We start from the raw sequence: 57671 nt of genomic DNA on the forward strand, positions 1-57671 counted from the left end.
AAACATATCCCACATTTCCTCTGGTGATTTTAAATAGAATTGGTCAGATGGATATCTTCTTCTGTTTGGATCATCCACAGTTTTTCCAGTTTGTATGCACATAAGTATGTCATGTGCCTTTGAATCTTCCTGATTTATATAGTGGACATCATTTGTTGCAACTAAAGGAATATTAAGCTCTTTAGCTAATTTTATATTTACCTCATTAACTTTTTTTTGCTCTTCTATTCCATGGTTTTGAAGTTCTAAGTAAAATCCATCCTTAAATGTATCTTTATAAAATATTGCAGCTTCTCTAGCTTTATCTATATTTCCATTTAAAATAGCTTTTTGAACTTCTCCCCCAAGACAAGCACTTAAAGCTATTATTCCTTCTGAATGTTCTTTTAAATATTCTCTATCAATTCTTGGTTTATAATAAAAGCCTTCAATAGATGCTACAGAAACAATTTTCATAAGGTTCTCATATCCCTTTTCATTCTTAACAAGAAGAACTAAGTGATATGTTTTATTATCTTCATCATTGCTCTTTATCTTTCTAGACTTAGGCACAACATAAACTTCACATCCTAGTATAGGTTTTATGCCTTCTGCCTTAGCCTCTTTATATAAGTCAACGCATCCATACATAACACCATGGTCAGTTAGTGCTATACTTTCCATTCCAAGTTCCTTTGCCCTTTTAATAAGTGGCTTTATCTTTCCAGAACCATCAAGCAAACTATACCCAGAGTGCAGATGCAAGTGACAAAACTTCTTATCCCCCATTTCCTTCACATCCTTTCATCTAATATTGTTTCTATAAAATATTTTTAATCATATATAAAATGCTATTTTTTAAGTTTAAATCTTAAAAATAATCTCTATTTTTTTACTAAAGTAAACACTTAAAAATTATGTTTTAAATTAAGTGTAATATATTAATTTTACCATATTACTAAGAAATACACTAAGAAAACTTTATTGTATTAATTCTAATTATTAACCTCTCAAGGAAAAATAATCTTTTTATACAAACATATCTAATTTACCATATTAATTCTAACTATCGTTTCTTAAAATTCTAATTTATATGGTGAAATTATCAACATAATAATTTTTAATAGAGCTTAAAACCAGTTAATTTTTAAATAATATTAAAAACTTTTTATTATTTGTAAATAAAATAAAAACACCCATTTTTTTATGGAACAATTCTGTATAATTTACTCTCTAATAGTTGAAAAAGGAGGGATGATGTTGGAACTAATAATCTTTTTTAATAAAAATTCATTTAATAAAGTTTCGTATAAAAAATTAACCAAAGAGAGATTGTCTCAAAACTTTGAACTATTAATAAAAGAAAATCTCACTTCTATGTATAGGGTAGCTAAAGGAATTTTAAAAGTTGAAGAAGATATTGAAGATGCTATTCAAACTACTATTTTAATAGCCTTTAATAAAATTAATACTCTAAAGGATGAAAGGTATTTTAAAACATGGTTAATAAGAATTTTAATAAATTAGTGTAATAAAATCTATAAGAAAAATAAAAACACTCCAAAGGAGTTAAGTTCTGAATTATATATAACTGAAAACTATGAAAATATAGATTTATATGATGCAATCAAATGTTTAAAAGAAGATTTAAAAGTAATAACAATACTTTTCTACTTCGAGGACATTTTATATTAGTTTTGTTCATTGCTTTTTTCTCCTTTCTTGAGGGGGATAAATGTTTTTTGCAAACTCATTGTATTCTCAAGTGTTGAAAAGAGCAATGTTCATTTAACTTAACAGATCGGATAATATTTAAGGGGTATTTATTTATGAAAGATGATTTTGATAGAAAACTTTTTGAAATGGCTAGAGAATCTAAAGTAAAAGAACCAAATGCTTTAAAAGCCAAAGTTGATTATACCTGTAAAAAACTTAATTAATAAAGAAATACAGGCTAATAAGAACTCAATTTTAATATCCTCAGTAAAAAAATATCCTACCTCCATAGTTATTGACTATGATGAAAAATTTAATAATCCAGAAAACAAATTATCTTTTATACTTTGGCATGAAACTTTAGGTAAAATTAATTATTTACTTCCTAACACTCCTGGGAAATTATATATAGTTCCTAAAACTAGAAGTAAACTCAATGTAGATAACCTTATAAAAGAATCTATGCCTTTATCAATAGGAGAAACTAAAACTTTTGGAAAAGTTGGAAAAGTATCCATAGAAAATATAGAAACTAAAGATGGGAAAACTTATATGTCAATAAGAAAAATAGGTGATGTAGATTCTTATGATTTTAATATTATAAAAAAAGAAAATATTAATTCAAGACTTAATATGTATGAGTATGAAACAAAAGTTCTAGGCATACTAGATACCATAACAACATATGTTATACCAGACTTCACCGCTGATGCTGATTACCTTTTAGAATATGAGTATATTTCAAATGATGATATTGAAATATTATATGATCAAATAATAGAAATAAATTAATTCAAACTCATTTGTTTTTACTGAAACTTAACTTAATTTCGTAAAATTAATCAATTTAAATATTTAGCTAAATTAATATTAAAACTAAATTAAGCCTATATTAAAATAAAATTTTAATATAGGCTTAAATTCTTATTTAAAACTATTTCTTGCTGCATCTATAGATTCTTGAACTTTAACTCTAGCATCATATGCAGATTTTTCAATACCTTTCATTGCACCAATAAACTCATCTTTAGGCATTGCTAATATTTTATTTCTATTAGCATCTAAATCGTTTTCGACTGTACTTATAGACATTTTTAAATTATCTATATTCTCAACTATTTTTCTATTGGCATCATTAACTTTTCCATCTGATGGAGACACTTTACTATTAAGCTCATTTTTTAAATTTGTAAGTTCAGTATCTAAGTTTTTATAATATTTTTCATATTCTTTATAAGTTTCTTGCTTAGTATCCTCTGTTACCTTTGAAAAATCATATTCTGTACCTAAATTTACATCACCAATATAAGTTTTTATTTTTTCTTCTAGCATTGTTTTATATTCAGCTGGAGTTGTTGCTGATAATTCTGAGTTCTTTGTCATTTCATCAGTCTTTTTTGTACATCCAACCATACCTATAATTCCAAAAACCATTGCTCCTACTAAAAGCCAAATTGTCTTTTTAAAATTTTTTACCATATTAATGCCTCCACTTAAAATAATATTTTTTCAAAATTATCTTCCCCATAAAAACAAATTAATATTATTCCATTTAGCAGGTATTTTTTTCATAAAAAAACTTTTAAGTTTTTTTAACAGCAAATTTAATATTCGCTGTTAAAATAATTACTTAAAAGATTTTAAAAACTCTGCTAGAAGTTGCCTGTTCTAAGCTCTTCAGCTATTTTTTCAATTTTTCTTAATCTATGGTTTACACCTGATTTCCCTACAGGTGGTTCTAACATTTCACCAAGTTCTTTTAATGATTCCTCAGGATATGTTAACCTAAGTTCTGCCACTTCCCTAAGATTTTTTGGAAGTCTAGCAAGACCTATTTCTCTTTCAATAAGTTTTATACTTTCTACCTGTCTTACAGCTGCATTTACTGTTTTACTTAAGTTAGCAGTTTCACAGTTTACAAGTCTATTAACATTATTTCTCATCTCTTTCATGATCCTAATGTTTTCTAATTCTAGAAGGGCAGTGTGAGCACCTATTATGTTTAATAAATCTACTATTTGCTCTCCTTCTTTTATGTAAACTATAAAACTATTTTTTCTTTGAATTACCTTTGACTTTAAACCAAAAGTATTAACAAGCTTACCTAAATCCTCAGCATACTCTTGTGAATGTGTAACAAATTCTAAGTGATATGTTTTTTCGGGGTTACTTATACTTCCTCCCCCTATAAACGCTCCTCTTATATATGCCTTCTTCTTTTCTTCTGTATCAACTAAATCTTCATCTATATGATAGTCTAAAGACATTATTCCATCTACTTCTCTTAAGATTCCTGTTATTTCAAGTAGTTTCTTTACTCCCATATCCTCAGTTATAACAACCATATATATGTTGTTTTTCTTTAAAGAATTACTCTTCTTAACCATAAGCTTTGCATGTATATCAAAGTAATCTTTTAATATGGTAAACATTAATCTTGCAGATGCAGGATTTTCTGTTGTCATTTTGAAACTTATTTGTCTACCACTAAAAGCTAGTGTTCCACAAACTTTCATGATAGCTGATATTTGAGCAAGAGCTTCATCCTTTGATATATCAATATATCTACATATTTCTCCCTTTACTTTTGCTGAAAATGACATGTTTGCTCCTTCCTATTTAAAGTTTCTCTTTTCTTAATTCTTTGTGATAAGTATATATACTCTAATATTTTCTTCCTATCATATAATAAATGTTTTTCCATTATTGTTTCAATGATAAGTTGTGCTAAATATTCCGAATTATGCCTTATATAGTCACCTTTTACTCTTGTTAAATCTCCTTCGACTACGCATAATCCCATTTTTTTCAGATTATCTATATCTAATTCAACAAGCTCAGAATTTTTTTCTAAATATTTTTCTTTTAACTTATTAGATATATCTTTTGAGTTGGCAATTATACAATCTACTATTCCTTTTCCACAGTGATCTAATAAAACTTGAATATGATCTGAAACCTTAAAACCATCAGTTTCCCCTGGTTGGGTCATAATATTACAATTGTATATTTTAAATGCCTTACTCTTTTTAATTGCTTTTGTTATATCTTTTACTAAAAGATTAGGAAGCACACTTGTATAAAGACTTCCAGGCCCTAATACTATGGCATCAGCATCTTCTATGGCATTCAAAGCTCTACCTAAGGCCTTTGCATCCTCTGGTATTATTCTAAGTCTTTTTATAGGACTATTTTGATCTATAACCTCTTCTCCAATTATAGATTCACCTCTAACTATATGACCATTAATAAGCTCAGCTTCTAAAATCATATTTTCTAATGTTACAGGCAAAACTTCCCCTTTAACAGCAAGTACAGAACTCATTTTTTGGACAGCATCCTCAAAATTTTCTGAAATTCCATCCATGGCTGCTAAAAATAAATTTCCAAAACTCTGGCCCTTTAGTCTACCATCATTAAATCTATATTGCAATAGTTCATTCATTAATGGTTCAGTATTTGCAAGTGCTAATATACAGTTTCTTATATCCCCTGGTGGAAGCATTCCTAAATCTTCTCTTAAAATTCCAGAACCACCACCATCATCTCCAACTGTAACAATAGCAGTTATATTAGAAGTATAATGTTTTAATCCTCTAAGCATAGTAGATAGACCTGTTCCCCCTCCAATAACAACAATTTTAGGCCCTTTAACTAAAAGTCTATCATCTTCAATTAAATCTTCTAAATCATCTTCCTCAATAGATAAATTTATATATCCTTTATTTATTAATGAAACTACAGATTTTACACACCAAATAATAGATTTATATCCAACTAATCCTGAAAATACTATTAAAGTAATAAATATAGCTTTATCTTGTATTGTCGTAATATGTCTATCATTAATAAGCTGTGCTATAGCAATTGCCATTGTTATCGTAGATGCTAAAGCCAAAAATATGTATCTTTTAACCTTGATACCAGGCTTTAGCATTTTTTTCATCATCATAATCTATATCCCCTCTAAAATAAATATTATAATTTTCTACTACCTCTATTTATATCCTCATTAATATCTCTATGTTCTAAGCTTACACTATAGTTTTTAGCTAAAAGCTCTTTATATAAAGCATTAGCTATAGCAACTGATCTATGTCTACCTCCTGTACAACCAATAGAAATTATAAGCTGTCTTTTTCCTTCTTTTATATAGTTTGGAATTAAAAATTCGGACATATCAGTAAGTTTTTCTAAGAAACCTTTAGTCTCTTCCTGTGCAAGAACATAATTTTTAACTGGTTCATCTTCTCCTGAAAATGGCTTTAACTCCGGTATATAAAATGGATTTGGTATAAATCTAACATCAAATACTAAGTCAGAGTCTGATGGTATTCCATATTTGAATCCAAAAGATAAAACAGTTATTGAAAGATTCTGTTCTACTGGCTTCCCATCTCCATATAAAAGATTTATCTTCTCTCTTAAATTTCTTATAGGATAATTTGATGTATCTATTATATTATCTGCTCTATCCTTAAGTTCTCTAAGCCTCATTCTTTCTTCACTTATACCAGTTATAATTCTTCCGTCTGGTGAAAGTGGATGACTTCTTCTAGTTTCTTTAAATCTCTTAACTAAAACCTCATCAGAAGCCTCTAAGAATAATATTTCATAATTAAAATTATTAGCCTTTAAATATTCTATACTTTCAAATAAATCATCAAAGAATATTCCTCCTCTAATATCAATTACTAAAGCTATTTTATCTATTTTTCCTTCACTTTGAACACAAGCTTCTGCAAACTTAGGTATTAATTTTGGTGGTAAGTTATCCACACAAAAGTATCCTAAATCTTCTAAACTTCTTGTTGCCTCTGTTTTTCCAGCCCCTGAAAGACCAGTTACTATTACAAATCTCATACTTAATCCTCCTAAATATAATTTGTATTTTATTTAAAATCAACTTATAAATCTAATTAGTTACTTTCTCTTTTAACTAAAATTTAGATAATTCTCTCACCTCAAGAAATAAAGATCTTATTAGGTCAATTTAAAACATAATAAATGCTTTAATCAACTAGTAATTAAAGCAAATAAACTACCTTTATTATATAAATTATAGCATAAAAAAGGTAATGATTACTTTTTTATGCTATCACATTTTTAAGATTATTAAAACTTAAATATTATAACCTAAATATATACCTACATTTTAGTAAATCTAAATATTTTTATCCTATATTTTCTAATCTGAAAATTAAAATATTTAAACAATCAACATTAATCTAACTTCTAATTTAAATTCTTTTAAACAAAATAGAGCCTATATAAAATATATAGGCTCTATTTTGTTTATTCTTCATCTCTACCGATTATTCTAACCTCTGTATGAAGATCAACATCAAAATTCTCTTTTACTGTTTTTTGAACATGGGCAATAACATCTAATACATCTTTAGCAGTTGCTCCACCTTTATTTATTACAAATCCAGAATGTTTTTCTGAAACAGCAGCTCCTCCAATTGAAAAACCTTTTAATCCTGAATCTTGTATAAGCTTTCCTGCAAAATATCCAACTGGTCTTTTGAATGTACTTCCTGCTGATGGATATTCTAAAGGTTGCTTGCTCTCTCTCTTATTTGTAAGATCATCAATTTTATCCTTTATGCTAACATACTCACCTTTTTCAAGCTCCACTGTAGCTTCTAAAACAACATATCCTTTTTTCATAACTGATGAACTTCTATACCCTAATTCTAACTCATCTTTACTTAAAACTCTTATATTTAAATTATCATCAATAACTTTAGCAGACTGGATTACATGAGCCATTTCTCCATCATAAGCACCAGCATTCATAAATACAGCTCCACCTATACTTCCTGGTATTCCACAGGCAAATTCAAATCCTCTTAAATTATTCTCTAATGCTGCCTTTGACACATCTTTTAACAACGCTCCACTTTGAGCTGTAACACAGTGTCCTTCTGCAATTACTCTATTAAGTTTATTAAACTTAATAACAACTCCAGATACTCCACCATCTTTAACTAAAATATTAGAACCGTTACCTAAAATAAAGTACGGTACATTATTTTCCTTGCAAAGTTTTAAAGTTTTAACTACTTGTTCCTCAGTTACAGGAGTTACTAGTATATCAGCTGGCCCTCCTACTTTAAAATAAATATGTTCACGCATTGGAGAATCCATAATAATATCTTCTTTATTATAAAACTCACTTAATAATTTATAAAACTCCATGTATTGATTCATATCCAAACTCCTCAATTTTAAATTTAATATCCCAATTAAATAGTATATCTTAATTCTTGACATATTTTCAATATTTAGTCCATTATTTTATTTCTTTATGTCATATTATTATATATATTATCTTAAGTCAATTTTGTTAATAAAAATCAACTCGAAAAATAACTTTTTATGCTTTCAGCAGCCTTTCTATCTATACTCGGTGTATCTAGAAGCTCTTCAAAAGTAGCTTTTTTTATATTTTCAACACTTCCAAACTTAATAAGAAGATTTCTTCTTCTTTTTTCCCCAATTCTAGGTATATCCTCTAAAATTGAATGAAGTGTTCTTTTCTCTCTTAAACTTCTATGATAAGTTATGGCATATCTATGAACCTCATCTTGTATCCTAGTTATAAGATTCATAATTTCAGAACCTCTTCTAATAATAAATTCCTCATTATTAAATATAATTCCTCTAGTTCTATGCCTATCATCCTTAACAAGTCCACAAACAGGTATTTCAATACCAAATTCCCTTAAAACTTCTAAGGCAATATTAATTTGACCTTTTCCCCCGTCCATCATTATTAAATCTGGGAAGATACAGAATTTACCCTTTGAATATTCTAAATTTCTCTCTTTTATCTTATTTACTTCATCTAATCCATGAGCAAACCTTCTACTTAGAATTTCTCTCATACTCTCATAATCATTAGGTCCTTCTACTGTTTTTATCTTAAACCTTCTATAATCAGAATTCTTAGCCTTTCCGTTTTCAAAAACAACCATTGTTCCAACAGAATCTACCCCTTGAATATTAGAAATATCATAAGCCTCTATTCTTGTTGGAAATAAATCTAATTGGAGAATCTCAGCTAACTCAGTTAAAGCCACCTTATTAATCTCTTTTTCTTCAACCATCTTCTCTTTAAACTGTTCTAAGGTTATCTTTGCATTATTTCTAACCATATCTAAAAGATTTTTTTTATCTCCTTTTTTAGGAATCTTTATCCAAACTTTACTTCCTCTTTTATCAGTTAAAAACTTCTCTATTAACTCATGATCTTCTATTTCTTCTGGTACATATATTGTTTTAGGAATTTGTGCAGTGCCTCCATAAAAAGATGGTATGAATGAACTAATAAGCTCATTTATTGGTTCTTCACCCTCATTCTCAATCATAAAATGCTCTCTTCCTGTAACCTTACCTTCTCTTACAAAGAAAATTTGAACACAACAATCTTTATTATCTGTATAAAGGTGAATAAAATCCTCATCCCCCTCTTTTACGGTAAACATCTTTTGCTTCTCAACTATAGATTCTATTGCTAATATTCTATCTCTAAGTTTTGCAGCTTTTTCAAATTCTAATTCTTCAGATGCTAGTTCCATTTGATTCTTTAAATTCTTAGTAATTGAATTATCTGTTCCATTTAAAATATTTATTATGTCATCTATCATTTTCCCATATTCAGCCTTTGAAATATAACCAGCACAAGGGGCTTTACAAAGATTTATATGATAATTTAAGCAAGCTCTGGTAGGTTCTCCCCCTTCAATTATTGCCTTCTTACAAGTTCTTAAAGGAAATAACTTTTTAATAAGATCCATAACCTCATAAACAGCTGCTCCCTTAGTATAAGGTCCAAAATATTTATTTCCATCCTTGGCAAAATTTCTTGTTACAAAAACTCTCGGAAAATCTTCATTGGTAGTAATCTTTATAAAAGGGTAAAATTTATCATCTTTTAATGCAATATTATATTTTGGACTATATTTCTTTATTAAATTGCACTCTAAAATTAATGCTTCCATTTCAGAATCAGTGACTATATACTCAAATTCAGCTATATGTTTAACCATAGCCTTTACCTTTTCAGTGTGATTTTTAGAATTTTGAAAGTATTGTCTCACTCTATTTTTTAATATTTTAGCCTTCCCAACATATATTACCTCACCTAATGAATTTTTCATTATGTAAACTCCAGGTTTATTAGGTAATATCTTTAGTTGATACTTAAAATCAAACATTTTATCACCACCTTAATCTCTAGCTTTATTATAAACTTATTGTATATAAATGTTTTATACTAACCTTACTATCTATAATAACTTCAAAAATTATGCTAAATATGAAATTGGCCCTAATATTCCATTTAAAAGAAATATTAGGGCAATTATATTTTTAAAAATTTTCAAATGATTAATCAAAATTATCTATTAAAGTATGCTTGCATAACTTTTGCAGTAACTGGGGCAGCAACTCTTGAGCCTGATCCACCATTTTCCACAATTGTAGCAACGGCAATCTTTGGATCATTAGCTGGTGCAAAAGCTATTAACCAAGCATGGGATGTTCCATCTTCAACTTGGGCTGTACCTGTTTTAGCTGCTACATCCATACCTCTAAAATATCCCCACTTATCATCAATTCTATCTCTAGTTACACCTTGCATATATTTATTTATTATTTTTGAATCTTCCTTAGACATAACAGTTTCTTTTTTCTCTGGTTTAAATTCTTTTACAACATCACCATCTTTGTCAGTTATTTTACTAACAATATAAGGTTTCATCATAACACCATCATTGGCCACAGTGGCAGCTACTAATGCCATCTCCATTGGACTTGCAGTAACTCCTCCTTGACCTATGGCATCGTAAGCCATTAAACCTTTATCAACTGTTTTTCTATCAGGGAATTTTCCAGAATAAGCAGAAAGATTTCCTAACATTAAATCTTGATTAAATCCATATTTTTCAGCAGTTTCTCTTAATTTTTTATTACCAAGCTCTTCTCCTAAAATTCCACCAAATACTACGTTACTTGAAACTGATAAAGCTTTTCTTAAACTTATATTTCCATAAGCTACTCCATTTTCATTTGGTAAGTACTTAGTACCAACATTAATTTTTCCTGTATCATTAAAAGTTCTATCTGTAATACCAGGAATATTTTCTAAGGCTGATGTTAATGTTACAACCTTAAATGTTGATCCTGGTGGATAATGCCCATTTAATGCTCTGTCAACTAAGATGGCATCCTTAGGATCTGCACTTTTATCATTTGCTATTTGATATGTTGATTTCATATCATTTGGATTAAACCCTGGTTTTGATACACTTGCTAAAATTTCACCTGTTTTAGGATTTATTGCAACAACAGCCCCTCTATTAGCACCCAGTGCAGCATAGGCAGCTTTTTGTAAACCTGTGTCTAAAGTTGTAGTAATACTATTTCCATACTTAGCATCTAGTTTTTTTCTATCTTTAAAATCTTCTTTTAAGTTCATTGATTTTAAGAAGGCTTTTAATGATATATTTTCATAAGTAGTAAGTTCTTTTGAGTATGCACCCTCTAATCCTGCATTACCATAATTAACACTCGCATATCCAATTGGATGTGCGTAAATTTCACCATATGGATATTCTCTCTTCTGACTTAAATCTCCACTCTTCTCACTTTTAGCAAGAACATTACCATTTCTATCTTTTATTTCTCCTCTTATGACCTCATTTTCAGCAGCCATAACAGCAGTATTATTTTTCATTTTAGCTATTTCTGGAGCTTTTATTAATTGGAAATATGCAATATATGTAATAAGTCCAACTAAAAGCACAAGATAAACAACCATAACTTTTCTTATACTATCCGTTAAATCTTTCTTTTTAGCCATCTATCTTAGTCCCTCCTCTGAAATTTTCTGAAGTATTCCTAAGGCGATGAAAATTGTAAGCATAGATGTTCCACCATAACTTACTAAAGGTAAAGTTATACCTGTTAATGGAATTACAGCAAAAACTCCTCCTATGATTACTAAAACCTGAGCAACAATAAGTGTACTAAATCCAACTGCATTTAACTGAGAAAAAGTATCATCAGTATTTAATGCCGCTCTTATACCTCTATAAAATAATAGGAAGTATATAAGTAATAATCCTATTCCAAACACTAAACCTAATTCTTGAGCTATTAATGTGAAAATAAAGTCTGTTTCTACAAAAGGAACTAATTTGGGATATCCATTATAAATTCCTGTACCAAACATACCTCCAACTGACATAGCATAAAAACCTTGTACAATTTGATAACTTTGGTCATTAGCATATTTCCAAACATCTTTCCACACCATAACTCTTCTTCTTACGTGTCCAAACAAATAATAACTTGCTGTTCCTCCTATTGCAAAAAGACCTAATCCTGTGGCAACATATTTCCAGTTGCTTGTAGCCATATAAAGCATTGTTATTGAAACAAAGAAAAACATAAGTGCAGAACCTAAGTCTCTTTGTAAAACCATAAATCCAAGACAATACATAACAACTAAGGCTGGTTCCCACAATTCTTTAAATTGCTCTTTTAAAGTGTCTTTTTTCTCATAATTCATAAGTGCTGAAGCTAAATAAAGTATTAAAAATATTTTTCCTATTTCTGAAGGTTGAAAGGTAAATCCTCCTATTCTAACCCAGTTTTCAGCACCATTTATTGTAGTACCTATTAATTTAGCCATAGCCATAAATATTAAAGTTCCACCCATGTAAACATATTTATACTTCGAAAAACTTTTTAAATCTGGTAATACTATTACTATTGCCATATAAACTGCAATACCTAAACTAAACCAAACTAATTGTTTAATTGCAAGTCTTGGATCTAATCTATAAAGAACTGCAATTCCAACTACAGCCAAGACAGATGCAAATATAAGCATATATTTATCTCCATCTGGATAAAATTTTCTTATTATAAAATGTGAAAATCCAATAATAACTATTAATATACCTGCTATAATAAATGCCATTTTGTCTATTGGCGTTTGTTTTAATGCAATATTAGTAAATAAAGCTAAGCATAAAAGATAAACTAATAGCAACATCCTTTTTTCATACTTTAAAGTAGAATTCATATTATCACCTCTTTTATCCTATAACCTTAAAAACTGTACTTCCCATTCTTATTTGATCATTTACTTTTAATCTTACTCTTCCTTCAATCTTTGATTCGTTTATAAATGTACCATTTGTACTAGCTAAATCCTCTAAATAAAAATCATTATTTTTAACATAAATTTTAGCATGATAAGATGATACAAATTGATCGTTTAACACAATTGAATTATCTTCTCTTCTACCTATTGATATAGTACTTGTTACAGGTATCACTGACCCTATTCCTAAAGTACTACTAGATATTGTTTTTAAGACTTCTAATCCATGTGCTTTCTTTCCAGGGGCTTTCTTCTTTTTCCCGCCTTTAACATCTTTATACATTATTTTCAATGCAAAATAAATTATGGAATATAGAATTACAATAAATATTATTCCAAAAACCCATGTCATTAGTTTCGAAAACATCACTTCACCTCTACATATTTTTTATATTTCTTTTATATTTTACATTATTTGATATATAGATTATACAATAAAAGATTACAATTTCATAATTATTAATTATAACCTCTCTTTTTATTATACCATCTAAAAAAAATTGTTCATTACAAATATATTTTATTTTAGAAAATAAAAGCTAGCTATGAAAGTTTAATACTATCATAGCTAACTATTATCTATAATATGTCATATATTTTATATTATATTCTAATTTTCAATGTATTTTTTTAAATATTTACCTGTGTAAGATTCCTTAACCTCAGTTATTTTTTCTGGTGTTCCAGTTGCAACTATTGTTCCACCCTTGTCTCCACCTTCTGGTCCTAAATCAACTATATAATCTGCACACTTAATCATATCTAAATTATGCTCAATTACAATAACAGTGTTTCCACTATCAACAAGTCTTTGAAGTATTTTAACTAATCTATTTACATCATGAATATGAAGTCCTGTTGTAGGCTCATCTAAAATATATAGAGTTTTACCTGTACTTCTCTTAGACAATTCATAAGCAAGTTTTATTCTCTGAGCCTCTCCACCTGATAATTGAGTAGATGGTTGACCAAGTCTTATGTAACCTAATCCAACATCCATAAGTGTTTGAAGTTTATTTTTTATTCTTGGAATATTTTCAAAGAATTCTAAAGCCTCTTCCACAGTCATATTTAAAACATCTGCAATATTTTTACCTTTGTATTTAACTTCTAAAGTTTCTCTATTATATCTCTTTCCTTTGCAAACTTCGCATGGAACATAAACATCAGATAAGAACTGCATTTCTATTTTTATTATTCCATCACCACTACAAGCTTCACATCTTCCACCTTTAACATTAAATGAAAATCTTCCTGGTTTATACCCTCTCATTTTTGATTCTTGAGTTTGAGAAAATAATTCTCTTATAATATCAAAGGTACCTGTATATGTTGCAGGGTTACTTCTTGGAGTTCTTCCTATTGGACTTTGATCTATATCAATAATCTTATCTATATTTTCATAACCTACTATCTCTTTATATTGTCCTGGTAAATCCTTAGCTTTATTAACTATTTTATTTAACCCCTTATAAAGAATTTCATTAACTAAGGTACTTTTTCCCGAACCTGATACCCCAGTAACCATTGTTAAAACTCCTAAAGGGAATTTCACATTAATATTTTTAAGATTATTTTCCTTAGCTCCTTTAACTGTTATAAAGTTTCCATTTCCTTTTCTTCTTTCTAAAGGCAATTCTACTTTTTTCTCTCCAGTTAAATATTGTCCTGTTAATGAATCTTTATTATCCATTATTTCATCTAAAGTTCCAGAAGCTACTATTTTTCCACCATGTTCTCCAGCTCCTGGTCCAATATCAACAATAAAATCAGCCTCTCTCATTGTATCTTCATCATGTTCCACAACAATTAATGTGTTTCCAACATCTCTAAGTTGTTTTAATGTTGAAATAAGTCTATCATTATCTCTTTGATGAAGTCCTATTGATGGTTCATCAAGTATGTATAAAACTCCCATAAGCTGAGAACCTATCTGTGTGGCAAGTCTTATTCTCTGTGCTTCTCCACCTGATAAGGTTCCTGCTTTTCTTGCTAAATCTAAGTAATCTAATCCAACATTAATTAAGAAACTTAATCTTGATTGAATCTCTTTTATTATTTGATTACTTATTATTTTATCTTTTTCTGAAAATTCAACTGAATTAATAAATTCTAATTCGTCTCTTATGGACATACTTGTAAAATCAAAGATATTCTTTCCACCTACTGTAACCCCAAGTGCCTCTGGTTTTAATCTAGCCCCTTTACACTTAGGACATGGATTATCACTCATATACTTCTCAATTTCAGCTTTCATAGAATCTGAGCCAGTTTCCATATATCTTCTTCTTAATCCATTTATTTCACCCTCAAAAGAGTGATTATAAACTGCCGATACATTTTCTTTAGTATATTTAACCTTTAATTTTTCATGATCACCATACATTAAAACTTCTCTAACTTTCTTAGGTAAATCTTTATATGGAGTATCTAAATCAAATTTATATTTTTTCATTAAGGCTTCAAGAATACAAAAAGTCCATGATTCTGGTTTCATTCTTGAATCTCCCCAAGTTGATATTGCTCCACCTCTTATACTTAAATTTTTATTTGGAACAACTAAATTTTCATCAATTTCCATAAGTGTTCCAAGACCATCACACCTTTCACATTTTCCAAAGGGAGAGTTAAATGAGAACATTCTTGGAGCAAGTTCATCTATGCTTATACCACAATCTGCACAGGCAAAATGTTCACTATATAATCTCTCTTCACCATCAATTATATGTACTAAAACTAATCCTTCAGCCATTTTTAAAGAAGTTTCAACAGAATCTGTTAATCTTCCTTCAATTCCTTCTTTAACTATTATTCTATCCACAACAATCTCTATATTGTGTTTTATATTTTTCTCAATTTTTACTTCTTCCTCTGATAAGTCATAGATTTCTCCATCAATTCTAGCTCTAACAAAACCCTGTTTCTTTATATTTTCAAGAACTTTTTCATGAGTTCCTTTTCTTCCTCTTATAACTGGAGCTAAAATCATTATTTTACTTCTTTCAGGAAGCTCCATTACCTTATCAACTATTTGGTCTACAGATTGCTGACTTATTTCCTTTCCACACTTAGGACAATGTGGAATGCCTACTCTTGCAAATAGTAGTCTTAAATAATCGTATATTTCAGTTACTGTCCCAACTGTTGACCTTGGGTTTCTTGATGTAGTTTTTTGGTCAATTGATATTGCAGGTGAAAGCCCTTCTATAGACTCAACCTCTGGTTTATCCATCTGTCCTAAAAATTGTCTTGCATATGAAGATAGTGATTCCACATATCTTCTTTGTCCTTCTGCATATATAGTATCAAAAGCTAAAGAACTTTTTCCTGAACCTGAAAGTCCAGTAAATACAATAAGCTTATCCCTAGGTATTTCTAAATTAACATTTTTTAAATTATGTACTTTTGCACCTTTTACAATTATTTTATCTCTCATTTTTCCCCTCCTAATCCTGCTGTTTTTATATTAAAACTAACTATTACTATACTTTCAAAATGGAACTCTTTTTATTATTCTTTGTAATACTGCTTTTTTCATAAGTGCATGTTACTCTCTAAATTGTCTTATTATTCATTTAAAGTAAAATTAACACACCCTTAACCAAACATAAGTTCGCATAATAATATTTTAAATCTACTATTTTTATATGTCAAATAATTTTTTCTAAGGAATAATTATTAGCTTTAATGCAATTTCTTTACATTAATACAAGACTCTTTTTTAAACCATAGTTGATTTCTGGATATATATTATCAACTCTTTGTAAAATTAAGTTAGCGCTGAAGATATATCTAGAAATCAACCTCCACTTAAAATATAATCTAATACAAAAATAAGAGTAATTAAATAAAATATACTAACCACTCTTATTTTATATATAATTTAAAGTATTAAGATAAATTTATAACTTATTTTTAGTAATTTATAATTTTACTTTTATAAATATATAATCATTAAGTTTAAAATCATTGAGATTATTATGATCAATCTAGCAAATGAGAAGTTTTTTATTTTTAATAATGAAAAAACTCCCAAAAATCCAGCTACTAAAGCTCCAATTCTTTGAAATATAAAGTTATTTGGTAATCCAGTAAAAGCAATAAATGAAAGTAATAATGTATATGCTACTATAAAACCAAAGACTACTGTTTTTTTAGCAATATCACCATTTTTATAAATCATTAACAGTATAGTAGTTAAAAATAAAAGAATTATAATCACATCAAAAATAACTAATATTCCTAATGCCATAAATCCCCCTCCTTTATTATCCCTTATTAAATTTATGCATTTAATTATAACTTTAATAATATTTCTGTAGTTTATATTTTCTAATTTCTATATATAGGTAGTGTACTACAAGTAAAAGCTCCACCTCCCTTTAAAATTTCAGAGTAATCTACATAAAAAACCCTAAAACCCTTTTCTTTTAAAAGCTTATAAATGCTTTTGTTAGCTGTTATTATTCTTCTATCTCCTAAGCAAATAATATTAGTTCCTAGTTCCTCTGATATTTTTTTGTCAATATAATAGCACTTCTCTATAATATTTTCTATAACTTCTTTATCATAAACATAAGTGCTAATTAAACATTCGCCTTTATCTAATATATTAAAAACACAGTCTAAGTGAAGCATTTTTTCTTTATTAAACTTTATGGGAATTACTTTATAACCCATATTATTCTTATCTAAGTAATTTTGTAGTTCTTCTAAAGCCTCCATGCTAGTTCTCTTACTTACCCCTACAAATACATACTTCTGATAAATTATTACATCTCCACCTTCTATATTATTTTTCATTTCATAAATTTTTGAATGATACTTAGTTATATATTTTTTTAATGCATAAGTTTCATATATTCTATCCTTGTTGCTCATTTTAGCTATAAACATAATATCATCAATAACAAATCCTACATCCCTAGTAAAAACTTGATTTTCTCCATATAAAGGATCTAAAAACTGAATAGTCGCCCCTTCTCTAGTAAGCAAATTTATAAAATTATTATATTGCTCATACATAAGATTATGGTCAATATCAATTTCTCCTCTCCCCTTAAAATTGCTTGGATAACACATTATTAAAGTTCCAAGCCTATCATATCTATTTTTATGATTAACTTTCATAACTGACCGTTATCAAATGCCTATAAATCTTAATTAATAACGGTTTTTCACCTCACTTTCAATTTTATTCATTTAATATTTTCTACTAACTTTCCTTTGTTTTATTTTCAAACCTAAAACTTTTTATAAATATCATAGACATATCTAATAACCCGTTTTTCTGCATTGTTTAGAACTTCTTTAAACTGAGTAAATTCAACAAGTTTAAAGGTATATTTTGTTACTTTATCTTATATTATTCATACTATTTTTTAATTCCTATAAACAGAAAAAGTGATATATCTAAAATTTCAATTAGATATATCACTTTCTTATTAAAATTAATCAACAGTTTTCATTGTTATAATGTATAAATCACATTTCTATACTTTTCCATAATAACTCCTTCTATAAACTCATTACCCTTTATTTACTCTTCTTTTCTTAATTTATCTATAATAATTTTACTTACTATAAATCTAATTTTTTCATAAGAAACATCTTTTTCTAAATTCTCTTTTATTGGCTTTAGCTTTCCATACCCAACTTTTTCTACTGCATCTAAAACTAAATTTTCTTCTTCTTTAGAAAATAAGCAGTCAAAATCTATAGGGAAATCTATTTTGTTTCCCTCCTCCAGATACTGATTAATATGAGACATTATTGTAGATAAAGCTATCTCTCTTTCCTTAGCTATTTCATGAAACTTTTTACCCTCTCTAAGCATATCTAAAGTTATGACAAATGATTTTTTCTTTCCATTCTTCTTTATGTTTTCTTTGAACTTTTCTTCCACTTCTTCTTTATTAAACTTCTCTGAATTCCATTTAACTTCTATATTATTTTTTTCAACATATTCTTTTATCTTCTTTAGGAAAGGCTCTCCATATCTTTGAATTTTCTTTTCTCCAACCCCATTTATTTCTATTAACTGAGAGGATTTTAAAGGCATTCTAAGACTCATCTCTTTTAAAGTGTTATCTCCAAAAACTATGTATGGTGGAACCCCTTCTTCTGATGCAATTTCTCTTCTTAATTCTCTTAATATATCAAACAATTCATTATTAGTAGAAACTTTTTCCACTTTTCTCTTCTCTTTAAACATAACTTTAGTTTTACCAGTAAGTATATCTTTAGAATTTGAGTTTAAGGTTACAACTGGATATTCTCCACCATAATCAATGTATCTATGTGAAATTAAGGTGTTTATAAATTCCTTCAATCCATCCTTGGTATAATTTTTCATTATTCCATAAGTACTTATTTTATCTAGCCCTAATTCCATAAGCTTTTTATTTTTAGAAGCCTTTAAAACATCCACTATTACTCCAATTCCATAAGGCCTTTTCATTCTATAAACACAAGATAATACTTTCTGAGCATCTAATGTTTTATCAACCATTTCTCCATCTATATGACAGTTACTACAGTTATTACAATCATCCTGTAAGCTTTCTCCAAAGTAATTTGATATAAATTTTCTATAACACCCGTTTGAATGAACTAAGTCCATCATTGTTTGAAGTTTACTTAATTCATTAAACTTTCTTTGTAGGTTTAAAGTTCCTGTTTCTATAATATATTTCTGTGTTTGCACATCTCCTGGTGAAAAGAGTAAAATACACTCTGAATCCTCTCCATCTCTACCAGCTCTACCTATTTCCTGATAATATCCTTCTATATTTTTAGGCATATTATTATGTATAACATACCTTATATTAGGCTTATCTATTCCCATACCAAAGGCATTAGTTGCAACCATAACTCCAATCTTATCATAAACAAAATCCTCTTGATTTTGCTTTCTTTCTATATCACTAAGCCCTCCATGGTATTTTGTACAATCTATTCCTCTTGAATTTATCAACTCACATAAGGAATCAACTTCTTTTCTAGTTGCACAATATATTATTCCTGATAAATCCTTATTTTCTTTTATATAATCTAAAATATAGTGATTCTTATTAACTCCTTTTTCTATTACTATTTTCAGGTTATCTCTATCAAAACCTGACACAAAAATCTTAGGATTTCTAAGTTCTAAAAGATTTACTATATCCTCTCTAACCTCATTTGTGGCAGTAGCTGTGAAAGTTGATACTACTGGTCTTTTCTTAAGTAAGTTTATAAACTTTCCAATAAACTTATAACTACTTCTAAAATCATGTCCCCACTGTGAAACACAGTGAGCCTCATCCACTGCAACCTGAGAAACTTCCACATTTGAAATAAGATTTAAAAATTCCATAGACTCCAATCTTTCAGGTGCAACATATAAAATCTTAATATGCCCCTCTCTAACATAATTAAAAATTATATCTATTTCCTGCTGACTAAGTGTTGAATTTATATAAGCTGACTCTATTCCCATACTATTTATTGCATCAACCTGGTCTTTCATAAGAGATATAAGTGGAGAAATAACAACTGTTAATCCCTCTAATATTAAGGCCGGAATCTGATAACAGATTGACTTCCCTCCTCCTGTTGGCATTATTGCCACAACATCATTTCCATTTATAATCTCATTTATTATATTTTCTTGTCCTTTTCTAAATTCACTATATCCATAAAAACTTTTTAAAATCTCTATTGCTCTATTCAAAATCAACCTCACTTAAATATTATTATTATTTATATAAAAAATTACTTAGCTTTTCTTTCCAAACTAATATTCACATTTATTCTTTTTTATAACACTAAATACATTATACACTATTAATATTATGATACGCTTTAATAAGCTACTCCATTTCTTTTTTATTAAGTAAAAATTTCTTCAACCTCTTTTAATGTATCAAAAAAATTTCATGGTAAAGTCCTTTAAATTCTTTCTCAAAGAATATTGTTGTAATAATTTTAATCGACAATTTTAAAAATTTTTATTACAATATTGTTTATTAGTAAACTAAATTCTAAAAAGAAAAGAGGGTTAAAAAGTGAGGTTTAATAAAGAAAGTTTTTTTAAGGAATTCACAAAAAATCAAGCTTCTTTTGATGAAATTCATGAAAATATATTAGATGGAATAAATATAGGTGGAGCTAACTTCATAATTCTTATATGTGCAATAATCATAGCTTCTGTAGGACTTAATATGAATGCTACTGCTGTAATAATCGGTGCTATGCTTATCTCTCCACTTATGGGCCCAATTCTAGGTATAGGATATGGAGTTGGTACATATAATGCAAAATTAATAAAAAAATCATTAGCAATATTAGGTTTAGAGATTTTTATAAGTATGGTAACATCTACTATTTACTTCTCACTTAGTCCAATATCAAGTGCAGGAAGTGAAATACTATCTAGAACTACCCCCAACATATGGGATGTTATTATTGCATTTACAGGAGGTATTGCAGGGATTGTTGGAATAACTCGTAATAAGACAGGAAATGTTATTCCAGGCGTGGCAATAGCAACTGCCCTAATGCCTCCTCTTTGTACAAGTGGATATGGATTAGCAAGTAGAAATATGGATATATTTTTAGGAGCTGGTTATTTATTTTTTATAAATGCCTTTTTCATTGCCTTATCAACTTTAATTGGTGTTAAGCTTATGAAAATTCCTAAGAGAAATAATATAGATACAGTTAAAGAAAAGAAACTTAAAAAAGTTATAATTATTTCAACTATTTTAGTTACAATTCCAAGTATATTTTCAGCTGCATCTATGATAAATGAATCAATAAACAATTCAAATTTAAGTAAATTTATTCAAAAAGAGATGTCTAATGATTTTATACTTAGTAAAAATATAGATACTTCAACCAAAACTATAGATTTAGTTATAGTTGGCAATAGAATATCAAAAGAAAAAGAGGATGAACTTGAAAATAGCCTTAAGTACTATAATTTTAATGATTATAGATTAAGAATTCAGCAAGACTCAAATACATTGCCAGATATACAATCATATTTAGACAAACTTAAAGAACAAAACTCTGGATTTATAGATGATTTAGAGATAAGCAAAGAAAATTCAAATAAACCATCAAATGATTCAAAGTTAGAGGGTAATCTTACTAAAGCTTTAGATTCTACTAAAATTGATCTTTATAAAAATTATAAAGACATAAAGAAAATCTATAGTGGAGTTTTAGATAATGAATTGCCAGTAATAGTTATAGAATATTCTAGTGATAACTTAAATCAAGAAGAAGTTAGAAATTTCATCTTTTCAAAGGAAAATTTAAAAGGAACTAAGATTTATTTTGAAAAGTACAAAGAAAATGAAGTTACACCTGATAAAACTAAAAATCAATAATTTAGTGTTTTTCATTGAATTTTGAATAATAACAAATAAAGCTTCCAGTTTTAAGATATTGTTGATTTTAGCTATCTATTAAAGCCTACTTAATTGCTATCCATCATGTTAATAATTAGATTTTAAATGCTAATAAATAAAAAAGTGATTAAGTTAAAAAATATAATAGAACTTAAAAATAGTTTCTAAGTTCTATTATAGAATTTTAATTTAGTCACTTTTATTTTATATATAATATTAAATTTAGTTAAACTCTTCTAAAAACAAATATTATATTTTACTCATTAATAATTTTAGAGTTTTTAAATCCAAATATTTTAAGTATATTACTATTTAAAAATCTTTCTTTATCAACATTTAATTCTAATAAAATTGCTGCAACAACTATTAAAACAGCACCTAATATTTGCTTTGAATTCATGACTTCTCCAAATATTATGAAAGCAAATATACTAGCTAAAACAGGTTCTAAGGAAGCTAGTATGCTTGTAACACTAGCCTCGATGTACTCTGTTGATTTAATATAAAAAGTATTAGAAATAAATGTACTTAAAATTCCTATAGATAGTAAATTTAAAATCACCATACCTATGTTTGGTGAATTTTTTATTATACTAAAAGATTCATTAAAATTAGTAAAAAATCCTAAAAATACACTAGCAAAAATATATCCGTACACAAGAAGTGTATCCTTTCTATAAGAACTAAAAAGCTTAGGAAATATTATTTGAAAGGCAAATAAAAATCCTGTTCCTAATCCTGCTGCAATACCAATTCCGCTCATACTTAAATGACCTAAAGACATATTTGATACCATAATACAACCACCTAAAGTTAATACTATTACAAAACCTTTTTTCATATTAAATTTCTCACTAAAAAATAATACTCCAAATATTGTTACCCATATTGAATTTGTAAACATAAGTACAGTTGCCACTGATATTGGTATATATTCTACTGATAAATTATATCCAACGAAACATAAAGCAAAGGTACCAATTCCATAAAAAGCAGCCACAACTAAGCCTTTTATGTCTGTCTTTAAAACCTCTCTATCTTTTATAAATACCCAAATTAAGAAACAAACAGCTGATAAAAAGCTTCTACTAAAAGCTATGAATATTGCACTTAACCCTGCATTATACAATATTCTACTGCTTATTCCCATTATTCCCCAAAATAATGTTGCAATTAGGACTAAGCCTATGCCTTTCTCCCTATTATTCATAACATTTCCCTCTTCTTCTAAATTTTTAACATATTCTATTATATACCTATTGAACATTTTTGAAAGCTTCAAAAATGATATTTTCAATTTATTAACTTTCAAATTCATACTTATTACTTATATTTATTAATAATTTCTCAATTTTGCTTAAATTAGCTTATAATCCTATTTAAAATCATTTTAAAAACTTTATTAAAACTTAAAAGTTGTCAGTTTAAATACTATTTTTGAAATATACATTTAACAATTATTCATATTGATAACTTTTTCATTGAATATAAATAAAAAAACGATGCAAACTAACGAATTGCATCGTTTTTTAAGTTTTAAACTAATCTTGGAATAAATTACCTAACCCACTTAATATACTACCTTCTCCAACATCTCTAGAACCTGGAACTTGTGGTGCTGCCGCAAATACTTTAGATGCTAATCTACTAAATGGTAAACTTTGAATCCAAACCTCTCCTGGCCCAACTAAGCTAGCAAAGAATATTCCTTCTCCACCAAACAACGCATTTTTAACACCCTTAACATATTCTATATCATATTTAATATCCTTTGTCATGGCAACTAAACACCCAGTATCCACTCTTAACTTTTGCCCTGGCAGAAGTTGTTTTCTAACTATGGTTCCTCCTGCGTGAATAAAAGCCATTCCATCACCTTCTAATTTTTGAAGTATAAATCCTTCTCCACCAAAGAATCCAGTTCCTAATTTTCTCTTAAAATCTATTCCTATAGTTACACCCTTTGCAGCGCATAAAAATGCATCTTTTTGACAAATTAATTTACCACTATAATTTCTTAAATCTACAGGAATTATTTTCCCTGGATACGGAGAAGCAAAAGCAACTTTTTCTTTTCCCATACCTTCATTTGTGAACGCAGTCATAAATAAACTTTCACCTGTTATAACTCTCTTTGCAGCGCCTCCAATCTTTCCTAGAAATCCTTTTTGATTTCCACTTCCATCACCAAATATAGTCTCCATGCTTATACTATTATCCATCATCATCATGGCTCCAGCCTCTGCTACAACTGTCTCTCTTGGATCTAACTCAATTTCTACAAACTGCATATCATCTCCATAAAGTTTGAAGTCAATTTCATGTGCATTCATCATAATATTCATACCTCCAAAAAATATTTCATTTCATTTTTTAAAATACTAACACAAAAAATATAAATATTACAAGCAACCTTATCTTATATTTTTCTCAAATGTTATTAAAATATTAATAACTAAATTATTAGTATCCCCTATCACATTTATTGTAACTAAGTCATAGTATTTAATACGATGATTTTTAAAATTGGTCTAGTTAAATTATTTTGTAATCTATCAATAAAATTATTGACACAAAACTCAAAGAGATATAATATGGTATTAAACCTAATATTTAATATCTATTGTATTAAAAGGGAGTAGTTGCAAGTTATAATATCAACAACGCGGTTAACGAAAAGTTACCTGGTATTATGCACCAACATTATTGGTTACAAGACTTTTAATATAATCTAAGGTGTTTATATGAACATTCATATGCTAAAGCCTTAGATTATATTAGGAGTCTTATTTTTTTGACCTCCTATACATAGGTATTATTTCTTAAAAATCATAATTAAACAAAACTTCATAAAAAGAAAGGAGATAATAACATGAAAAAGGTTTATTCGAAATCTAAAGAAGAACTTTTTAAAGAACTTGGAGTAAACAAGGACGGATTAAACTCATCACAAGTTCAAAGTATGCAAGAGAAATATGGTAAAAATGAATTAGTAGAAGGTAAGAAAAAATCTACATTCCAAGTATTTCTTGATCAATTTAAGGACATGCTTATAATAATTCTTCTATGTGCAGCTGCCATTTCAATGTTCTTAGGAGACATTGAAAGTACTTTAGTTATAGTTTTCGTATTAATTGTTAATGCAACTTTAGGTACTTTACAACATATAAAATCTGAACAATCACTTAATAGTTTAAAAGCTTTATCATCACCATCTACCAAAGTACTTAGAAAGGGAGAAAAAAAAGAAATAGATTCTAAGGATGTAGTTGTTGGAGATATTATATTTTTAGAAGCTGGAGATTATGTTCCTGCTGATTGTAGAATTCTTGAAAATTATAGTTTACAAGTTAATGAAAGTTCATTAACAGGTGAATCTGAAAGTATTGTAAAAATCTCTGAAATAATAAAAGGAGAAGAAATACCTGTTGGTGATAGAAAAAATATGGTTTTCTCTGGAAGCTTAGTAACTTATGGTAGGGCTACTGTATTAGCTACTTCTGTAGGTATGAATACTGAAATTGGTAAGATAGCTCAGTTATTAAATGATACTGAAGAAAAGAAAACACCACTTCAAGTAAACTTAGATAACTTTGGTAAAAAACTTGCAATTGTAATACTTGTTATATGTGCTTTAGTATTTGGTCTTAGTCTATATAGAGGTGAAGCAATTATTGATGCCTTCATGTTTGCTGTTGCCTTGGCTGTTGCTGCCATTCCAGAGGCTCTAAGTTCAATCGTTACAATAGTTCTTTCTTTAGGAACTCAAAAAATGGCTAAAGAAAATGCTATTATAAGAAAACTTCAAGCAGTTGAAGGACTTGGAAGTGTTTCTATAATCTGCTCAGATAAAACTGGAACACTTACTCAAAACAAAATGACAGTTAAGAAAATATTTGTGGATGGAAAAACTATTGATTCAACTGAATTAAATTTAGAAAATAAAATTGACAATGATTTACTTCTTATGAGTTTGCTTTGTAATGACGCAGTTACTGATTGTGAGAAAGAAATTGGTGATCCAACAGAGATTGCACTTGTAAACTTAGGTGATTTATATGGAGTTGACGAACTTGTAGAAAGAGAAAATTACAAAAGACTTGGTGAAATTCCTTTTGATTCAGATAGAAAACTTATGAGTGTTGTTTATAATATTCATGGAGAAAATATCATAGCAACTAAGGGTGCTGTGGATGTACTTCTTAAAAGAAGTAGTAAAATTGAAACTTCTAAAGGAATAAGACCTATTACTAAAGAGGATATAGCTAAGATTGAAGAAATAAACAAAAATTTTTCAAAAACTGGTTTAAGAGTATTATCTTTTGCTTATAAAAATATTGAAAGCAGAACTGATATTAAGTTATCAGATGAAAATGACTTAATATTCATTGGGCTTATATCAATGATGGATCCACCAAGAGAAGAATCAGCAGCCGCTGTTAAAGCCTGTATTGAAGCTGGTATTAAGCCAGTTATGATAACAGGGGATCATAAAATAACAGCCTCTGCCATTGCAAAACAAATTGGTATTTTAAAAGATGAAAGCGAAGCAATTGAAGGGGCTTATCTTGATAAAATAAGTGATGAAGAATTGAAAGATATGGTTGAACACATATCAGTGTATGCAAGGGTTTCTCCAGAGCATAAAATAAGAATAGTAAGAGCTTGGCAAGAAAAAGGAAATGTTGTTGCTATGACTGGAGATGGGGTTAATGATGCTCCAGCCTTAAAACAAGCTGATATAGGGGTTGCAATGGGAATCACAGGTTCTGAGGTTGCTAAGGATGCCGCTTCCATGGTATTAACTGATGATAACTTTGCAACTATTGTAAAAGCTATTGAAAATGGTAGAAATATATATGGAAATATTAAAAATGCTATTAAATTCTTACTATCAGGTAATACAGCTGGTATATTATCAGTTCTTTATACTTCTTTACTAGCATTGCCAGTTCCTTTTGCACCAGTACACTTATTATTTATTAACCTTTTAACAGATAGTTTACCTGCCATTGCCTTAGGTCTTGAACCTCATAATAAAGAAATTATGAAAGAAAAACCTAGAAAATCAGACGAATCTATCTTAACTAAAGACTTTATTTATGATGTTATATTTGAGGGAATAGTTATAACAATTATGACTATGACAGCTTACCATATTGGACTTAATCAAGGTGGAGATCCATTAGCTATGACAATGGCTTTCTCTACTTTATGTTTATCAAGACTTGTTCATGGATTTAACAGTAAATCTAAAAAGCATGTTGTATCAAAGGAAATATTCTCAAATAAATATTTATGGGGTGCTTTTGGTATAGGATTTGTTCTTCTAAACCTAGTACTTTTAATTCCTGCTTTTGAAGAATTATTTAAGGTAGCTCCTCTTACTTTAAATAACCTACTAACTATTTATGGATTATCATTATGTACATTTATAGTTGTACAAGCTGGTAAATTTATAGTTGAGAAATTTCAAAAAAAGGAATCAAATAACTAAAATAATTAAGTAAATATAAATATTCTTTCTTAATGAAATTAAAATCACAATATAAAAACTCCAATTAAAGTTTAAATACTTTAATTGGAGTTTTTTTAAATTATATATTTAACATAAAATTTAATTCTATATCCAAATTACTTCTATACTGCTTTATCTTTTCTTACTGATATCCAAAGAATAACTCCTAATAAAACATTAAAAATCATTTGAAATACAGGTAATATACCTATTTCTATTGGAATTACAGTTGATGAAATTAATATACAATCCCATAACCAATGGAATATTATAAGTGGTATTAAACTCTTTAGTTTTATTGCTAAAGGTGCAAAGAAAAAACCTAATAAAAAACTTGATACAACCTGTGTAATCATTTCTTCAAATGGCATTCCACCTAATATATTCACAGAGTGTATTAAGGCAAATAATACTGAACTTATAAATAACCCTAAATATAATTTCTTTTTATTAGCGAAGCTATGCAATAATATTCCTCTAAACATAACTTCTTCTGAAAATCCTACTAAAAATGTAGTTATAGCTATTATAAAAAGAAGTATTAATTTAGATTTATCTAAAGTTCCAAAGCTACAAATTAAAGCTTTACCATAACTAAATGTCATTATTGATATAAGTATCATACTAGGTATAAACCATTTTAACTGCGTAATTCTAAGTCTTTTAAATCCAATTTTCTTAAATCCATAATATTTTTTAGTAACTAAAATCAAAAGTCCAGTTAATACTAACTCAACAAAAAATATTACTTTAACCATATTTGTATTATTATAAGAATAATGAAATATCCTATTCATAAAAAACATTCCTAATCCCATTATTATAAGATATAATAATGTTGTTATTAACCCAACTTTTATTCCATTTTCTTTTTTTCTTTTGTTATCCAAAATTAAATCCCCTTTTAAAATTATTTTTATCTTATATATTTTATTATAAAAGGTTAATCTTTATACAATCTTTAAACAACCTTAAACTTATCTTAAGTAAAAAATTTCAAGTTCTCCTAATAAAATAAATGCTTTTTGTGAATAAAGACAAAAAAAGCTTGTATTAAAACTTACTACTTTTCTGATAGTCTAAGGTTTTTAAACTGATATTTTATACTTAATAATTTAAATCCTAAATCTAACCTAGATATTATCTTCATAATACTTAGAATTATTCATTACTATATTTTAATGAATAATTCTAAATAATTAATTTAAGTCAAACTCCGTATTTTTATTTAACCCTCTATAAAATATAAATAATGTAAGATTCATATATGGATAAAGCCAGAACATACCTATTCCAAAAGTTAAAACTGTAAGCATAGCCCATCCTATGAAACTTAATCTAATTACAATATATTTAATTCTAAATCCCTTACTTATGTTAAAACTCTTTTTAACTGCCTCAAAAATACCTATATTCTCTTCATCAACCAAAATCATAGGAACTGCAAAAAATATAGCATCTAAAAGTAAAAAAAGCAAAAATACAACAATACCTAGTAATAAAGCTAAAAGTAAACTTACTCCTTCAAGAGTTGCTATTCCAATCATAATAAATGAAACACTAAAAGTAGAACCCCAAAATACTAATAAAAATATTATAATACCAACTATAATTTTAAATACAAAGATTTTACAACTCTTGTTTAAAGTTATAAAACACTCTGTATATTTTATTTTTTCATCTGTTTCCGTTAATTTCTTGAAATAATTAATTACTGTACCTAAAAAAAATGCTGAAAACATACTAACAATAATTAATCCTAAAATAGGAATTGGAGTTAAAAAGAAACTTACAGCCGTATTTAACAAAAATAAAATAAGACACATTCCAGCTGCATTTCCCCATCTACCCCTTAAAAGTTCTTTAGCCTTTAATTTACACTCTACTCTATCCGTCATAATTTACACCACCTAAGGAATATTATTTACGCTATATTATTTATATTCTTTAAATTAAAATATTATCACATTATTTCAAGAAATTATTTTTAAAACTTTACATAACGAACCACTTTCATATTATTAAGTTATTCCAATACTAATATGTTGGGCTAATTTTAATTTATATATAAATAAATTTACTCATTCTTAAAAACATATAACTACCAGTTAAATTTTTAAGTAAGTTCTGTTTTTACTTTCCTCTTAAAACAACTTTGGATTAAATCTTTAATACATTTTTCTGATATGCTCAAAAAATATATAAGGCAAAAACTAAAGTAATTGGATTACAGCCTCTAGCATAAAGCCACTAAGTTTTACGTCCTTCCACAATAAAAATATAAGACTACAAACCCTAAAGCTTGTAGTCTTGTATGTAACAATTATAAAATTTTAAAAGTAGTTAAATTCATAAAAAAAATTAAAGTATTATCATTCTACTTTCTTATATTCTCCAATCATATGTTTATAGAATAAATATGTTGATAATACTAAATATGGTCTTAACCATAAAAATCCTATTCCAAGTGATAATGTGGCTAATATTATCCATCCTATGAAACTTAATAAAAATATAAAGTATTTCCACTTAAATCCTTTAGAAATAGCAATAGCTTTTTTTATTCCATCCATAACTCCAATCTCATCATTTTCTATAAAAATAAATGGAAGTGTAAAGAATATTAATGTAACTAAAATTGAAAAAATAGATCCTAAAATAATGCCTGATGATAAAATTATCATAGCAATTGGAGATTTAGAAAAAGCAATATACATAGCTCCTATACAGATTATTACAAATGGAATAACCATTGAAATTATTCCCACTAAAATCTGCGCTCCTAATATTTTAAAGAAAGTTAATGCATCTAAAAAACATTCTCCATACTTAATTATTCCTTCTTTCTCTGTAAGCTTAATACAATACATAACAAAGCATAAAAGCATATACATTGAAAAAAGTGATCCTAATATTCCTCCTAAAACTGGAATAAGAAAACCTACTATAAAAGATACAATAAAGGAAATTACCAAAAATAATAATGTAGCCCCAACTGCATTACCCCATCTACCTTTAAGTAGCTCTTTAGCTCTAATTTTACTTTCAATTCTTTCCATAAAATTCCTCCTTTTTTTATTATATCCATTATCCCCCTTTTGCTTTATATTTTATCTATTATTTGTTAAAAATTCAACAATATTATTTACATAATATCTATATAATTAAAATTTTTTATTTATTCTTTATGTAATATTATCTTTTTCAAAGTAATCCACTTAAACAAATAAGTACTCATTGGTAAAATTTACTCCTAAAAAATACATCTCAATTTATTAAATATTAACTGTTTTTTATTACATTATAGTTAAAAATTTCAATTTTTAATTTTATATTAAAAAAGTATTTATTTTAGCTATTTCTTTAGACAGTATTATTAATACTAAAAAAAATTATAGCTAAAATCAACATTGGCTTAAAACAGAACCTATTTTTAAATAAATTGTAAATAAATTTTATTATTAAGTCTATGAATTTTTTGTAAATATGTTATTATTAATATATACATATTCCATGATTAAGTTTAATCTTCACATATTAAAGTAAATCTATATTTTAAATTTCTTTTAATATGTGAAGATTTTAACTTAAGGATAAAATATAATTTTTTATTTAATAAAAGGGGGTTTTTTTATGCCTAAACTATTAATTCCAGCTATTATATTTATAACACTAGCTCTAATATTTTATACAATTGGTGTTTGGAGCGAACATAGAGCAGGTATTTTAAAGAAAAAACATGTAATAATATTTTGGTGTGGTTTAGTATGTGATACTCTTGGAACTTATACAATGAGCAGAATAGTTGCTTCAGGAACTGATAAAGGTATTACTACAACTGATTTATTAATACACCAATCAACAGGTATGCTTGCTATTATTTTAATGCTTATACATGCTGTATGGGCAACAATTGTTTTAAACAAAGGTAGCGAAAGATCAAAAGCTATATTCCACAAATTCAGTTTATTAGTTTGGTTTATATGGCTTATACCATACTTTGTAGGTATGTATATAGGAATGACATCATAATAATAAAAGGTTCTATTTTAAGAGAATGTTGATTTTAAATATTTCTTAAGCTTTAATTAATTTTAAATTATTAGGATAATAGAAAGTTCTATATAAAATCAACACTAATTAAAAAAGAGTATAATAAAAAAAATGTGTATTAAAAATATTAATACACATTTTTTATTATATAAACTTAATATTCAACTAAAGTTTAGAAAATTATCACTCTTCTATAGATTATGAATAATTTTCCTTAAATAAGTTTTACTCACATACCTTACCTGGATTTAATACGTTATTTGGATCAAAGGCTAATTTTATTCCTCTCATAATATTCATTGTAGCTTCATTTAAATCTTCATTTAAATATTGTCTCTTAGCTAACCCTATACCATGTTCTCCTGAAACTTGTCCACTAAGTTCTCTTTGTTTTTTATAAAGTATTTCCATAGCTTCACTAAGTTTTTTATGCCATTGTTCTTCTGTTAATTCATCTTTTAATATGTAAATATGTAAATTTCCATCACCAGCATGTCCAAAACTTCTTATTCTTATATTAAGTTTTTTCTCTACTTCATGGGTGAATTTTACAAATTCAGCCACCTTATTTCTTGGTACAACAACGTCAACTTCATCCATTTCACTTGTTGAAGATTTAATTGCTTCTAAGAAAGCTCCTCTTGCTGACCATATTGCTTCTTGTCTTTCTTCAGTATCAGATATAAATACGTCTAATGCACCTTCTTTTAAACATATATCAGCCACTTTTTCATAATGTCTTTCAACTTCTTCTTTTGAATTTCCATCAAAGCTTAAAATTAGATATGCATCAGCTGAGCTATCTGGGAATTTTTTGCCTAAGAATTCCTCAGCTGATATTATTACCTCTCTTTGCATAAATTCTATGGCTGTAGGAATACTCTTTGATTTTATTATTTCAGGAACTGTTTCTATTGCACTTTCTAAATCTTTAAATGGAACTAAAAGACTTATAACCTTTTTAGGAAGTGGTAATAATTTTAAAACTATCTTAGTTATAATTCCTAATGTACCTTCTGAACCAACCATTAAATCTTTTAAGCTATATCCAGAACTATTTTTAACTACTTTTCCTCCTAATTCTAAAACTTCACCTGTTGGTAGAACTACTTCCATTCCTCTTACATAATCTCTTGTTACTCCATATTTAACAGCTCTCATTCCACCTGCATTTGTACTAACATTTCCACCTATTGTTGCTGTTTTTTCTCCCGGATCTGGTGGATAAAAGAAATCATGTTCCTCAACAAACTTAGCTATTTCCATAAGTAAAACACCAGATTCCACAGTAAGTGTTAAGTTGTCCTCATCTAACTCTAAAATTTTATTCATTCCACTTAAATCAAGTAAAATTCCACCAAATATAGGAACTGCTGCACCAACTAATCCTGTTCCTGCCCCTCTCACTGTTACAGGAATTTTATTTTCATTTGCATATTTCATTATTGAGACAATCTCATCTCTATTCATAGCTTTTACAACAATATCAGGCATATGTTTTTCAGAACCTAATTCATCATGTGAATAATCTTTATTTATATCATCACCAACAAAAACTCTTTCACTATCATTTATAATATTTTTTATGTACTCAATTCCTTTATTATCTAATTTATTATATTCCATTATTAAAATTCCCCTTCCCCTTTTATTTTTTCAATAAGTTTAGGTACAACCTCATAAATATCTCCTACTATTCCATAGTGAGCTACTTTAAATATTGGTGCCTTTTCATCCTTATTTATGGAGAATATATAATCTGCATTATTCATTCCTGCTACAAATTGAATTGCACCAGAAACTCCACAAGTTATTATAAGCTTTGGTCTTACTGTCCTTCCACTTAATCCAACTTGTCTATTAGCATCAATCCAACCTGATTCTATTAAAGGTCTTGTAACTGCAAGCTCTCCTCCTAGTAAATCTGCTAATTCCTTAATCATAGCTAAGTCTTTCTCAGATTTTACTCCTCTTCCTGCCACTACTATAACCTCAGCATCAGAAATACTATGTTCCTTAGCTTTTTCTTTAACTTCCTTAACTTCAATATTAGATTTTAATTTTTCTTCTTCTATTTCAAAGTATTTTATTTCTCCTGTACACTCTTCACTTCTTTCAGGTGCAGACATAACTTTATATCTAACAGTTGCCATTTGAGGTCTTGAATTTGGTGTTATAATTTGTGCCATAATATTTCCACCAAAGGCCGGTCTTATTTGTACTAAATCTGTATTATCTTTTATATCAAGTATAGTACAATCTGCTGTAAGTCCTGTTCTACATCTAGCTGCTAATCTAGGTGCTAATGATCTACCTAAAGTTGTTGCCCCAACTAATACTGAGCATGGTTTAATCTTGCTTACAAAGTCATAAAAAACAGCTGTGTATGGCTCAATTCTAAAGTTTTCAAGTTCTTTATAATCATATACAATAACTTCATCTACTCCATAATGTAAAAGTTCTCCAGCCTTGTCTTTTATTCCATTACCCATGAATAAACAATAAACCTTTTGATTAACCTTGTCTGCTAATTCTCTAGCTTTTCCTATTAATTCTAAAGTTACTGGATGAATATCACCATTTACATGATCAACGTAAACAGCTATTCCTTTCCATTCATCCTTATTTACTAAAACCTTATTTTCATCTTCAACAAACTCAAAAACACCCTCAGGTCCTTTTTTTACACATAATCTACACATTTTACAACTTGCATTTATTTCAAGTTTCCCATTAACTATTTCCATTGCTCCAAATGGACAAATTTTTACTAAACTATTTATATCATCTATTTTTTCTTGATGAACAACTAATCTTCCCATGAATACTACCCCCTAAATAAATTTAAGCTCTCTTAATTTAGATTCTATTTTTTCACTAAGCTCTATTGAATCGCCTGTCCAAATTTCATGCTTGTCATTATTACTTGGTGGGAATATTCTTTCAACTTGAGTTGGTGAACCATTTAACCCATATTTTTTCTCATCTTTATCCTCAAAATCGATTAAAGAAACAACACTTATTTCTCTATCCTTAGTTTCTACTTTCTTTTTATAAGAAGGTAATCTTGGTTGAAAAATATCTTTATCAACAGTTAAAAGGCAAGGATATTTAACATCTAAAACCTCAATTGTGTTTGGCATGTCCATTTCAACCTTTATGAAATCATCATTAACCTCTAAAATACTTCTAACATTGGCTACATGAGGAATTCCAAGATATTCTGCCATCTCTGGTCCAACCTGTGCTGTATCACCATCTGTAGTTTGTTTTCCACAAAGAATAATATCAAAATCACCGCATTTTCTAACACCCTGTGATAATGTATAAGAAGTTGCTAAAACATCAGCACCTGCAAACTTTCTATCTGAAACTAAAGTTCCTTCATCGGCTCCCATAGCATAAGCTTCTCTTATTACTTCCATAGCTTGTGGTGGTCCCATACTTATAACTTTTATTTCTCCACCTTTTCTTTCCTTTATTCTCAAGGCAGTTTCTAAGGCATATAAATCATAAGGATTCATCTTAGAATCTACTCCATCTCTCTTTAAAACCCCTGTTTTTTCATCAACTTCAACTTTTGAAGTTCCAGGAACTTGTTTAATACAAACCATAAGTCTCATAAAAAATCACTCCACTTCTTAACTCTATTTAAGATTCCACTAACTTTCTAAACAAATACTTGATTACATCTTAATTTTTTAAATTTTAAAATTTAAGTATTTTTTAATTTAATGTCTTTAAAATTCACTCTATTATAAAATCAATAAATCTTCACTTAAATTAAAACCATTAAAACTTTTATATAAAAGACATAAATTCAATCTTTAATTCATATCTCCCCTTCTTTCCTTTTAAGTATAATAAAACATTGCTTTTACTATTTTCTTAATTGACATTACTTCAAAACCTTTAAAATTTTTTGAATAAATCTAATACTTATAATAATTTTAAAAACATTATTGGTAATACCAATTTTAAAACATAAGCTAACGTTTTCATTGTCATATTATAATTTACTCCTTTGAAAACGTTTAGTCAATTTCCTTATTTTATTATATATAATTAAAAAAGGGCGTAATGCCCTTTTTACTTAAAATTACTAAATATTTTCTTTTATTAACTCGAAATGTTTTTGCATAGCTTTATAAGCCTTATATCCATCTCTTTCTTTTATAGCTAAATATATGTCTTCGTGACAAGCTAAAAGTTTATCACTTCCATTTTCATTGTTTAAAATTGCAATTCTACCTTCATATATAAATTTATCAATTAACTCAGAAACCCCTTTTAATAAGTTACTTATTAAAACATTATTAGCTCCTCTAACAATAATATTGTGGAACTCGCTATCAATTTCAACATTTTCTGATTCACTAGTTGAATTCTTAAATTTTTCCATAAGCTCTCCTAGTTTTTCCAAATCCTCATCTGAAATTCTCATAACAGATAAGAATATAGTAGACATTTCTAAAACTTCCCTTAATTCAAAGATATCTTTGTTAGTTCCATTTTGAAGCATAAAAACTATTGAAAGTGGTTCTAATAAAACATCATCAAATTCTTCTCTTATATAGTTTCCAGCTCCTTGTCTACTTTCTATTAAGCCAACAACTTCCAAAGCTCTCATAGCCTCTCTAATTGAAGTTCTGCTTACTTGTAACTCTTCAGCCATAACCCTCTCTGTAGGAAGTTTATCACCTTTTTTAATTCTTCCTAATCTAACCATCTCTTTAATCTGCTCAACAACTTGTTCATAGACCTTAGTATTCTTTACTGGTTTAAACATCCTAACTAACAATCCTTTCTAAATAAAGCCTTCTAAATTTTCTGATCTATCATAAGCTTTTTTTATAATTTCTTTTGGATATCCTATAAATTCTAATAATTTTATAGCATTTCTTGTTTTAGAAACTCCTTTTTTAAGCTTATAATCAAAACTTAGTCCCTCTTTATTATCAACTTTTTCACTAAAATAATAAAATTCATATTCATTTTTCAATATATCAACCAACTCTCTATCATGGGTTGCAACTATTGATATTGCATTTTTCTTATTTATATACTCTAAAATTTCTGCTGAAGATGAAATTCTTTCTATTGGATTTGTTCCTCTAAAAATCTCATCTATAGCACAAAATACTGGTAATTCCTTATCTAAAGAATTAATTATTCTTAAAATTGCTTCAGCTTCTGCCATGTAGAAACTCTTTCCATTGCTTAAGTCATCATTGGGACTTATAGATGTTACTATGTTAAATATAGGTGCTTCATATTTCTTTGCTAATACAAAATTAAAACACTGAGCAAAAAGCATATTAACTCCTAACATTCTTAAAAAAGTAGATTTACCAGACATATTTGTTCCAGTTAAAACAATACCTTTCTTACTCATATTTATTGAATTTGCCACTGGCTTCTCTATAATTGGATGTATTCCCTCTTCAACTCTTAAAGTAGTTTCTTTTATAAATTTAGGAGTATTTATTCCATCTTTCTCTTGGACTTCATAACTACCAACAGAAATTAAAGCTTCAATTTCCCCTAAATCCCTATAAAGAGTTAAAAGCTCATTTTTATTTTTCTCTATAGAATCAGCAATTTTATAATATGCACTTTCTTCTAAAAGGAATAAAACTGAAATAAATTCAAATACTCCTCCCCACATATTTGTAAATGCAATTATTTTTGTATTCCTATCTATTGATTTTAACTTACTTAAGCTATCTTTTATTCTATCCTTGTATCCATCTAGCCCCTTATCTTTTATTGATAAAATTTTACTTGAAGCCTTAATCATTCTCCTTAAATAAACAAGTCCATTAGCTTTAATATGTTCTCTTTCCTTGCTATTTATATATATATTAAACAGTGTTAAAAGCATTAATAAAAGCATAGCTCTAATGTCATGAAAAATAGCAATCAATACTAGTATTGAAGGAATTACCTTCCCTAAAATTGTATAAATATAATACTTCTTTTTATTAGATTCAAGTAACTTTTCGTCAATCATATCTAATAAACTATTCTTCTTATCAATACCTAAATCAAAAAATATTCCTTGAATCTTAGTTCTAACCCTCTCATTTTCTTTATAATGATTTATTATTTCACTTCTTTCCTTAAGCTTCTTTTCATCATTTAATGGATTTCTAAGCATTGAATAAAGCCCAGCTTCTCCCACACTACTATATGTTCTATCTATCTTTTTATAAACTTCATTCAAATCCAAATCATGCCATGTTTGTTCATCAATATGATATTCATCCTTTTCACTCATATCATATAGTTTTCTTATATTTTTAAAATTTCTCTTTTTATCCATATCTTCGGCATAATCATACCTTATTAGCCTTAACATTCTTTGCCTTGGAAAAAAATATTCTTTAATCCAATCACATAAAGTTTTATCATTTTTATCCCTCATAAAAAACTCCTTATTTTTATATTTACCTTTGTTTTTAATTATAACTTTTTTATTGTAAAAAGAAAATTAATAGGGTCTTAAATTCATTATATGTATAAAGGACCTTATAAGCAAAATTATAGAAAATCTTTGAATACCCTTAAATTAATTATGCATATGTAAATAACTCCTTATAAAAAGAAATTTTATAAAAAAGTTATGTTTTTAATGGCCTATATACTTTATAAAGTCAATATTTAGCTATTATTAATATAATACTAAAACTAAGACTAAAACTAAGACTAAAATTGAAATTCTTATTTTATTTATAAAAAACAAGAAGCCTAATATAAAAATTAGACTTCTCATTTATAATTAAATTTCATTTTTAAAGTTTTAAATCTTTTCTGTAAGTTTTTAAAGATACCTTTAATAATATCTTATAAATTACACCCATTACTAAGGATAAAAATATAAAATCAACTAAGAATATTATTAATATATTATCTGTAGTAATCAATATAAGGTTTGCTGCACCAGTTATTAAAGCAATAAGCATTATTATTAAAGGTTTAAAATTTTTACTATATAAATTCTTAGCATCTACCCAATTTAACTTTGGAGATGAATAATCTAAAAGCATATTTGCTAAAGATATTGTAATCACTGTAAGTATTTGAATTATCAAACTTAATAAAATAGCTAAAGGAGAAGCTTTTAAATAAATAACTATACAAAGTCCAATAAGTATGGCTAGCGAATTCACTATAAAACAAACTATTATCTTTGATTTAAGTTGTGTTTTATAGTCTACTGGTATATATTTTGAAACTAATATATCCTTTCCTTCTCTACTTAAAGCTGTGGCGGCAACAGCATTTCCTATCACTGTCAATGATGTAGCTAAATATGTTGAAGTAACCACCCATAAATCTATTGTTCTTTTGGGAAACATATCAATGGATTTACCTCTTAAAATAAAAATAAATAAAAATATTGGCATATATAAAATCATAACAACGCAGTTTATAAAGTTGCTTGGTTCTCTCAAAATTGTTCTAAGCTCTCTTATTACGAGAGTTTTTAATTTAGAATTTTTCACTACAGCAACGCCTTTTCCATCTTTTAATATATTTTTCTTTTCACTATAAACATTATTTCTATTATTTAATATTTTTTTATATAGTATTTTTCCTAATGTATAAGCGATTATTAATATTAAAGCTGATAAAAATATAAGTATTCCAAGATTCATAATTCCTTTAGCTGAATTACTATAAATCAATGCCTTTGCACTGAATATATTAGTAATAAATATATTATTTGCTAAAGTTAAAAGTCCATTATTCTGATTAAGTGAATTAGCTATATTCTCTTGATTTAACCCTATAGAATTTAATGAATAAATTCCAATCATAATTATTATCCCTAAACATCCAAAAATTATTTTAAATGCATTTTGATACTTAGATATATTTATAAAACTCATCAAAAACATAGTTATTAATATACAAAATATAATTACAACTATTGGTGAAACTAAATACACTGGAATCATCATTAAAAAATATGTAAATCCTAAATTAGAATCCATTCCAAATGTTATTAAGGGAAGTATAATTATTGCTAGATAAATATACATATCAATTAAACAAGTTAAGAATTTAGCTATCATAATCTCACTACTTTTAAATGGTAATGACCTTATTGGATCTATATCCTGTGAAAAGAAAAAGGAATCCATTATATCATAAATACCTAAAAATAAAACAACCAAAGAACCAATTAAAAATATAAGTGAAACAAGGTATCCTTCCTGTCCAATTTCTGAAAATATAGGATATAATTCATCTATTATCCCAGCTATAGGTGCTGATAACCCAAATAAGATTAATATATAAAAAATTATGGATAAATTTTTATTCTTTATTCCATTAGAAGCATTATTAAAAGAGTTTCCTAAAAAATATTTTAATAGTATTTTAATTCTCTTCATTTTCTGTAATCTCCAAAAACATTTTTTCTAGTGAATCATTGCATTTAAACTCTTCTCTTAACTCTTCTAATGTACCAACAAATATTAATTTTCCTTTTTTAATTATTCCAACTCTATCACATACCTTTTCAGCAACTTCTAGTACATGAGTTGAAAATAAAACAGTATTTCCTGCATCTGCATGCTCTCTCATCATTTCTTTTAGTAAATATGATGATTTAGGGTCTAATCCAGTAAGAGGTTCATCAAGTATCCAAACCTTAGGATTATGAAGTAAAACCCCCATTATTATAATTTTCTGTCTCATACCATGAGAATAGCTTTGTATTTTATCAGCTAAAGAATTCTCCATACTAAATCTTTTAGCTAATTCTTCAATTCTAACTTTTCTATCTGATTCACTAACTTCATACACATCTCCCATGAAATTAAGATACTCTATTCCTTTATATCTTAAAAACATATCTGGACTATCTGGAACATATCCAAACTGCATTTTAGCTTCTACAGGATTTTTAACAACATCAAAATTATTTATTAATATCTCTCCCCTTGTAGGCTCAGATATTCCTGTAATCATGCTAATTGTAGTTGTTTTTCCAGCTCCATTTGGTCCTAAAATACCAAATATCTCTCCATCTCTAATCTCTAGAGTTAATCCATCTACGGCCTTAACTCCTGGCATATACTCTTTATCTACATTCTTTAAAGTAATCATACTTAGCCACCCTTTCAATCAAGTTATTAATAATATAGTAGCATACACCAAATCCAAAACCTAGATATTTTCCCAATTATTACTCTTAAATCTTCCTTAAATATATTAAAGTAAAATAAAAAAGAGCCTACAAATCTCAAGATTTGCAAGCTCATTTTAAAACTTCCTACTAATATAATTTTATTTTTATAAAGTATTAAGACTCTCTAGCATAAGCTATTCCAACACTCTTAACACCTACGTGAACTCCTATAACAGCACTAATTTCACCAATTATAGCATCTAAACCTAATTCGTCTTTAAGTCTCTTAGCTAAATCTTTTGCTTCATCTTCTGCTAATATATGACATACAACAGCTTTCTTAATTCCTTTTTCATTAATCTCACGACTAACTAAATCAACAATCTTATCTATAGCTCTCTTCTTAGTTCTAACCTTATCCATTACAATAACAGCACCTTCTTTTACTGTTAATATTGGATTTATTTTAAGAACTTTTCCAAATAAAGCAGCTGCGCCACCTATTCTTCCACCTTTTTTAAGATTATCTAAAGTTCCAGGAATAAACACTATTTCTGATTCTTCTATTGTATTTTTAACTATACTTGAAACTTCTTCAAAACTTTTTCCTTCCTTGGCAGCCTTAGCCCCTTCAACAACACCAATTCCAAGAGCCATTACTGAGGTTTCTGAATCAATAAGTTCAATCTTAGTATTTGGATAATTTTCTAAAATCATATTTTTTATGATATGTGAAGTTGTATATGTTCCACTTAATTTAGATGATATAAACGCAGCAACTATATCATGACCATCCTTAGCAAATTTCTCAAAAGCATTATAAAATTCTTCCATTGAAGGTTGAGATGAAGTTGGAAGTTTATCACACTTAGCTAATTCATCATAAAAAGCTTCGCTATCTATATCAACTTCCTTATAACTTTCTCCATTCATTATAACACTTAAAGATACTATCTCTATTCCGTACTTTTCGGTTAATTCCTTTGGTATGCAACTAGTACTATCTGTAATTACTTTAACAGCCATATATTCCTCCTAAACTTAAATACATTATTTTAGCCTTTATATATCATCATAATCAAAAACTAAAATATATCTGTTATTTTTCCATATTAGATTTTATCTATATTATATTTATACATTATTTTAAGTTATATATTATATTGTTAATATTTATTTTAAGCCTACACTAAAATTAAAATATGTTAAATTTTAATAATATATTATTCATTTTAACATTTAATTGAACTTTGTAAAACTTTTTTCAACATATAAGTTTATTTTTAAATAAATTAATATAAATTATAATATTTTCAATTACAATTTTATTTATCTTTATTATCTTTTAAATCCTTTATTATGTCTCTAAGCTCTGCTGCTCTTTCAAACTGAAGATTTTTAGCAGCCTCTTTCATTTCATTCTCATATTGTTTTATAAGTTTTTCCAATGGAATATCTCTCTTCTCAGCTTTCTTAATTTCAGTTTTATACTCTTCCTTATCCTCTGAAACCTTAGTAGCCTCAATAACATCTCTTACCCCTTTAATTACAGTGGTTGGAACAATTCCATGTTCTTTATTATATTCCATCTGAATGACTCTTCTTCTCTCAGTCTCACCTATAGATTTATTCATTGATTTAGTTATTCTATCTGCATACATAATAACCTTACTCTCTGAATTTCTAGCAGCTCTTCCTATTGTTTGTATTAATGAAGTTTCAGACCTTAAAAATCCCTCTTTATCAGCATCAAGTATAGAAACTAATGCAACCTCTGGTATATCTAATCCCTCTCTTAAAAGATTTATACCTATTAAAACATCTACTTCTCCAAGTCTAAGCTCTCTTATTATCTTCATTCTTTCAATAGTATCTATATCTGAATGCATATAAGTTGCTTTAACATCTAAATCCTTAAGATATTTTGTTAAATCCTCTGCCATCTTCTTTGTAAGTGTTGTTATAAGAACTCTAAAACCTTTTTGAACAGTTTTTTGAATTTCTCCATATAAATCATCAATTTGCCCTTTAATAGGTCTAACCTCTATAACTGGGTCTAATAGTCCTGTAGGTCTTATAATCTGTTCTGCAACAACTTTAGAATGTTCTAACTCATAATCAGAAGGAGTTGCACTTACAAATACTACTTGATTAATCTTATTTTCAAACTCCTCAAATTTAAGAGGTCTATTATCAAAAGCACAAGGAAGTCTAAATCCAAAATCAACTAATGAAGATTTTCTTGACCTATCACCTGCATACATAGCTCTAACCTGTGGTAATGTAACATGACTCTCATCAATAAACATTAAAAAATCTTCTGGAAAATAATCTAATAAAGTCTTAGGAGGAGTACCTTTAGCTCTGCCATCTAATATTCTTGAATAATTTTCTATTCCTTGGCAGTATCCCATTTCCCTAATCATCTCTATATCATAATTTGTTCTTTGTTTAAGTCTTTGAGCTTCTAAAATCTTATCCTGAGAAGTAAGCTCTTTTAATCTATCTTCAAGTTCATCCTCTATTATACTTATTGATTTTTCTAATTTTTCTTGCGAAGTAGCAAAGTGTGAAGATGGTGTTATAAGTACATGTTCTCTTTCTCCTATTATATTACCTGTTAAAACATCAAATTCTCTTATTCTATCTATTTCATCTCCAAAAAATTCAACTCTTATACCTTTTGATGAAGAAGATGAAGGAATAATATCCAAATTATCTCCTCTCACCCTAAATGTTCCTCTAGAAAAATCAATATCATTTCTTTCATATTGTATCTCTATAAGCTTTTTAATAACCTCGTCTCTCTCTTTAATCATTCCAGGTCTTAAAGAAACTGTAAGCTTTTTATATTCTTCTGGGTTACCAAGACCATAAATACAAGATACTGAAGCAACGATTATAACATCTCTTCTTTCAAGCAAAGCTGATGTAGCTGAATGACGAAGTTTATCAATCTCATCATTAATAGAAGCATCTTTCTCTATAAAAGTATCAGTTTGAGGAACATAAGCCTCTGGTTGATAATAATCATAGTATGAAACAAAATATTCTACTATATTTTCTGGAAAAAATTCTTTAAACTCTGCACAAAGCTGAGCTGCTAAGGTTTTATTATGTGCTAATATCAAAGTTGGCTTCTGAGTTTTTTCTATTATATTAGCCATAGTAAAGGTCTTACCAGACCCTGTAACTCCTAAAAGCGTTTGTCCTCTATTTCCATCCTCTATAGAATCAACTAACTTTTTAACAGCCTTAGGTTGATCCCCTGTAGGTTTAAATTTTGAATGTATCTTAAACTCTCCCATGCTTTTACCTCCATATCATAAGAAGCCATACCAAAACCTAATAATAAAACTTACAAATATATTCTAATAACCTATCTATATTCCTTATGAAACATAGAACTTGTTACCCTTATAATTTGTAAGTTTTACTAAGAAATTATTACGTTATAGCCTCTTTTAATTATTTATCTTCTTTATTTTGTTTTTCCTTTTGAGAGGCTTTCTTTAACTTTTCTATAAGCTCATTAACCTCTTTATCATAGGAAGTCCCTTTTGGAACTAATATAATACCAAAAAGCTTTCCTCTATCTTCACTTGATATAGTATGTTTTTGAATTTCGCCATTATTTTTTCTTACTTCAAGATTAACTCCATAATAATTTTTCTTTATGGCCATAAAAACATCTTTTTCACTTTTTGGAATTTCACCATTTAACTTTATTATTCTATCTCCGCTTCTTAATCCCTTTTCAAAAGCTAATGAATTTGGTAATACATCTAATATACATATATCATCATCACCAGAAAAATATAATGGAGCTCTATTACTTTCTATTTTCTCCTCGATCTTAATTCTTAATCCATATAAAAAAGGAATTAAAACTAATAAAATAATAGTTAGTACATAACTATATTTTAATATGTAATCTAATCCTAATATAGCTATACCATATATTATATCAATGGTCCCTGAACTTACAATCTTATTTCCTTTACTTCTTGTAAAAGTGGAAGAATCATAAAATATAACCCCATAAGTTGCAATAGTTGCTATGGCCACTCCACTTATTAATGAAGCCATATTTTCCCCACTAAAAAAAGGCAACCATTTTGGAAAATTACCTATTTCATTTATTACCACACTTCCAGAGTTATTTCCCATTACCACCAATAAGCCTAGAGGAATAATCCAAAATCTTCTAAAACTAAAACCACCAATAAGTTTTCCATCTTTTTGAGTAAATATAGGCAGATATCCACTCTTCCCATCAACCATAGTTAATAATCCTTCTATGATTGAAAAAACTCCAACTAAAGCTATTATTGATGTTATATTTGAATCAAAGCTAAAACCTCTTCCTAAATACTTTTCATTAAATCCTAAAATAACAGCTATTATTCCAATAAGGCTTGATATATATGGCATATTAAGAAATCTATTTCTATATATTACTGAAAATATAGTCCCTATTAAAATCGCATCAACCAAAGAACTATTTTCAAAGGTTACTCCTAAAAAACTAAGCATTAAACTAGCTAATATACCACCTATTATACCAAATAATATTTGTGATAAAGTAAGCTCAAGAGGAGAGACTATACTCCTCCCAAGCATTAATTTCTGCATAAAAGCAATCTTTCTATTTTTAAAATAGAATAAAAACCCAACTACTATTAACATTAAAGATAAGGTAGGACTTATTAATGCATAAGATACTGCTCTTAATATTTCTATAATTAGATTCACTTTAAGTCCTCCAAATTTATTATTTTATTTTGCTTTTTATAACCTCTAAAGCCTTTTCAAATTGAGGATCTTGACTTCTCACATAAGGTTTTCCTTTAAGTTCTTCTGGATATTCCACAGTTATATTCGGAGAAATTCCTTTTTTGTGTATATTCTCTCCATCTGGAGTATAGTACTTAGAGATTGTAACCTTTAAGGCTGTTCCATCTTTTTCATTTCCTATCTTATCTAAAACAACTTGAACTATGCCTTTTCCAAAACTTGTTGTTCCAATTAAAGTTCCAAGTTTATAATCTCTAACTGCCCCTGCCACTATTTCTGAAGCTGAGGCTGTTCCTCCATCTATTAATACAACAAGTGGCATACCTTGAGCTATTCCACCCTTTGACTTACTCTCTTCCCTATTACCATATTTATCTACTGTGGATACAATAACCTTATCCTTAGGAACGAAATTAGACACTAAATCTACACATTCCTTCATAAACCCACCTGGATTTCCTCTTAAATCAAGAATTAATCCCTTCATTCCTTTATCTTCTAAAGATTTTAACTGTGTTTCAAACTCTTTTGCTGTTCCTTCATCAAAAGCTAAGACTTTAATATAACCAATATCACCATCAATCATTTCACTTTTTACATTAATTGTCTTAACCTCATCTCTCATGACATCAACATCAAATTCGCCTTTACCTTCTCTATATAATGTTAATTTTATATTTTCTTTAGTAGTTCCTTTCATCATAGAAACTGCTTTATCTAATTCTTTCCCTGAAACTTGTGTTCCATTTATCTTCATAATAATATCGCCAGCTTTTATACCAGCTTTCTCTGCTGGGCCCCCTTCAATAGGTGAAATAACAACTATCTTATCATCTTTAATACCTACTTGAATTCCAATGCCCATATAATTTCCTTGACTCTTCTCTTTAAAATCAGAATACTCTTTTTTATTCATATAATATGTATATGGATCTCCTAATGATAAAGTCATACCTTTTATAGCTGCTTCTGAAAGCTTATCATCATCAATTTTTCCATCATACCATCTATATAACATCTCTCTAACTTCTAAAACCTTTTTAAAATTATCTGTATCATCTACCTTTTCCAAGGAAGATTGAACAGCCTTAATATTTGTTAAGGGTAAAACACCCCACGCCGTTAGTCTATTTCCTGCATAAACCGAAACACCCACAATTAAAGTTAATGCAGCCACCATAGAAATAGTTCTCATTCTCTTTTTATTTTTAGGACTATATATATATTTTTTGTCCTCTTCCTTATTACTCAAAAAAACCACCCTTTCACAAAAAAAGCTTAAAATACGCTATATTTAAATAGTTTACGTATTTTAAGCCTTTTATATTCTCTATTAAATATTAAACATCTAAGAATTTTCTTAAAGCTATTATACTACCTAATGCTCCAATAATAACACCAGCTAATATAAATTGCCATGACATTGTTGTTAATACATACATTGGTGGTACAAATGTAGGCATATATAATGAAGATGCAGCTATTATATGTCCATATAACCATTTATATAAACCATATAAAATTCCAGTTGATAATAATGCACCAACTAAACCTATGATAATACCCTCTATTACGAAAGGCCATCTAATAAACCAGTCAGTAGCACCAACAAACTTCATTATTCCAACTTCTCTTCTTCTTGAGTAAACAGTTATTTTAATAGTATTTACTATTAAGAATAATGATACACCTATGAAGATTATTCCTAAGATTAATCCAACTGTGTTTATAATTTTAACAAATGAATTTATAGTTCCTATAAGTTGTTGATCATTTCCTACATCTTCAACACCAGGCATAAATTCTTTATTAACTTTAACTCCATTTTCAACAGCAGTTGCTACCTCTGGAGAATTTAAACTTACTATAAATGATGCTGGAAGTGGATTATTTTCCTTAGTATAACCTGATAATATTTGTTTATTATACTCACTTTGATTTTCCATCTTTGAAAAAGCTTGATCTTTTGATTCGTACACAACTTCTTTTACACCACTAATTGTTTTTAACTTAGCCTCTATTGCTTGTTGTTCTTGCTGAGTTATTCCATCTTTTAAGAATACACTTACTTGGATTTTATCTTGAACATCTGTTACTCCAGCCTTTACATTCAAAGCTGTTAATAAGAAAGCTCCAAATATAAGTAAAGTCATAAGAACAGTTGCCATGGAAGCAATACTTATTGTTCTATTTCTCTTTAAACTTTTGAAAGCATCAGATATGAAATATCCTACTGTACTAAACTTCATATTCATATCCTCCCTTCTGAACGTCACTAACTACTTCTCCCTTATCTATAGCTATAACTCTTTTCTTCATTGAGTTAACTATATCTTTAGCATGTGTTGCCATAAGCACTGTTGTACCTGCCTTGTTTATATCATCAATTAATTCCATAATTTCCTTAGCTGTGTCTGGGTCTAAGTTTCCTGTAGGCTCATCGGCAATTAAAACCTTAGGGTTATTTACTATGGCTCTTGCTATTGATACTCTTTGTTGTTCTCCTCCTGATAACTCACTTGGGAACATTTTATACTTATCAGATAATCCAACTAATGATAATACCATTGGAACTCTTTTTCTAATTTCCTTTGGTGATGCTCCTACAACTCTCATTGCGAAAGCAACATTCTCATATACATTTAAAGTTGGTATTAATCTAAAGTCTTGGAATACCATTCCTATCTTTCTTCTATGATAAGGAATCTGTCTTCTCTTTATCTTTGATAAATCTTCATTTCCAATAATAATATTTCCTGTTGTCGGCTCAACTTCTTTTAACAACATTTTAATAAAAGTTGATTTACCAGCACCACTCGGTCCTACTAAGAATACAAATTCACCTTTATCAATATTTAATTCAACATTTGATAAAGCTTTTACATTCTTATTATAGACCTTGCTAACATTCTTAAATTCTATCATTGTTAACACTCCTTAATAACTTTTTCTAACTCAACAAAATAATAAGTCTAAATTTTAAAATTTAGACAAAAAATATATTTAAAATTACCGATTGCTATCAACACTAATCTATTTTTCTATTTTACCCTATTTTTTTACATTAATCTACTTAATTTTTGTTAAAATTCTATAGATTGATATAAATCTACTCTATTATATCACAATAACTCACTAAAATCTTGTGAATTGTAAAATTCTTGATATTTATAAATGTGTATAAATAATATTCTTTCTTTACCTCTCAACCAAATCAAGAAATCCTTCCCCAAAAACTTCCTTGGCATCACTTACTGTAATAAATGCTTTAGGATCTATTTCTTTAATTTTTCCCTTAAGACTTATGAACTGCCCTCTATTTACAACTACATAAAGCATTGTAACTTTAGAATTGGAATAAGCTCCAGTTCCTTGTATTTTAGTACATCCTCTCTCTATCTCTTTCATTATTACATTGGAAATTTCTTCATTCTTTTCACTAATTATTAGTAGTTGTTTACAGGAATTAAAACCTTCAATTATTTTGTCAATTAATGTTCCCATAATCACAACGCCTATTAATCCAAATAAAGCCTTATCAACTCCAAATACTAAAAGTGCACATAATACTACAACACAATCTGCACATAAAAGAGATTTACCAATCTCAATATGAATATACTTATTTAAAATCTTTGCAACAATTGCAGTTCCACCAGTGGATGAATTTTGACTAAATACTAATGCAATACCTAAGGCCCCAATAGCACTTCCAAATATAGTTGCTAAAAGCATATTTTCTGTAATTGCGAAAGTTGGCAAAAAACTTTCTATCAAACTTATTGAAATAGATAATCCAAAAGCCGCATAAATACTACGCCCTCCAAAACTACCTCCTATAAGCCAAAATGCCAGTGCAAAAAGGATTAGATTTGCTATATTCATAAACATACCCTGTGATATTCCAAAAACCTTATTAATAACTAAGGCTAATCCTGATATTCCACCCGCTACAATATCATTTGGATAATAGAAATACTCTAATGAAATAGCTAAAAGAAGCACCCCTATGGTAATAATTCCATATTCCTTTAATGTTTTCATACTTAAATTCATTTTAAAACCCCCTTTTTAAAATAATTAAGCTATTTATAGCCTAAAATAAATTTATTTAAATTTTAAATTATTTAAATTAAATTCAAATAAACTATTATATAAAACTATTTGTAAACACACTTTGAATATTTCCTTAAAAATTCAATATAACATTCAATCTCTAATATTTCCATTATCTTTTATGCTTTAGCAATTAATTAAATTCATCATCAGTTAATATTTATAGTCTAAAAAAACATAAAAAGTAAAAAAACAGCATGAGAATACTCATGCTGTTTAATATTAGTATTTTACAAGAAGTAAATTGGTTACTATTTTTTTAAGCTAATTGCTTTCTTAGCAGCCTTAACAGCTTCTTCTGAAGTTAAACCATAAGCTTTTAATAATTGATCTGGCTTACCACTTTCTCCAAATGTATCTCTAACACCAACTTTAACTACAGGTACTGGACACTCTTCTCCAACAACCTCAGCTACAGCTGATCCTAATCCACCAATTATATTATGTTCTTCTAAAGTAACTAATGCACCAGTTTCTTTAGCAGCTTTTATTATAATCTCTGTATCTATTGGTTTTAATGTATGAATGTTTATTAATCTTGCATTGATTCCTTCTTTAGCTAATTCTTCAACCGCTTCGATAGCAACATCTACCATTATTCCAGTAGCAAATAATGTTACATCATTACCTTCTTTTAATTCTATACCTTTTCCAATTTCAAACTTGTAATCTGGTCTATCGTTTATTACATTAACACCAGCTCTTCCTAATCTTACATAGCAAGGTCCATTATATTCAGCGATAGCTCTTATTACAGCTTCTGTCTCAACAGCATCTGATGGACATATTACTGTCATATTTGGAATACTTCTCATTAATGATAAGTCTTCGATAGCTTGGTGAGATGCACCATCTTCTCCAACTGTTAATCCAGCATGAGTAGCACATATTTTTACATTTAATCTTGGATAACATATTGAGTTTCTGATTTGTTCAAATGCTCTTCCAGCTGCAAACATAGCAAAAGTACTAGCAAATGGGATTTTGCCACAAGTTGATAAACCTGCTGCTACTGACATCATATTTCCTTCTGCGATTCCCATGTTTATAAATCTTTCTGGACATACTTTTTTAAAATCAGCAGTTTTAGTTGATTTTGAAAGGTCAGCATCTAAAACTAATATATTTTCATTTTCGCTAGCTAATTTAGCTAATGCTTTTCCGTATGCTTCTCTAGTTGCTATTTTCTTTCCCATTAGTTGTCCCCTCCAATCTCTTTTATAGCTTGCTCACATTGCTCTTTAGTTGGAGCTGTTCCATGCCAAGCTGCTTGGTTTTCCATAAATGAAACCCCTTTACCTTTTACTGTGTTACAAACTATGCAAGTTGGTGCACCTTTTGTACTTCTTGCTTTTTGTATAGCATTTATTATTTCTTCAAAATCATGTCCATTTATTACTATTACATTCCATCCGAAAGCTTCGAACTTCTTATCAATTGGACATGGACTCATAACTTCTTTGATATCTCCATCTATTTGTAATCCGTTAAAATCAACGAAAGCTGTTAAGTTATCTAGTCTGTAGTGAGCTGCTGACATAGCTGCTTCCCATACTTGACCTTCTTCAAGCTCTCCATCTCCTAAGATTGTGAATACTCTATAATCTTTGTTATCTAATTTACCAGCTAAAGCCATACCTACAGCTGCTGATATACCTTGACCTAATGAACCAGTTGACATATCTATTCCTGGTAAATCGTTCATGTTTGGATGTCCTTGAAGGTTTGAACCAAACTTTCTTAATGTAGTTAATTCAGCTGGATCAAAGAATCCTTTTCTTGCTAATGCACTATATAAAACTGGTGCTGCGTGTCCTTTTGAAAGAACGAATCTATCTCTGTTTGGATCCTTTGGATTTTCTGGATCAATATTCATTTCTTTGAAGTATAGTGTAGTTACTATATCTGCTATTGATAATGATCCGCCTGGATGTCCTGATGCTGACTCAGTAAGCATAGTTACTATGTCTTTTCTTATAACCTTAGCCATACTTGTTAACTCTTGTATCTTGTTGCTCATAATGACCTCCTGTACATTTATGTAAACTTTTTTAAAATATGTTTTACCTTTTTAACAAGTTAATTCTATCATAAAAAAAATACTTTTCCTATAGTATTTTTTTATTTATGCTAATCTTTTTACTTATTTTGCTTTCATTAAGTATAGCATAATCACTTATTAGTATACTCTATTACAAACTTTTTTTACTCTCTCACAGGGTTTTTTAAAAGAATTAACTTTACAATAGTATATCCTTGATATTTTTTTCTATAAAAATTTTCAAATAGAGTATCTTATTTACGCCTTTAATACTACACAAAAAATTATATCGATTACATTAAATTTTTTTTAATTTTCAACTTAATCAATTTAAAAAAGCTAAAAATTTTAGATTTATCTTAAATTGTTTTATAAAATTAAAAAGCTATGGTTAAAAATTTGACCATAGCCTAATGTATTCTTATTTATTATTATAAATTTAAACTTATTAATAAAGCTTTATTCACCTTTTTCATATCACATTCTGTCATATGTCCAATTTTCTCTTTTAATCTACGCTTGTCCAGTGTTCTTATTTGTTCTAAAAGAACAACTGAGTCTCTATTTAAACCATATTCCTCTGATGAAATCTCTACATGTGTAGGTAATTTTGCTTTATTTATTTGAGATGTTATAGCCGCAACGATTACAGTTGGACTATATCTGTTCCCTATATCGTTTTGTATTATTATAACTGGTCTTATTCCACCCTGCTCTGATCCAACTACTGGACTTAAGTCAGCATAGAATATATCCCCTCTTTTCACATTTAAACTAGCCATTTATATCACACTCCGCAAAGCCATGTCTCATATTCTATTTGATCAAAGTATTCAGCTGAAGTAGCCTCTTCGGCATATTGAGAATTTATTAAAGCCATAGCTTTATATCCTTCTTTCATTACTTCATAAAAATTCTCTTTTTTATCCTCACTATATGTTATTAACTTTTGTCCTTTTAATTGACTAAAATTTTCAACTTTTTTTTCTTTTTTTAAATTTTGTTTACTAATCTTTGACTTTGACATGAATATCACTCCTAAATGTAAAAAGAGTCTTAAATTATGTATTGATTATATTACAAAATATGCCACTTTGTCAAAGAATTCCTCTTATGCAAATGATATTTTTTGACATAATATCCATTTTTATATCTATATCATTTTCATTTTTATACTATTTAATATGTAAAACAGCGATACTTTAATCAAATGCCTATTTATTAAGTAAATCCTGTGGCTATATTTTTAGCCACAGATTAATATTTTTAACTCTTAACTTTACTGAAGTTATTAAATCTTATAACAACACTCTCTGAATTTTCTTTTCCATAAATTATAGCTTCCTTAGGAACTTTCTTTTTTGCATCTATTTTCAATACTTCTCTCTCAAAATTCTCATTTCCATTTAAATCTTTAAGCTCTAATATGATTTCTGATTTATCATTCTCATCATTCCACTTGTATGTTATATTATGTTCTTGATTACATATGTCTTTTAATTTATTTATAAACATAAATCTGTAAAATTCATCGTAACCTTCTGAAACTTCATAAGTTTTCTCATCTTTAAAGTAATTTATTATTATTTTGTCATCCTTAAATATCTGTTCTCTATCATCTAGAACTATCTTAGTTCCCACTTCTTTATCATAATATATTCTTCCTTTTTCTTGGAACTGACCTCTATCATTTTTCACATCATATGTGACTTCTGCTTCATATTTTTCTAAAGAAAATATTTCTTCTAATATTTCTTCTGGTGTTACATCATGAAACTTTTGGTAAGTAGCTAGTCCACCTACTATAACTAAGATTACAATTAATATTATTATAAGTATGGTATTTTGTTTATCTTTCATTGAATTCCCCCTATTTAAACCTTATACCTTACATACTTATTAATTAGTAATCTTTTTTATTCTAAATCCTACTTAATTCTTTCATTTTACTTGGTATATTCTTAATAATTTCAGTAGCACTTACTGAGAAATTATCCTTTGATAATTCATCTCCTATATATCCATGTATATAAGCTCCTAATACTGAGGCATCAAAAACACTTAATCCCTGTGAAATTAATGCTGTTATTATACCTGTTAATGTATCACCCATTCCTCCTGACGCCATAGCACTATTTCCTGTTGGGTTTATCATAACTTTATTTCCATCTGTAATTATTGTATTATAACCTTTTAAAAGAACTACTATTCCATTATTTTTGGCATATTCTTTTGCAATTTCAACTCTATTGCTTTCTACTTCTTTTACTTCTACACCTAGTAAATTAGCCATTTCTCCAGGATGTGGTGTAATGACAACATCTCCTTTTACTCTTTTTAAAATACCCTCATCTCTTTTTAAAACATTTATCCCGTCTGCATCTATAACTATATTTCCATCATAATTTTCAAAAATCTCATTTAATTTATCAAAGGTTAAATCATTGTTTCCCATTCCAGGACCAAAGGCAATAACATTTGCACCTTTAACTAAGTCTTTATACTCTTCCCAGAATGTATATTTTCCTGTCATAGCCTCATTAAGCTTTATTGCTAACTCACCTTGAACTTCTTCATGTGTTAAAACAGTTACTAACCCTGCACCTGTTTTTACTGCTGCTTTTCCAACCATGTATGCAGCTCCTACAAATCCCTTATGTCCAGCAAAGATTAAAACTCTGCCATATGTACCCTTGTGTCCAACCTTATTTCTAAAAGGAAATACTCTCTTTATATATTTTTCATCTGTAAAACTAGTATTATCTTTATTTCTTTCTACTATTTCTCTTGGTATACCTATATCTTCAACTACTATCTCCCCAGTATAATCAAAACTCTTATAATTCAAAAATCCTTTTTTATAAACTTGAAAAGTAATTGTCTTGTTGGCTTTAATTGCTTCTCCAAGAATTTCTCCTGTATCAGAATCTATTCCTGAAGGAACATCTATAGAAATAGTATATCTACTACTCTCATTTATGCATTTTATAGCTTCAAGATATATTCCTGAAACATCTCTCTTTAACCCAGTTCCAAAAATTCCATCTATTATAATTTCACTTTTTAAAATATCACTTCTCAAAATTTCTATGTCTTTACTCTCTGATAAATCTTTTATATCCCCACCTAGCTTTTGTAATATACTAAGATTTACCTTAAAATCATCTGATCCTTTTTTATTTTCCTCTAAAATATGTATATAAACTTTCTTACCCTTATTTAATAGATGTCTTGCAATGCCTAAAGCATCTCCTCCATTGTTTCCTCTTCCTGAAATAATAGTAAAGTTATCCTTAGATAGATCTATATTATCCAAAAACTTAATAACAGCATTCTCCATTAGAACTATGCTTGGCATATCAAATTCTTCTATATATTCTTTATCCATTTGTCTTACACTATCAGAGCTACAAATTTCCATAAGACTCACCTTCCAACATAGCATATGCAATAGCATTACTTTTATTATGTGAAATACTCAAATGTATCTTTAGTAAACTATTATCTCCAACTAACTTGTTTCCTATTACTTTTGCATCATTATGCAAAAATACCATAGGTTTTCCTAATTCATCTCTTAAAATTTCTATGTCCATAAAAGAGAAACCCCTAATACCAGTTCCCAAAGCCTTACTTATAGCTTCTTTTGATGCAAAGTTTCCAGCTATAACCTCACTATTCATTCCTCTACTATAAAAATATTCTTTTTCCTTTTCAGTAAATATTTTATCAAGAAAACTCTTAGTATTTTTAATGGCTTTCTCAACTCTTTCTATTTCAATTATGTCCACACCAATTCCGACTATCATAGAGTTCCTCCTTTATATAAGTTATTTACCTCTTATGATACTACTACCAAGTAAAATCAGCTACATAATTATCTATATCTTCCCCTATAATATCTATCAAGTGTATTGGTGAAACTTGAAAATCATATAATTTTTGAACTAATTCGAAAACCTTTTCTTTATTTGGAGATATCTTTTCTACTGAGTCTCGTTCTATGTTAGTCAATATATTATGGACAAAATCTTCTCTTTCAATTTCTATACCATATACTTCTCTTCCCTTATAATTATTTTCTATAAGTCTATAAGAAAAATTAAGTTTTTTATCTCCTTCATTCAATTCCTTACACAAATTTTTAACAACTCTCATGTATATCCTCCTTATTTCCCTATCTTATATGCTTGTACACTTAGATTGTCTTTATCTTATCATCTTTATTTGAAAAAACATGTCAAATTCTGAATTCAAAACCTATTTTTTTATCGTTATTTAACGACATTTCTTATTCTAAAATTAATTTTATTTGTATTTTTATAGGAATATTTTAGTTTTTTATTTCAATTTTTTATATCTCAAAAAAAAGTTTTTATAAAGTTCATGAAAACGATACAATAGATAAAATTTATATACTTTTTAATATTTTCTTTTTAAAATTAATCATACTTACGTATTAAAATTTTCTGAAAATTCCCAATTATCTTTTAGTTTAAAATTAAGTTAACAGAGCCCAAATTCTATTTACTTTTAGGTGTAAAAGTGTATAATTAATAGTGTACAATTAATAAGCACTATTAATTGATATTTTTAATTAATTAATAATTTTACACTTGATTTTATATATATTTATCAATATACTACCCTTTTATTTAACATAATAAATTTATATTGATAAACATATATATTAAAAATTTAGTTAATTTTTTCTAAAACTAATGATTAAAGTTTATAAATTAAGTTATAGTATAAGTATTGATTTATACAAATTAAAATTAGGATTTTGAAGGGAGGTAGCTGCATATTATTCTACAAAAAATATGTAGCGTATGTAGTGAAACACTTAACTATTAAAGAAGATTTATTTTGGGTTGGAGCATTAGATCCAAATCTTAGAGTATTTGACATAATAATGTATACACCTTATGGAACAACTTATAACTCATATGTTGTTAAAGGAAACGAAAAAACTGCTGTTTTTGAAACAGTAAAAGAACAATTCTTTGATGAATATATTTCTAGATTAGAAGATTTAGGAGTTAATCCTTCTGAATTAGATTATATAGTTGTAAGCCATACTGAGCCTGATCATGCTGGTTCAATTGGTAAATTATTAGATTTAGCTCCAAATGCTAAGATTGTTGCATCACCAACAGCTATAAGCTATGTAAAAGAAATCATAAACAGAGATTTTGAATCTATTCCTGTTAAAGAAGGAGATTCTTTATCATTAGGAAATAAAACTTTAAAATTCTTGTCGGTACCACAACTACACTGGCCTGATACAATATACACTTATGTAGAAGAAGATAAGACTCTTATAACTTGCGATTCATTTGGAAGCCACTATTCTTGCGAAGAAATGTTTAATGATTTACTTCCAAGCGAAGAAAATTACATGGAAGCTTTAAGATATTACTTTGATTGCATAATGGGACCATTTAAACCTTTCGTTTTAAAAGCAATCGATAAAATAAAGGATTTAGATATAGATGTTATCTGTCCAGGTCATGGTCCAATATTAAGATCTAACCCTGAAAAAATAGTTGAATTATACAAAGAATGGAGTACTCCAGCTCCAGCTAACGAAGTTAAAAAAGCTTCAATATTCTATGTTTCAGCATATGGATATACTAAACAATTAGCTGAGAAAATAGCTGAAGGTATTAATTCTACTGGAAATGTTGAAGTTAACTTATACAACATAATAGAGCATGATATGACTG

The 57671-nt window shown here is 27.9% G+C and carries 46 protein-coding genes and 1 pseudogene (1 of these 47 running past the window's edge); 6 read left to right on the plus strand and 41 right to left on the minus strand.

The features are described 5' to 3' along the window. A partial coding sequence (locus Q1K13_RS03480; protein WP_300347752.1) for a PHP domain-containing protein occupies window positions 1-768 on the minus strand: 768 nt, incomplete at its 3' end. A 468-nt stretch (window positions 769-1236) separates the two neighbouring features. Between Q1K13_RS03480 and Q1K13_RS13065 the strand changes: the two are divergent. Further along, window positions 1237-1671 (plus strand): annotated as a pseudogene (locus tag Q1K13_RS13065) (sigma-70 family RNA polymerase sigma factor); the annotation flags it as partial. Window positions 1672-1890: 219 nt separating this feature from the next. Next, the gene (locus Q1K13_RS03490; RefSeq protein WP_300347755.1) at window positions 1891-2487 is read left to right on the plus strand and encodes a hypothetical protein; all 597 of its coding nucleotides are present in this window, start codon (window positions 1891-1893) and stop codon (window positions 2485-2487) included. 132 nt (window positions 2488-2619) lie between these two features. Here Q1K13_RS03490 and Q1K13_RS03495 read toward each other — a convergent pair whose 3' ends face one another. The 13 genes from Q1K13_RS03495 to recQ all read right to left on the minus strand — a co-directional run bounded on the left by Q1K13_RS03495 (window position 2620) and on the right by recQ (window position 20591). Beyond that, the gene (locus Q1K13_RS03495; protein ID WP_300347756.1) at window positions 2620-3174 is read right to left on the minus strand and encodes a hypothetical protein; all 555 of its coding nucleotides are present in this window, start codon (window positions 3172-3174) and stop codon (window positions 2620-2622) included. 173 nt (window positions 3175-3347) lie between these two features. Then, window positions 3348-4298, minus strand: a complete 951-nt coding sequence (gene whiA, locus Q1K13_RS03500; RefSeq protein WP_300347757.1) for a DNA-binding protein WhiA — start codon at window positions 4296-4298, stop codon at window positions 3348-3350. Next, a complete protein-coding gene (locus tag Q1K13_RS03505) occupies window positions 4277-5647 on the minus strand; it encodes a gluconeogenesis factor YvcK family protein (protein WP_300347758.1) in 1371 nt (456 codons plus the stop codon). The genes whiA and Q1K13_RS03505 overlap by 22 nt, the downstream gene beginning before the upstream one ends. 26 nt (window positions 5648-5673) lie before the next feature. Continuing rightward, the gene (rapZ, locus tag Q1K13_RS03510; protein ID WP_300347759.1) at window positions 5674-6558 is read right to left on the minus strand and encodes an RNase adapter RapZ; all 885 of its coding nucleotides are present in this window, start codon (window positions 6556-6558) and stop codon (window positions 5674-5676) included. 432 nt (window positions 6559-6990) lie between these two features. Then, window positions 6991-7911, minus strand: a complete 921-nt coding sequence (gene murB / locus Q1K13_RS03515; RefSeq protein WP_300347760.1) for a UDP-N-acetylmuramate dehydrogenase — start codon at window positions 7909-7911, stop codon at window positions 6991-6993. A gap of 146 nt (window positions 7912-8057) precedes the next feature. Beyond that, a complete protein-coding gene (uvrC, locus tag Q1K13_RS03520; RefSeq protein WP_300347761.1) occupies window positions 8058-9920 on the minus strand; it encodes an excinuclease ABC subunit UvrC in 1863 nt (620 codons plus the stop codon). A 182-nt stretch (window positions 9921-10102) separates the two neighbouring features. Further along, window positions 10103-11566, minus strand: a complete 1464-nt coding sequence (locus tag Q1K13_RS03525; protein ID WP_300347762.1) for a peptidoglycan D,D-transpeptidase FtsI family protein — start codon at window positions 11564-11566, stop codon at window positions 10103-10105. After that, on the minus strand, window positions 11567-12796 hold the full coding sequence (locus tag Q1K13_RS03530) for an FtsW/RodA/SpoVE family cell cycle protein (protein WP_300347763.1): 1230 nt from the start codon (window positions 12794-12796) through the stop codon (window positions 11567-11569). It abuts the gene before it with no gap. A gap of 13 nt (window positions 12797-12809) precedes the next feature. Beyond that, on the minus strand, window positions 12810-13244 hold the full coding sequence (locus Q1K13_RS03535; RefSeq protein ID WP_300347764.1) for an FHA domain-containing protein: 435 nt from the start codon (window positions 13242-13244) through the stop codon (window positions 12810-12812). 243 nt (window positions 13245-13487) lie between these two features. Further along, complete coding sequence (gene uvrA / locus Q1K13_RS03540; protein ID WP_300347765.1) at window positions 13488-16313, minus strand: excinuclease ABC subunit UvrA; 2826 nt, start codon at window positions 16311-16313, stop codon at window positions 13488-13490. Between the two features lie 501 nt (window positions 16314-16814). Next, a complete protein-coding gene (locus tag Q1K13_RS03545; RefSeq protein WP_300347766.1) occupies window positions 16815-17129 on the minus strand; it encodes a hypothetical protein in 315 nt (104 codons plus the stop codon). Window positions 17130-17209: 80 nt separating this feature from the next. Further along, the gene (locus Q1K13_RS03550; protein ID WP_300347767.1) at window positions 17210-18007 is read right to left on the minus strand and encodes a dimethylarginine dimethylaminohydrolase family protein; all 798 of its coding nucleotides are present in this window, start codon (window positions 18005-18007) and stop codon (window positions 17210-17212) included. A 409-nt stretch (window positions 18008-18416) separates the two neighbouring features. After that, a complete protein-coding gene (gene recQ, locus Q1K13_RS03555) occupies window positions 18417-20591 on the minus strand; it encodes a DNA helicase RecQ (protein ID WP_300347768.1) in 2175 nt (724 codons plus the stop codon). A gap of 334 nt (window positions 20592-20925) precedes the next feature. Between recQ and Q1K13_RS03560 the strand changes: the two genes are divergently transcribed. Further along, entirely contained in the window at window positions 20926-22254 is a 1329-nt protein-coding gene (locus tag Q1K13_RS03560; protein WP_300347770.1) for a TIGR00341 family protein, read from the plus strand. A gap of 277 nt (window positions 22255-22531) precedes the next feature. Here Q1K13_RS03560 and Q1K13_RS03565 read toward each other — a convergent pair whose 3' ends face one another. Beyond that, window positions 22532-23485 carry a DMT family transporter gene (locus Q1K13_RS03565; RefSeq protein ID WP_300347771.1) on the minus strand — a complete coding sequence of 318 codons (954 nt, stop codon included), beginning with the start codon at window positions 23483-23485 and terminating at the stop codon, window positions 22532-22534. 331 nt (window positions 23486-23816) lie between these two features. After that, the gene (locus Q1K13_RS03570; RefSeq protein ID WP_498038034.1) at window positions 23817-24611 is read right to left on the minus strand and encodes a TIGR00266 family protein; all 795 of its coding nucleotides are present in this window, start codon (window positions 24609-24611) and stop codon (window positions 23817-23819) included. Between the two features lie 536 nt (window positions 24612-25147). On the opposite strand from Q1K13_RS03570, the gene Q1K13_RS03575 reads away from it, so the two are divergent. Beyond that, the gene (locus tag Q1K13_RS03575) at window positions 25148-27772 is read left to right on the plus strand and encodes a cation-translocating P-type ATPase (protein ID WP_300347772.1); all 2625 of its coding nucleotides are present in this window, start codon (window positions 25148-25150) and stop codon (window positions 27770-27772) included. Between the two features lie 143 nt (window positions 27773-27915). Here the strand turns inward: Q1K13_RS03575 and Q1K13_RS03580 are convergent, their stop codons facing one another. The 3 genes from Q1K13_RS03580 to Q1K13_RS03590 form a co-directional block, all read right to left on the minus strand. Continuing rightward, on the minus strand, window positions 27916-28683 hold the full coding sequence (locus Q1K13_RS03580; protein ID WP_300347773.1) for a CPBP family intramembrane glutamic endopeptidase: 768 nt from the start codon (window positions 28681-28683) through the stop codon (window positions 27916-27918). Window positions 28684-28992: 309 nt separating this feature from the next. Further along, window positions 28993-29691 carry a DUF975 family protein gene (locus Q1K13_RS03585; RefSeq protein ID WP_300347774.1) on the minus strand — a complete coding sequence of 233 codons (699 nt, stop codon included), beginning with the start codon at window positions 29689-29691 and terminating at the stop codon, window positions 28993-28995. Between the two features lie 474 nt (window positions 29692-30165). After that, entirely contained in the window at window positions 30166-30852 is a 687-nt protein-coding gene (locus Q1K13_RS03590) for a DUF975 family protein (protein WP_300347775.1), read from the minus strand. Window positions 30853-31426: 574 nt separating this feature from the next. Here Q1K13_RS03590 and Q1K13_RS03595 point away from each other — a divergent pair. Then, entirely contained in the window at window positions 31427-31825 is a 399-nt protein-coding gene (locus tag Q1K13_RS03595) for an HsmA family protein (RefSeq protein ID WP_300347777.1), read from the plus strand. Window positions 31826-32071: 246 nt separating this feature from the next. On the opposite strand, the gene Q1K13_RS03600 is transcribed toward Q1K13_RS03595, so the two are convergent. From Q1K13_RS03600 to Q1K13_RS03705, 22 genes are all read right to left on the minus strand, one after another. Then, entirely contained in the window at window positions 32072-33472 is a 1401-nt protein-coding gene (locus tag Q1K13_RS03600) for an FAD-binding oxidoreductase (RefSeq protein WP_300347778.1), read from the minus strand. 2 nt (window positions 33473-33474) lie between these two features. Next, a complete protein-coding gene (locus tag Q1K13_RS03605) occupies window positions 33475-34668 on the minus strand; it encodes an FAD-binding protein (RefSeq protein WP_300347779.1) in 1194 nt (397 codons plus the stop codon). A gap of 12 nt (window positions 34669-34680) precedes the next feature. Further along, window positions 34681-35469 (minus strand): electron transfer flavoprotein subunit beta/FixA family protein, encoded by a 789-nt coding sequence (locus Q1K13_RS03610; protein ID WP_300347780.1) that lies wholly within the window; start codon window positions 35467-35469, stop codon window positions 34681-34683. Between the two features lie 479 nt (window positions 35470-35948). Beyond that, complete coding sequence (locus Q1K13_RS03615) at window positions 35949-36635, minus strand: FadR/GntR family transcriptional regulator (RefSeq protein WP_300347781.1); 687 nt, start codon at window positions 36633-36635, stop codon at window positions 35949-35951. A gap of 18 nt (window positions 36636-36653) precedes the next feature. After that, window positions 36654-38207, minus strand: a complete 1554-nt coding sequence (locus Q1K13_RS03620; protein WP_300347829.1) for a MutS-related protein — start codon at window positions 38205-38207, stop codon at window positions 36654-36656. 433 nt (window positions 38208-38640) lie between these two features. Beyond that, the gene (locus tag Q1K13_RS03625) at window positions 38641-40248 is read right to left on the minus strand and encodes a putative ABC transporter permease subunit (RefSeq protein WP_300347783.1); all 1608 of its coding nucleotides are present in this window, start codon (window positions 40246-40248) and stop codon (window positions 38641-38643) included. Then, complete coding sequence (locus Q1K13_RS03630) at window positions 40235-40966, minus strand: ABC transporter ATP-binding protein (protein WP_300347784.1); 732 nt, start codon at window positions 40964-40966, stop codon at window positions 40235-40237. Before Q1K13_RS03630 ends, Q1K13_RS03625 begins: the two co-directional genes overlap by 14 nt. Before the next feature lie 196 nt (window positions 40967-41162). Beyond that, window positions 41163-42014, minus strand: coding sequence for a DegV family protein (locus Q1K13_RS03635; RefSeq protein WP_300347785.1), 852 nt, complete (start codon window positions 42012-42014; stop codon window positions 41163-41165). Window positions 42015-42313: 299 nt separating this feature from the next. Next, window positions 42314-44296, minus strand: coding sequence for an excinuclease ABC subunit UvrB (gene uvrB, locus Q1K13_RS03640; RefSeq protein ID WP_300347786.1), 1983 nt, complete (start codon window positions 44294-44296; stop codon window positions 42314-42316). A 160-nt stretch (window positions 44297-44456) separates the two neighbouring features. Further along, window positions 44457-45743, minus strand: a complete 1287-nt coding sequence (locus Q1K13_RS03645; RefSeq protein ID WP_300347787.1) for a S41 family peptidase — start codon at window positions 45741-45743, stop codon at window positions 44457-44459. A 19-nt stretch (window positions 45744-45762) separates the two neighbouring features. Next, window positions 45763-46980 (minus strand): S41 family peptidase, encoded by a 1218-nt coding sequence (locus Q1K13_RS03650; RefSeq protein WP_366522610.1) that lies wholly within the window; start codon window positions 46978-46980, stop codon window positions 45763-45765. A 145-nt stretch (window positions 46981-47125) separates the two neighbouring features. Continuing rightward, entirely contained in the window at window positions 47126-48034 is a 909-nt protein-coding gene (gene ftsX / locus Q1K13_RS03655) for a permease-like cell division protein FtsX (protein WP_300347790.1), read from the minus strand. Further along, entirely contained in the window at window positions 48024-48710 is a 687-nt protein-coding gene (gene ftsE, locus Q1K13_RS03660; RefSeq protein ID WP_300347791.1) for a cell division ATP-binding protein FtsE, read from the minus strand. Before ftsE ends, ftsX begins: the two co-directional genes overlap by 11 nt. A gap of 273 nt (window positions 48711-48983) precedes the next feature. Beyond that, entirely contained in the window at window positions 48984-49841 is an 858-nt protein-coding gene (locus Q1K13_RS03665; protein WP_300347792.1) for a YitT family protein, read from the minus strand. Between the two features lie 311 nt (window positions 49842-50152). After that, window positions 50153-51097, minus strand: a complete 945-nt coding sequence (locus tag Q1K13_RS03670) for a transketolase family protein (RefSeq protein ID WP_300347793.1) — start codon at window positions 51095-51097, stop codon at window positions 50153-50155. Next, window positions 51097-51921: a transketolase gene (locus Q1K13_RS03675; RefSeq protein WP_498038035.1), complete on the minus strand. Its 825-nt coding sequence runs from the start codon at window positions 51919-51921 to the stop codon at window positions 51097-51099. Before Q1K13_RS03675 ends, Q1K13_RS03670 begins: the two co-directional genes overlap by 1 nt. Before the next feature lie 452 nt (window positions 51922-52373). After that, window positions 52374-52724, minus strand: a complete 351-nt coding sequence (locus tag Q1K13_RS03680; protein ID WP_300347794.1) for a type II toxin-antitoxin system PemK/MazF family toxin — start codon at window positions 52722-52724, stop codon at window positions 52374-52376. Window positions 52725-52729: 5 nt separating this feature from the next. Next, window positions 52730-52969, minus strand: coding sequence for a hypothetical protein (locus tag Q1K13_RS03685; RefSeq protein WP_300347796.1), 240 nt, complete (start codon window positions 52967-52969; stop codon window positions 52730-52732). A gap of 239 nt (window positions 52970-53208) precedes the next feature. Then, the gene (locus Q1K13_RS03690) at window positions 53209-53802 is read right to left on the minus strand and encodes a germination lipoprotein GerS-related protein (protein WP_300347797.1); all 594 of its coding nucleotides are present in this window, start codon (window positions 53800-53802) and stop codon (window positions 53209-53211) included. A gap of 61 nt (window positions 53803-53863) precedes the next feature. Next, window positions 53864-55363 carry an NAD(P)H-hydrate dehydratase gene (locus Q1K13_RS03695; RefSeq protein ID WP_300347798.1) on the minus strand — a complete coding sequence of 500 codons (1500 nt, stop codon included), beginning with the start codon at window positions 55361-55363 and terminating at the stop codon, window positions 53864-53866. Continuing rightward, window positions 55350-55751: a holo-ACP synthase gene (gene acpS / locus Q1K13_RS03700; RefSeq protein WP_300347799.1), complete on the minus strand. Its 402-nt coding sequence runs from the start codon at window positions 55749-55751 to the stop codon at window positions 55350-55352. The genes Q1K13_RS03695 and acpS overlap by 14 nt, the downstream gene beginning before the upstream one ends. Window positions 55752-55794: 43 nt before the next feature. Beyond that, window positions 55795-56100 carry a DUF6514 family protein gene (locus Q1K13_RS03705; protein ID WP_300347800.1) on the minus strand — a complete coding sequence of 102 codons (306 nt, stop codon included), beginning with the start codon at window positions 56098-56100 and terminating at the stop codon, window positions 55795-55797. 679 nt (window positions 56101-56779) lie between these two features. Here Q1K13_RS03705 and Q1K13_RS03710 point away from each other — a divergent pair. Then, on the plus strand, window positions 56780-57671 hold the 5' portion of the coding sequence (locus Q1K13_RS03710; RefSeq protein ID WP_300347831.1) for an FprA family A-type flavoprotein. The gene runs 308 nt beyond the window's last position; the window shows 892 of its 1200 coding nt (coding positions 1-892); the start codon lies at window positions 56780-56782; the stop codon falls past the right edge of the window.

Origin of the sequence: Clostridium sp. (assembly GCF_029267215.1) — a bacterium.
Lineage (GTDB): Bacteria > Bacillota > Clostridia > Clostridiales > Clostridiaceae > Sarcina.

Bases quoted from the DNA above. Each gene is read 5' to 3' on its own strand.
- Q1K13_RS03495 (WP_300347756.1), bottom strand. From the start codon at position 3,174: ATGGTAAAAAATTTTAAAAAGACAATTTGGCTTTTAGTAGGAGCAATG.
- whiA (WP_300347757.1), bottom strand. From the start codon at position 4,298: ATGTCATTTTCAGCAAAAGTAAAGGGAGAAATATGTAGATATATTGAT.
- Q1K13_RS03505 (WP_300347758.1), bottom strand. From the start codon at position 5,647: ATGATGATGAAAAAAATGCTAAAGCCTGGTATCAAGGTTAAAAGATAC.
- rapZ (WP_300347759.1), bottom strand. From the start codon at position 6,558: ATGAGATTTGTAATAGTAACTGGTCTTTCAGGGGCTGGAAAAACAGAG.
- murB (WP_300347760.1), bottom strand. From the start codon at position 7,911: ATGAATCAATACATGGAGTTTTATAAATTATTAAGTGAGTTTTATAAT.
- uvrC (WP_300347761.1), bottom strand. From the start codon at position 9,920: ATGTTTGATTTTAAGTATCAACTAAAGATATTACCTAATAAACCTGGA.
- Q1K13_RS03525 (WP_300347762.1), bottom strand. From the start codon at position 11,566: ATGGCTAAAAAGAAAGATTTAACGGATAGTATAAGAAAAGTTATGGTT.
- Q1K13_RS03530 (WP_300347763.1), bottom strand. From the start codon at position 12,796: ATGAATTCTACTTTAAAGTATGAAAAAAGGATGTTGCTATTAGTTTAT.
- Q1K13_RS03535 (WP_300347764.1), bottom strand. From the start codon at position 13,244: ATGTTTTCGAAACTAATGACATGGGTTTTTGGAATAATATTTATTGTA.
- uvrA (WP_300347765.1), bottom strand. From the start codon at position 16,313: ATGAGAGATAAAATAATTGTAAAAGGTGCAAAAGTACATAATTTAAAA.
- Q1K13_RS03545 (WP_300347766.1), bottom strand. From the start codon at position 17,129: ATGGCATTAGGAATATTAGTTATTTTTGATGTGATTATAATTCTTTTA.
- Q1K13_RS03550 (WP_300347767.1), bottom strand. From the start codon at position 18,007: ATGAAAGTTAATCATAAAAATAGATATGATAGGCTTGGAACTTTAATA.
- Q1K13_RS03565 (WP_300347771.1), bottom strand. From the start codon at position 23,485: ATGAATAATAGGGAGAAAGGCATAGGCTTAGTCCTAATTGCAACATTA.
- Q1K13_RS03570 (WP_498038034.1), bottom strand. From the start codon at position 24,611: ATGATGAATGCACATGAAATTGACTTCAAACTTTATGGAGATGATATG.
- Q1K13_RS03575 (WP_300347772.1), top strand. From the start codon at position 25,148: ATGAAAAAGGTTTATTCGAAATCTAAAGAAGAACTTTTTAAAGAACTT.
- Q1K13_RS03585 (WP_300347774.1), bottom strand. From the start codon at position 29,691: ATGACGGATAGAGTAGAGTGTAAATTAAAGGCTAAAGAACTTTTAAGG.
- Q1K13_RS03590 (WP_300347775.1), bottom strand. From the start codon at position 30,852: ATGGAAAGAATTGAAAGTAAAATTAGAGCTAAAGAGCTACTTAAAGGT.
- Q1K13_RS03595 (WP_300347777.1), top strand. From the start codon at position 31,427: ATGCCTAAACTATTAATTCCAGCTATTATATTTATAACACTAGCTCTA.
- Q1K13_RS03600 (WP_300347778.1), bottom strand. From the start codon at position 33,472: ATGGAATATAATAAATTAGATAATAAAGGAATTGAGTACATAAAAAAT.
- Q1K13_RS03605 (WP_300347779.1), bottom strand. From the start codon at position 34,668: ATGGGAAGATTAGTTGTTCATCAAGAAAAAATAGATGATATAAATAGT.
- Q1K13_RS03610 (WP_300347780.1), bottom strand. From the start codon at position 35,469: ATGAGACTTATGGTTTGTATTAAACAAGTTCCTGGAACTTCAAAAGTT.
- Q1K13_RS03615 (WP_300347781.1), bottom strand. From the start codon at position 36,635: ATGTTTAAACCAGTAAAGAATACTAAGGTCTATGAACAAGTTGTTGAG.
- Q1K13_RS03620 (WP_300347829.1), bottom strand. From the start codon at position 38,207: ATGTTAAGGCTAATAAGGTATGATTATGCCGAAGATATGGATAAAAAG.
- Q1K13_RS03625 (WP_300347783.1), bottom strand. From the start codon at position 40,248: ATGAAGAGAATTAAAATACTATTAAAATATTTTTTAGGAAACTCTTTT.
- Q1K13_RS03630 (WP_300347784.1), bottom strand. From the start codon at position 40,966: ATGATTACTTTAAAGAATGTAGATAAAGAGTATATGCCAGGAGTTAAG.
- Q1K13_RS03635 (WP_300347785.1), bottom strand. From the start codon at position 42,014: ATGGCTGTTAAAGTAATTACAGATAGTACTAGTTGCATACCAAAGGAA.
- uvrB (WP_300347786.1), bottom strand. From the start codon at position 44,296: ATGGGAGAGTTTAAGATACATTCAAAATTTAAACCTACAGGGGATCAA.
- Q1K13_RS03650 (WP_366522610.1), bottom strand. From the start codon at position 46,980: ATGAGAACTATTTCTATGGTGGCTGCATTAACTTTAATTGTGGGTGTT.
- ftsX (WP_300347790.1), bottom strand. From the start codon at position 48,034: ATGAAGTTTAGTACAGTAGGATATTTCATATCTGATGCTTTCAAAAGT.
- ftsE (WP_300347791.1), bottom strand. From the start codon at position 48,710: ATGATAGAATTTAAGAATGTTAGCAAGGTCTATAATAAGAATGTAAAA.
- Q1K13_RS03665 (WP_300347792.1), bottom strand. From the start codon at position 49,841: ATGAATTTAAGTATGAAAACATTAAAGGAATATGGAATTATTACCATA.
- Q1K13_RS03670 (WP_300347793.1), bottom strand. From the start codon at position 51,097: ATGGGAAAGAAAATAGCAACTAGAGAAGCATACGGAAAAGCATTAGCT.
- Q1K13_RS03675 (WP_498038035.1), bottom strand. From the start codon at position 51,921: ATGAGCAACAAGATACAAGAGTTAACAAGTATGGCTAAGGTTATAAGA.
- Q1K13_RS03680 (WP_300347794.1), bottom strand. From the start codon at position 52,724: ATGGCTAGTTTAAATGTGAAAAGAGGGGATATATTCTATGCTGACTTA.
- Q1K13_RS03685 (WP_300347796.1), bottom strand. From the start codon at position 52,969: ATGTCAAAGTCAAAGATTAGTAAACAAAATTTAAAAAAAGAAAAAAAA.
- Q1K13_RS03690 (WP_300347797.1), bottom strand. From the start codon at position 53,802: ATGAAAGATAAACAAAATACCATACTTATAATAATATTAATTGTAATC.
- Q1K13_RS03695 (WP_300347798.1), bottom strand. From the start codon at position 55,363: ATGGAAATTTGTAGCTCTGATAGTGTAAGACAAATGGATAAAGAATAT.
- acpS (WP_300347799.1), bottom strand. From the start codon at position 55,751: ATGATAGTCGGAATTGGTGTGGACATAATTGAAATAGAAAGAGTTGAG.
- Q1K13_RS03705 (WP_300347800.1), bottom strand. From the start codon at position 56,100: ATGAGAGTTGTTAAAAATTTGTGTAAGGAATTGAATGAAGGAGATAAA.